This window comes from Acidovorax sp. FG48, assembly GCF_057809085.1.
This window is the reverse complement of sequence record NZ_JBMDJH010000014.1, coordinates 55943-111491: the sequence shown is the minus strand read 5'-3', so window position 1 is coordinate 111491 and position 55549 is coordinate 55943. Positions and strand designations below refer to the sequence as shown.

Sequence of the window (55549 nt, the reverse complement as noted above, 5' to 3'; positions counted from 1 at the left end):
GCGATATCCGGGCGGCGGCGGACCAGCCCAGCATCCTGGTGATCTCCGAAACCGCGCGGGTCGAGGGCGCGGTGCATGCCGACCATGTGATCATCAACGGCCAGGTGCTGGGCCCTGTGCATGCGGGAGAGCTGCTGGAGCTGCAGCCCAAGGCGCAGATCACGGGCAATGTGCATTACAAGGCCCTGGAGATGCACCAGGGCGCCGTGATCGCGGGGCAATTGATTCCAATGGCCGTGCTGGTGGAAGAAAAGCCCCCACTGAAGTTAGCGTCAAACAGCCAGTGACCTGAATTCCCGAGAGGTTTGCAGTAGTATTCCCTGCAAACCCTGAACCCGGAGTACCCCATGAGCGCAGTTGCCGAAAACATCCAGACCGAAATGCCCGCCCCCATCCTGTTCACCGACAGCGCGGCGGCCAAGGTGGCGGACCTGATTGCCGAAGAAGGCAACCCCGACCTGAAGTTGCGGGTGTTCGTGCAAGGCGGCGGCTGCTCCGGCTTCCAATACGGCTTCACGTTCGATGAAATTACCAACGAAGACGACACCACCATGACCAAGAACGGTGTGTCGCTGCTCATCGACGCCATGAGCTACCAGTATCTGGTGGGTGCCGAGATCGACTACAAGGAAGACCTGCAAGGCGCGCAGTTCGTGATCAAGAACCCGAACGCCACCACCACCTGCGGCTGTGGCTCCAGCTTCTCGGCCTGAGGGGCTCCGTGACAGGCGCAGCCCTGCACCCCTGACTGAATCAACCGCCTTCGGGCGGTTTTTTCATGGGGTGCGTTCGTTTCGTTTGAAAACCCTGCAAACCATGCACCAGGAACCCTCCCAGAAAGCACTGCTGTGGCTGGTGGCCGTCGGCTTCTTCATGCAGACGCTGGACGCCACCATCGTCAACACCGCGCTGCCCGCCATGGCGCAGAGCCTGGGCGAGAGCCCGCTGCGCATGCAGTCGGTGGTCGTGGCGTATTCGCTGGCCATGGCGATGCTGATCCCGGCGTCGGGCTGGGTGGCCGACCGGTTTGGTGCGCGCCGGGTGTACTTTCTGGCCATCGTGTTTTTTGTAGCGGGCTCGGTGTTCTGTGCGCTGTCGCACAGCCTGACCCAGCTGGTGGCCGCCCGGGTGCTCCAGGGGCTGGGGGGCGCGCTGCTGCTACCCGTGGGACGGCTGGTGGTGCTGCGCACCTTCCCGCGCGAGAAGTTTTTGCAGGCCATGAGTTTTGTGGCGATCCCGGGGCTGATCGGTCCCTTGATCGGCCCGACCCTTGGAGGCTGGCTGGTCGAGGTGGCTTCCTGGCACTGGATCTTTCTGATCAACGTGCCGGTGGGGCTGGTGGGCTGTGCCGCCACCATGCGCTATATGCCCGGGGTGGCTGTGCCGACGGTGGCACGGTTTGACCTGGCGGGCTATCTAATGCTCGCCTTTGGCATGGTGGCGCTGTCGCTGGCGCTGGACGGTCTGGCCAGCCTGGGGCTGCGGCAGGCGAGTGTGCTGGTGCTCATGATCTTCGGGCTGGCCAGCTTGGTGGCCTACTGGCTGCACGCGGCGCGGCGGCCCGACCCCTTGTTTTCGCCCCGGCTGTTTTCGGTGGACACCTTGCGCATCGGGCTGCTGGGCAATCTGTTTGCGCGGCTGGGCAGCTCGTGCATGCCGTTCCTGATTCCGTTGCTGCTGCAGGTCACCATGGGCTATTCGCCGCTGCAGGCGGGCATGATGATGCTGCCCGTGGCGGTGGCGGGCATGTCCATGAAGCGGTTCACCACCACGCTGATCACCCGCTTTGGCTACCGCCAGGTGCTGGTGGGCAACACGCTGCTGGTGGGGGTGACCATGGCCAGTTTCGGGCTGGCGGCGCCCTCGCAGCCGCTGTGGGTGCATGTGGTGCAGCTGGCGGTGTTTGGTGCGGTGAATTCGCTGCAGTTCACGGCCATGAATACCGTGACCCTGAAAGACCTGGGGCACGACATGGCCAGCAGCGGCAACAGCCTGCTGTCGATGGTGCAGATGGTGGCCATGGGCATGGGTGTGGCTGCGGCGGGGGCCGTGCTGGCGGCGTTCACCGATTTCTTCCAGCCCCCGGGCACAGCGCAGACACTGCAAGCCTTTCAGGCCACGTTTGCCTGCATGGGGCTGATCACGGTGGCCTCGGCCGGTATCTTCTGGCAACTGTCGCCGCAAGACCGGTCCGGCACCCAGGCGGGGGCATCAGTCGATGCCGGGGACCACGGTTGATCGCCCTGCCCAGGACTGTGTAGACCGGGCGTTTCAGGCCGGGTACACCGCGCCCAGCACGCGAGGGCCCACGGCGCCCGTCACGCGGGGCAGGTTGCCCGGCGCTCCGTTCAGCGCCTGGCGCGCCAGCCAGGCAAACGCGGCGGCCTCCACCTGCAGGGCGGGCAGGCCCAGCGCATCGGTGGCCACCACCTGCAGGGACGGGCAGGCGGCCTGCAGCCGCTGCATGAGCTGGCCGTTGAGCGCGCCGCCGCCGCATACCGCCAGCGTTTTGCTATTGTTTGGATAGCTGTTGGCGCATATTGCACTAGCGCTTGCGGTGAATTCGGTCAATGTGGCCTGTACATCGGCCGCTGCGGCCTGCGCAAAGGGCTGCAGGTGCGCGGCCAGCCAGGCGGGGTTGAACAGGTCGCGGCCTGTGCTCTTGGGAGGCGCCTTGTGCAGGTACGGCTCCTGCAGCAACGCGGCCAGCAGGTCCGGCAGCACCTGTCCGGTGGCGGCCCAGGCGCCATCCTTGTCAAACGGCTGGCCCGTGTGCTGCTGGCACCAGTGGTCCATCAGGGCGTTGCCCGGGCCGCAGTCGAAGCCCAGCACGCTGCCATCTGCCCCCAGCACGCTGAGGTTGGAGATGCCACCAATGTTCAGCACCAGCACTGTCTCGTCCGGCCGGCCGAACACGCCCTGGTGGAAGGCGGGCACCAGCGGCGCACCCTGGCCGCCTGCAGCCACATCGCGGCTGCGCAGGTCGGCCACCGCGGTGATGCCCGTCAGCTCGGCCAGCAGGGCGGGGCTGCCCAGCTGCAGGGTGTAGCCTGTGCCGTCAAATTCCTGGGGGCGGTGCCGCACCGTCTGCCCGTGGGCGCCTATCGCTCGGATGGCACTTGCCGGGTGGCCGCTGCGCTGCAGCAAGGTGTGCACTACCTCGGCATAAGCCCGGGATAAAGCATTGCCTGCGAGGGCTGCGCGGTGCAGCTCGTTGTCGCCGGGGGTGTTGAGGGCCAGCAGCTCGGCGCGCAGTGCGGGGGCAAAGGCGGCGCTGGCGTGGTGTGTGACCTGCAGGCGCGGGCCCGAGAAATCGGCCAGCACCCCGTCGATCCCGTCGAGCGAGGTGCCCGACATCAGGCCGATGTACAGATCGGACATGGCCTGACGGGTGGTATCTGGAGATGGGGGGCGATCAGTCTGCGCTGGCCTGCTCGATGAGCGCAGCGGCGTTCAGCTGGACACGCATGTTGGCCGCGAGGCGGTCAAACGCAGGGCGTGCGGCTGCGGACACCGGTGCTGCGGCTTCGCTCTGGGCCACGATGGTCATCGGGTCCTGGTGCACGCCGTTGACGCGGAACTCGAAGTGCAGGTGCGGACCGGTGGCCCAGCCCGTGGCGCCCACGGCGCCCAGCGTCTGGCCTTGCTCGACCGACTGGCCCTGGCGCACGTCGATGCGGCTCAGGTGGGCATAGACGGTGACGTGCTGGTTGCGGTGCTTGACGAACACCACGTTGCCGTAGCCGTTCTGCACGCCCGCAAACTCCACCACGCCATCACCCACGGTGCGCACGGCGGTGCCTGTGGGGGCTGCAAAGTCGGTGCCCAGGTGGGCGCGCCAGGTTTGCAGGATGGGGTGCAGGCGCATCTTGAAGCCGCTGGTCACGCGCGAGAACTCGACGGGCGAGGTCAGGTAGGCGCGGCGCATGCTTTCACCGTCCAGCGTGTAGTAGGCGCCCTTGGCGGCGTTGGGTTCCTGGAACCAGACGGCCTGGTGGGTCTTGCCGTTGTTGACGAACTCGGCGCTCAGCACGCGGCCGCTGGACAGGGGCTCGCCATCGGCTTCCAGGGTTTCGTACACCACCGAGAAGCGGTCGCCCTTGCGCAGCGAGCGGCGGAAGTCGATGTTGCCCGAGAACAGTTCGGCCACCTGCACGGCCACGGCGTCGGGGATGTTCGACGCATCGGTGGCGGCAAACAGCGAGCTGTGGATGATGCCGCCCGCCAGACGGCTGTTGGTCGTCATCTTGGCGGTTTCGATGCGGGTCGCAAACTTGTTGTCGCCCGTGCGCTCGACGATCAGGCGGCGGAAGTTGCCGCTGTCGTCCGGCACCCAGCGCACCGTCAGGCGGATCAGGCGGTGGTCGTCGGTGGTCTCTGCGGACACGATGCGGCCGGTGCGGCCCAGCACGTTCTGCCGCACCGGCGTGTCGCTGCGCATGAAGGCGGCGGCGGCCGGGTCGGCTACGCCCATGCGCTGCAGCAGCGACTCGGGGGTGTCGCTGCTGCGCACCTGTTCGGAGCGGAACAGCGAAAAACTGGGAGCATCCAGCTGGCCCAGCACCATGTTCTCAGCCAGCGATTCGACCGGGTAGTTCACCATGCGCACCGGCAGCTCGGCCGGGTCGGGTGCAAAGGAGGCCACGGCGAATGCGCCGCCGCCACCCGTCAGCAGGATGGCTGCGACGGCGGCGGTGATGCGTTTGGGGTGTTGTTGGATTGTGCGGGACAGCCGGTCAAGCAAAGCGATGCTAGCGGTGCGGACCGTAGTGAGGCCGTGAATCAAAGGTCTATCCCCAGGGTGATTGCGGATCCGTGGCACACCCCCGGTGCGTATGCGGGGCGGGGCCAGGAGCACAGACTGTCAGGCTGCAGCCATTCGACAGGTTGATGAAAAACAGGTCGAAACGGCGGTCCCACTAGAATCCGCCTCTGCAATGTGGGCTGAAGTATAGCGGTGCATGCTGTCTAGACATCCCAAAAAACCCTTATGAATCAATCTGCTGTTACAACAACCCCGGTCTCTGATGGTGTAAGACAAGCCCTCGAAATCTCGCTGCGCGGTGTGCAAGAGCTGCTGCCACAGGACGAATGGGTCAAGAAGCTGGCGCGCTCGGAGGCCACCGGCCAGCCGCTGCGCATCAAGCTGGGCCTGGACCCCACGGCCCCCGACATCCACATCGGCCACACGGTGGTGCTGAACAAGATGCGGCAATTGCAAGATCTGGGCCACCAGGTCATCTTCCTGATCGGCGACTTCACCAGCCTGATCGGCGACCCCTCGGGCCGCAACAGCACGCGCCCTCCGCTCACGCCCGAGCAGATCAAGGTGAATGCCGAGACTTACTACAAGCAGGCCAGCATGGTGCTGGACCCGGCCAAGACCGAGATCCGCTACAACAGCGAGTGGAGCGAGCCCCTGGGTGCGAGCGGCATGATCCAGCTGGCTTCCCGCTACACCGTGGCCCGGATGATGGAGCGCGACGACTTTCACAAGCGCTTCACCACCGGCCAGTCCATCGCGGTGCATGAGTTCTTGTACCCGCTGATGCAGGGCTACGACTCGGTGGCTTTGAAGAGCGACCTGGAACTGGGTGGCACGGACCAGAAGTTCAACCTGCTCATGGGCCGCCACCTGCAGCAGGAATACGGCCAGGAACCGCAGTGTGTGCTCACCATGCCGCTGCTGGTGGGCCTGGACGGCGTGGACAAGATGTCCAAGTCCAAGAACAACTACATCGGCATCGCCGAGGACGCCAACACCATGTTCGCCAAGGTGCTGTCGATCAGCGACACGCTGATGTGGGACTGGTTCACCCTGCTGTCGTTCAAGAGCCTGGCCGAGATTGCCGCGCTCAAGGCCGAGGTGGAGGGCGGGCGCAACCCCAAGGACGCCAAGGTGATGCTGGCCAAGGAGATCACCACGCGCTTCCACAGCGCTGCCGCCGCCGACGCGGCCGAGCAGGACTTCATCAACCGCAGCAAGGGCGGCGTGCCCGATGAGATCCCTGAGGTGAGCCTGTCGGGCGCGCCGCTGGGCATTGGTGCGCTGCTCAAGCAGGCCAACCTGGCCCCCTCGACCAGCGAGGCCAACCGCCTGATCGACGGCGGCGGTGTGCGCGTGGAAGGCAGCGTGGTCAGCGACAAGGGCCTGAAGCTCGCCGCCGGCACCTACGTGGTGCAGGTGGGCAAGCGCAAGTTTGCACGGGTAACGTTGGCCTGATTTGAGGTCAAAACAGCCGCAAGCGCTAGAAAAATATGCGCTGGCAGCTATCAAAATGAAAGCGCTGGGACCGCAAGGCCCAGCGCTTTCTTCATGATCCATCCAGGTTGTCGTTCAGGTCCGGGTCGGGCACATCGCCAATCGCCTGGCGGGTGGCCTCGGCCTGTACCTGCAGCCAGGCGCAGAAGGCCTTGATCTCTGGCCGCTGCGCGCTGCGCGGCCCGACCATGAGCCAGTAGGCCAGGGGCGAGTCGATGCGGTGACCGGGTAGCACCTCCACCAGGTCGCCAGCGGCCAGCGCATCGGCAATCAGCGGCATGCGCGCCAGCGCCAGGCCCTGGCCGGCCAGCGCGGCCTGCACGATCTGGTGGGCGTAGTTGAAGTACAGCCAGCGCTGGGGCTGCAGCTTGGTCAGGTCGCGGGTGTCGAACCAGCGGCGCCAGCTCAGGTATTCCAGGTAGTGTGTGCGGTGGGCGTCGCCCGCCTCGATCAGGGTGAACTGCGCCACATCGGCGGGAGTGCGCAGCGGCTTGCCGCTCTTGAGCAGCCAGGGGCTGGCCACCACGGCCAGTTGCTCGCCAAACAGGCGGATGCCGCCCTGGGTGGCCCCGGCAGGCATGGCATAGCGCAAGGCCAGGTCCACGTCCGACGTCTCCAGGTCCACCTGCACGTCGCTCGCATCAATGCGGATGTCGATGCCCGGGTTGTCGCGCTGGAACTCTTCCATGCGCGGGATCAGCCACATCGATGCAAAGCTGGCCCAGGTGGTGATGGCCACGCTGCGTCGCCCGGCCGTCTGGCGCACCAGGCGCACGGCGGCGTCCATGCGCTCCAGTGCCGGGCCCACGGCGCGCTGCAGCTGTGCGCCCGCGCTGGTCAGCTCCACCGCGCGTGTGTGGCGCAGGAACAGGGGCACGCCCACTTCTTCTTCCAGCGCCTGGATCTGGCGGCTCACCGCCGACTGGGTAAGGGCCAACTCGTCGGCCGCTGCGCGGAAGTTGAGGTGCTTGGCCACGGCCAGGAAGGCTCGCCAGTGCCCTGTGGCCACAGGCCGGGTGCGCAAGACGGCGGGGGAGTATTCGGCAGAGGTCATGGCGGCATTCCTGCAATGGATGATTCATGCGTCGATGGAATGAATAGCGTACCGCGTTTTCATTGGACTGTGTACGGTGCAAGGCGCACCATTCAGGCTCCTCAACACGTTTTACTGAAGCCAAGGAGCCTGTCATGTCCGCCCGCAACGTTCTGGAATCGCAACAATCCGTCCACGCCGCCACGGCTGGCCGTCGCGCGGCCGGTTGCTGGAAACTGGCTACAGGCCAAGCCTTGTCCTTGCGGCCCAACTCCCATGGCGTGCTGCAGATCGCCCAGGGGCAGGCGTGGGTCACCTTGCGCGGCGCATTGGCGGACCTGCCGGGCGCCGCGGTAGACCATGTGCTGCAGCCGGGCGAACAGCTGGCGGTTGCGCCGGGGCAGCATGTGGTGATGGAGGCCTGGAGCGGTTCCGGCTGCGCGGAGTCGGTGGCTTTCCGCTGGGACGTCCTAGCAGCCCCCGCTCTGGCGCAGCCCGCCAGCACGGCCGCCCGGGATTGGGAATGTGGCGTGGTGCAGCCGCTGCGCGACTTGGGGCATGCGCTGGGACAGGGCGGCCGTGCGCTGGGCACGGCGCTGGCCGGTGTGGCGGGCGCTGGGGGCCGGTTTGCCGCTGGCCTGGCCCGGTTTGCTCTGCTTCGGATAGCAGCACCGCTACAGCGCAGAACCGTTTGAGCGGCTCATGCAGGAAAAGCATCAATCGGTGCCGTGCTTTTCATTGGACGTTGTTCTGCAACCGGCGCACCATACGGTCATATTAGGGTTAACCCGGAGAAAGCCATGACAACCTCTCACGCTTTGCATCTGTTTGCATCTTCCCGCGCCACGGGCGCTGCCGCCGGTGAGGCGGGGCAGGTGGCCGCAGGCGCCGCCGTCACCCTGGCCCCCAAGGCCGCGATGACCCTGCGCATTGCCGAAGGCCAGGCCTGGGTCACGCTGGGCCAGGGTCTTGGCGACGGCAGCGACATGTTCCTGTGCGCAGGTCAGTCGCTGCCCGTGGCGGCCGGCCAGTCGGTGGTGGTCGAACCCCTGAACGGCCGCCGCCTGCAGTACCGCTGGGTGCGCGGCGATGCCGCCGATGCTCGCCCTGCCGCCTGGTGGCGCCGTGCGTCGGTGGGCAATGGGGCGCCTGCCTGGGGCGACGCCTGCTGCGCCTGATTTGATCCCTGGGGCGCCTTGCCCCCGGTGATGTGACTCTCGAAGGGCTGCCGGTGCTTGTTGAACAAGCGCTGGCAGCCCTTTTTTTATCGGTCCGAAGGGCTGGGGGTACCGTCTTCCAGCCAGTCTGTCAGCTGCGTCTGCAGCGTCTGCATCAGCTCGTTCGACAACGCGGGCTGGGCCGCTGCGGTGGCGCGCGCCAGCACCATCCCGCCCACCATGGTGGCCAGCACATGGATGGCGCGGGCGCGGTCTTGCGGCGATGGGGCGGCGCTACCGCTCGCATCGGCAGTGCTGTCGGCCAGCAACTGGGCAAACCGCTGGATGTTGCGTTCGATGCCCTGGGCAAACACTTCAGACACCCCGCCGCCCGCCCGCGCGGCGTCCACCGCCAGCGCGGCCACGGGGCAGCCCGAGCCCGGCGCGTCGCGGTGTTCGGGTGAGAGGTAGCGCCGGACGCGGTCGCTCACCGTGGCGTGGGGCCGCTCGCCGTCCAGCACGGGGATGGACCAGTCGAACGCCTGGGTGCACGCCTCCTGCACCAGTGCTTCTTTGGAGGCGAAATGCCGGTACAGCCCGCCATGCGTCAGCCCGGCATCGCGCGTGATGTCGGCGACGCCCACACCGGTCAGCCCCCGCTCGCGGTACAGGCGGGCTGCTGCGTCCAGGATGCCCTGCCGGTTCTCTGCGGCCTGCGCTTTGGAAACCTTCATGGAAGCCTCTTATTGATTGCGGTCGTACGCAAAATGGGTTTGCGGTTTATGATGACGATTGCAATCATAAAGGTGCAGAACCGCTGCACCCAACTGTCTGACGAGGTGAATCCATGCAAAAAGCAAGTGGTGTGTGTAGCAACAAGGGAGTGGCCTGATGCGCCGCGTGGTGGTCACGGGCATGGGCCTGGTGTCGCCGCTGGGCTGCGGTGTAGAGCTGGCCTGGCAGCGCCTGCTGGCCGGGCGCTCCGGCCTGTCGCGCCTGCCGGACGCGGTGACCGAGGGCATCGCTGCCAGGGTCGTGGGGCAGGTGCCCGACGTGACGCAAGACCCCGAGGGCGGCTGGGATGTGGACGCCATCGTCTCGTCCAAGGACCAGCGCAAGATGGACCGCTTCATCCCCTTTGCCCTGGGCGCTGCGCAACAGGCGCTGGCCCAGGCAGGCTGGCCGCCAGCCGACGAGCGGGCGCGTGAGCGCACCGCCACGGTCATCGCCTCGGGCATCGGCGGCTTCGGCGCGATTGCCGAGGCGGTGCGCACCACCGACACACGCGGGCCGCAGCGGCTGTCGCCGTTCACGGTGCCGTCGTTCCTGGTCAACCTGGCGGCGGGGCAGGTGTCCATCCGCCACGGGCTCAAGGGGCCGCTGGGCGCACCGGTCACCGCGTGCGCCGCCAGCGTGCAGGCGATTGGCGATGCCGCACGCCTGATCCGCAGCGGCGAGGCCGATGTGGCCGTGTGCGGCGGCAGCGAGGCCGCTATCGACCGTGTGAGCCTGGGCGGTTTTGCGGCGGCCAAGGCCTTGGGTACGGCGTTCAACGACACGCCTGATCAGGCATCGCGCCCGTTCGATGCGCAGCGCGACGGCTTTGTGATGGGCGAGGGCGCAGGCATGCTGGTGATCGAGGCGCTGGACCATGCCCTGGCGCGCGGCGCACAGCCGTTGGCCGAGCTGGTGGGCTACGGCACGTCGGCCGACGCGTACCACATCACCTCCGGCCCCGAAGACGGTGACGGCGCCGCGCGCAGCATGCAGGCCGCGCTGGCACAGGCGGGCCTCACGGCGCAGGACGTGCAGCACCTGAACGCCCACGCCACCTCCACCGGCGTGGGCGACCGGGGCGAGCTGGCCGCCATCCGGCGGGTGTTTGGTGCGAACGCGCCGGTGGCCATCAGCTCCACCAAGTCGGCCACGGGCCATCTGCTGGGCGCAGCGGGCGCGGTGGCCGCCATCTTCACGACGCTGGCGCTGCGCGACCAAGTGGTGACCGGCACGCTGAACCTGCACCAGCCCGATGCGTTGGCCGAGGGGCTGGACCTGGTGGCGCTGCGGCCCCGGTCCATGGCCCTGACGCATGCCATGCTCAACGGCTTTGGGTTTGGCGGCGTCAACGCCACGCTGATCCTGCGGCGCTGGACCTAGGAATGGTTAGAGCGGCAAACAAAACTCTTCTGGCGTCGTTGCGGTGTCTTGTCGTACTGCTCGTACTGCCTGCGACACAGCGCCTAGCCAGAACCGCTTCGCTGAGTTTTGTTAGCCGCTCTTAGTTGAAAGCGGTGCGAGGCGGCGGGTCAGAGCACCAGCTCGCCCCGCACTGCCTCGAACGCGGCGAGCGCCGCGTCGCCATCCAGCAGCTCCATGCGGGCCAGTGCATCTACGTCTTCCACGGTGCTGAATGCCAGGCTGAAGTGCTGGAATCGCCGCCCCGCCAGAGGGCCGTGGTGCAACACCTCGACGTTGATGTGGCGGGGGTCGTTGCGGATGCGCTCGATGAGCTTGAGCACGGCCTTTTGCGGGCCCTCCAGCTGCTGGCAAAAGCGCTGTCCGTCAAAGATCAGCAGGCCCGTGATGTCCAGTTCGGCATTCACAAAGCGCGCGCGCCCCGCAATTTCGGCCACCACGCTCAGCGGTTGATCGGGGGCGATGGTGCTCACGTAGAGCACCTCATACAGGGCGGGGGATAGATTCATAGATGCAGCCCAATGTAGGGGGCGCAAGGTGCCCGCGCAATGTCAAAAGACATAGAGGCGACAGCGATGGCACATCGCGTGCAGCTTTGTTGCAACGAGCTGTTTCGGCATGATTCCCGTCCCTAGAATCGCTCCTTCATGAACGCCACCTTGCCCGCCCATGTCTGTCCTCCGGCCTGCAGCAATTGTCGGCTGCGCAAGACCGGTGCATTCACCGCCGTGAAGCCGGAGGTGCTGGACTTCATCCAGGGCTTTCGCAGCGAGACCATGGCGGTGGAAGCCGGCGGTGCGCTGGTGCGCGAGAACCAGACCAACGCCAAGCTGTTCACGCTGTATTCCGGCTGGGCGTTTCGCTACAAGACGCTGAGCGACGGGCGCCGCCAGATCCTCAACTTCTTGCTGCCCGGCGATCTGGTCGGGTTGCAGCAGGAGTTTGGTGATGTATCGGCGCACGGCATCGAGGCGCTGACCGACTGCTCGCTGTGCGTGTTCCAGAACGACAGCCTGTGGGCGCTGTTCCGTGAACACCCGCGTCTGGGCTACGACATCACCTGGCTGTCGGCGCACGAGGAGGGCCATGTGGACGACAACCTGCTCACCGCCGGCCGCCGCAACGCCACCGAGCGCGTGGCCATGCTGCTGATGCACCTGTACCGGCGGCTCGACCGCATCGGGCTGGTGGAAGATGGTTCGGTGGGCTTTCCGCTCAACCAGCAGCACATTGCCGATGCGCTCGGGCTGTCGCTGGTGCACACCAACAAGACGCTGCGGCGCCTGGCCCAGTTGGGCCTGCACGAGCTGAAAAACGGGCGGCTGCGCCTGCTCAACACCCGCGCGCTGGCGCGCATTGCCGAGTACTACGACACGCCGCCCCGGCTGATGCCGCTGTTGTAGCGCCGTCATTGCGGAAGGTTTTGGGTCAAAAAGGCCGCGAGCGCTGGTCAATCATGCGCTGGCAGCTATTGTTTATGTAGCATTTTGCACCCCGTAGGTCGCAGCCGATAATCCAGGCAATGCCCGCGCGCCGGGCGTGTGCTGCGCAACCCCCTTCCATTTTCATGACCTCAATCGACATCCTCATCATGGCGGCCGGCAAAGGCACGCGCATGAAAAGCCGCATCCCCAAAGTGCTGCAGCGCCTGGCCGGGCGCCCGCTGCTGCACCACGTGCTGGACCAGGCCGCGCACCTGCAGGCACGCAGCGCCATCGTCATCACCGGCCATGGTGCTACAGAAGTAGAAGCAGCTACCGCAAGCGCGACGAGCGCTACCAGCACTTTTGACTTGAAATTCGTGCGGCAGGAGCCACAACTGGGCACCGGCCATGCCGTGCAGCAAGCCGTGCCCCACCTGCGGGACGACGGCACGGCCGTGGTGCTGTCGGGGGATGTGCCGCTGACGCAGGCCGACACCCTGCGCGCGCTGGTGGCGGTCAGCGAAGGCGACAAGCTGGCCCTGCTGACGGTGACCCTGCCCGACCCCACGGGCTACGGCCGCATCGTGCGCAACGCCGACGGCGCCGTGCAGGGCATCGTCGAGCACAAGGACGCCACCGACGCCCAGCGCGCCATCACCGAGGTCTACAGCGGCATCATGGCCGTGCCCGCGCGGCGGCTCACGCCCTGGCTGGCGCGGCTGACCAATAACAACGCCCAGGGCGAGTACTACCTCACCGACATCGTCGCCATGGCCGTGGCCGACGGCGTGCCCGTGGTGGCCCACCGCATCACCGACGCGCTGCAGGTGGCGGGCGTCAACAGCCCGCTGCAACTGGCCGAGTTGGAGCGTGCCCACCAACTGCGTCAGGCCCGCGCCTTGATGGAGCAAGGTGTGCGCCTGGCCGACCCGGCCCGTTTTGACCTGCGCGACGACACCCGCACTGGCGTGCGCGGCGAACTGGTCTGTGGCCAGGACGTGGAGATTGACGTGAATTGCGTCTTCACCGGCCGCGTGGAACTGGGCGAGGGCGTGAGCATTGGCGCGAACTGCTGCATCGCCAACGCACGCATTGCGGCAGGCGCAGTCATCCACCCCTATACCCACATCGACGGCGAAAAGGCTGGTGCCACGGTGGGCGAGGGCGCGCTGATTGGCCCCTTTGCCCGCCTGCGCCCCGGCGCGCAACTGGGCCGCGAAGTGCACATCGGCAACTTTGTGGAAGTGAAGAACAGCACACTGGCCGACGGCGCCAAGGCCAACCACCTGGCCTACCTGGGCGACGCCACCGTGGGCGAGCGCGTGAACTACGGCGCGGGCAGCATCACCGCCAACTACGACGGCGCCAACAAGCACCGCACGGTGATCGAGGCCGATGTGCACATTGGCAGCAACTGCGTGCTGGTGGCGCCCGTGACAATTGGCGCAGGCGGCACGGTGGGGGGCGGCAGCACCATCACCAAGAGCACGGCGCCCGGCGCGCTGAGCGTGGCGCGGGGCAAGCAGGTGAGCATTGCCAACTGGAATCGCCCGGCCAAACAACCCAAGCCATGAACGAGTCAGGTACCGGCACCGATCACGAACTGCAGCAACTGCGCGCCGACTTGGCCCGCAGCCAGCAGCAGGTGGCCGACATGGCGGCGGCGCAGGAGGAGTTCTTGCGCGCCGTCTCGCACGACCTGCGTGCGCCGCTGCGGCATGTGACGTCATACGGCACGCTGGTGCGCGAGGTGTTGGGCGACCTGCCGCCCGAGGTGGCGCAAGGCGCCGAGGTGCAAGAAGCCCTGGGCTTCCTCGCCACCATGGACCAGTCCGCCCGCCGCATGGGGCTCATGATCGATGGGCTGCAAGCCCTGGTGCGCACCAGCCGTGCGCCGCTGCGCCTGCAGCCCGTGCCCGCGGCCGATGCCGTGGCCCAGGCGCGCACCACGCTGGCCTCGGCCGAGGCCGGGCGCGCTGTGGAATGGCGCGTGGGCGCCGACCTGCCCACGCTGCAAGCCGACCCCGCGCTGCTGCAGGATCTGCTGATGCAGTTGCTGGGCAACGCCCTCAAGTTCACCCGCCCCGTGGCTCAGCCGTGCATCACGGTGGTGGCGGATGCCGCATCGGCGGGCCAGGTCGCCTTCGCCGTGCAGGACAACGGCGTGGGCTTTGACCCGGCGCGCGTGGGCAGCTTGTTCGGCGTGTTCCAGCGCCTGCACCGCGAGACGGAGTTCGAGGGTGTGGGCGCGGGGCTCGCACTGTGCCGCGCCATTGCGCAGCGCCACGGCGCACAGATCAGCGCGACGGCGGTGCCGGGCGCTGGTTGCACGGTGCGGGTGCAGTGGCCGGTGAACCCTGCAGCCGCCAGCGAGCCCTGACGCCAGCCGCAGTGCTGGCTGCTACACCGCTGGTACCAGCGCCGGTTCCATGCACCCCGCCACCTGATTGCGTCCGCCGTTCTTGGCGACGTACAGCGCTGCGTCGGCCGCGTCGATCCACGCACGCAGGCTGCTGTGGCGGTGGTCGGCCGGGGCCACGCCGATACTGCTGGTGATGCGCAGTTCGGGCAGGCTGCGCAGGCGCACGCCTTCGGTCTGCTCTCGGATGCGCTGGGCAATGGCCAGGGCGTCGCGCGCATGCATGCCGGGCAGCACGATGGCGAACTCGTCCCCGCCGTAGCGCCCCGCGCAGTCACCGGCGCGCACGTTGCCCCGCACCACATGCGCCAGCGCGCGGATGACCTCATCGCCCACGGTGTGGCCGTAGGCGTCGTTGATCTCCTTGAAGTGGTCGATGTCCAGCATCAGCATGCAGGCGGGCTCGTCGGTGGTGTGGTGGCGGCGCAGTGCGGCCTCTGCCTGTTCTTGCCAGTGGCCGCGCCCGAACAGGCCGGTCAGTGCGTCCACGCGGCGCAGTTCGTCCAGCATCTGGTTCTGGCGCGCGGACTGCCGGATGAGTTGGTAGCTGACGGCGCTGACCGACAGCGTGTGCAGCGACATCACCGGCAGGCAGGCCACCATCACGCGCATGGAGGTCTCGGGCGCCCAGTGCAGTCCCATGACCGCAGTGCTGGCCACACCGGCCGCCAGCATCACCCACAGGGCGCGCACCCACAGCCCCCGGATGCCGGTGGTGATCTTGTCCACCATGGTCAGGGTGAGCAGCATCACGCTGGGCAGCAGGTTGAAGTGCATCAGCGGCACCAGCGCAGCGACCAGCGCCGAGTCGATGAGCAGGTTGCGCACCTCGGCGGCGTAAGGGTCGTTCGCGCGGCGTGTGAGCAGGTAGGCCACATGCGGCCACACCAACGTGGCCAGCAACAGCGCCGTCCAGGCCAGGGGGGATGCTTGCCGCTCCCACAGCACCGTCGCCACCACCATGCCGCCCAGCCCCATGCCCAGTATGCGCAAGGGGTAGATGCGGCGGGGCATCTGGCGGCGGGGCGTCGGCATGGGGGTGCTGGAGAAGGGCGGTGCTGCCACGCGGGCATCCACCGGCCAGGTAGGTTGAAAGTGCGGGGGAGCTTACAACGCCCGGCCAGGCGATACCAGCAAGAAATGACCGTGCTCCATTCCCATCAGTCGCATTGATGACGTTGCTGGGTGGTGGGGACGTGCTGCGGGGCCTGTCAGGGGTGGGGTTGCGGGGCGAGGTGGTGAGAGGTCACCGTTGAGGATTTAGATGGGTTTGCTAACAAATTGATAGCGGCTAGCGCATATCAATCTAGCGCTACAGGCACTTTTGTCTCAAATTTGGCCCGCCGGGTTGCAAAGAACGCCTTCACATTGCGCACGTTGGCGTCGCCGGTAAACAGCCGCTGCGACAGCGCCAGGTAGCCCGGCATGTCCCGCGTGTGCACCACCAGCACAAAGTCCGGCCCGGGCGAGACGCGCCAGCACTGCTGCACGGCGGCCTCCTGCACGGCGCGGGCTTCGAAGGCGTCGAGCTGTTCGGCCCCCTGGCGGTCCAGCGACACCTCCACGATGCACGCCAGCCCGTGGCCTTGCAGGGCAGCCAGCCGGTCGGGCTGCAGGATGGCCACCTGTCGCTCGATCAGCCCCGCATCGTGCAGGCGCTTGACGCGGCGCAGGCAGGTGGGGGGCGACACGTGCACCTGTTCGGCCAGGGCCTGGTTGCTTTGCGCGGCATCGGTTTGCAGCAGGTTGAGCAGCTGGAGATCGATCGCATCGAGAGATATAGATTCCATTGATTGATAAAAAATGAATGAAAATTTCACCGATGTGAATTGGTGAAATTTAAGTTCATTTTTGTGCAAATATCAATGAATAATTTTTCTCTTTGCTCCCTACGATCGCCCCATCGAATCCAACCCAAGGGCAACCACCATGTGCGGTATCGTCGGCGCAGTCTCCACGCGCAACATCGTTCCCATCCTCGTGCAGGGCCTGCAGCGGCTTGAATATCGGGGCTATGACTCGTGCGGCGTGGCCGTGCATGCGTCCAGCCTGGACGCCACGCGTCCTGCCGGCCTGCAGCGCGCCCGCAGCACCGCCCGCGTGGCCGAGCTGCTGGAGCAGGTGAGCACCGAGCACATCGATGGCGCCACCGGTATTGCCCACACCCGCTGGGCCACCCACGGCGCGCCCGCCGTGCACAACGCCCACCCGCATTTCAGCCACGGCACGGGCGCGGACGCCCATGCGCAGGCCGCAGGCCGGGTGGCACTGGTGCACAACGGCATCATCGAGAACCACGAAGAACTGCGCGCCCGCTTGCAGGCACGCGGCTACGTGTTTGCAAGCCAGACCGACACCGAGGTCATCGCCCACCTGGTGGACAGCCATTACAGCGGCGACCTGTTCGACGCCGTGCGGGCCACCGTGGCCGAACTGCATGGCGCCTATGCCATCGCCGTCATGCACAAGGACGAACCCCACCGTGTGGTGGGGGCACGCGCCGGGTCTCCGTTGATCCTGGGCGTGGGCAAGGACGCCACCGGCGCCTCGTCATCGCGCGAGCACTTTCTGGCCAGCGACGCCATGGCCCTGGCGGGGGTCACCGACCAGATCGTCTATCTGGAAGAGGGCGACCTGGTGGACCTGCAGCTGGGCCGCTACTGGATCGTGGGCAAGGACGGCAATGCGCTGACCACCGAACAGCGCCCCGTGCGCACCGTGCAGGCCCACAGCGGCGCGGCCGAGCTGGGGCCGTATCGCCACTACATGCAAAAGGAAATTTTCGAGCAGCCTCGCGCGATTGCCGACACGCTGGAAGGCCTGGCCGGCATCGTGCCCGAGCTGTTTGATGGCGCAGGCCAGCATGGCGAGCCCGGCGCTGCTGCCTGGCGCGTGTTCAAGGAAATCGACAATGTGCTGATCCTGGCCTGCGGCACCAGCTACTACAGCGGCTGCACCGCCAAATACTGGCTCGAAGAAATCGCTGGCATCCCCACCCAGGTGGAAGTGGCCAGCGAATACCGCTACCGCACCAGCGTGCCCAACCCGCGCACACTGGTCGTCACCATCAGCCAGTCGGGCGAGACGGCCGATACCCTGGCCGCGCTGCGCCACGCGCAGTCCCTGGGCATGCAGCACACGCTCACCATCTGCAACGTGGCCACCAGCGCCATGGTGCGCGAATGCAAGTTGGCGTACATCACGCGCGCCGGCGTCGAGATCGGTGTGGCCAGCACCAAGGCTTTCACCACGCAGCTGGCAGGCCTGTTCTTGTTGACGCTGGCCCTGGCGCAGAGCAAGGGCCGCCTGAGTGAAGAGCAGGAGGCCGCCCACCTCAAGGCCATGCGCCACCTGCCCGTGGCCCTGCAGGCCGTGCTGGCGCTTGAACCCCAGCTCATCAGCTGGGCTGAAGACTTTGCGCGCATGGAAAACGCCCTCTTCCTGGGCCGAGGGCTGCACTACCCCATCGCGCTGGAAGGCGCGCTCAAGCTCAAGGAAATCAGCTACATCCACGCTGAAGCCTACCCGGCCGGTGAACTCAAGCACGGCCCCCTGGCCCTGGTGACCAGCGCCATGCCCGTGGTCACCGTAGCACCCAACGACACCCTGCTCGAAAAGCTCAAGAGCAACATGCAAGAGGTGCGTGCGCGCGCGGGTGTGCTGTACGTGCTGGCTGACGCCGACACCCGCATCGAAAGCAGCGAGGGCATCCACGTCATCCGCATGCCCGAGCACTACGGCCCCTTGAGCCCGCTGCTGCATGTGGTGCCGCTGCAGCTGCTGGCGTACCACACGGCCTGCGCGCGGGGGACGGATGTGGACAAGCCCCGCAACTTGGCCAAGAGCGTCACGGTGGAGTGACGGGGCGGATGGGGGGCGAGCCATAATGGGATCGCCCCCATCCTGAAACTCCACTCTGATGCGTGTCACCCAACGTCTTAAAGCCACTTGGAGTGGAGTCGGCAGCCATGTGGTTGTTCTGAGCCACGGGTTTGGTTTGGATCAGACATCGTGGTCCGACCTGCGGCCAACCTTGGATGCACGGTTTCGTGTGTTGTCCTATAACCTGGCCGGTTGTGGAGACGACGGGGCCAGCAGTTATCACCGCGACATGCATAACTCGCTCTTTGGTTATGCAGATGATTTGCTGGCTCTGCTGGACGATGCGCAGGTGCAAAAGGTCAGCTATGTGGGGCACTCTGTCAGTGGGATGATTGGCATGATTGCAGCAGTGGCCAGGCCGGATTGTTTCCAGCGCCTGATTCTGTTGCAGCCATCGCCGCGCTACCTCAACGATCCAGATGCCGGGTATGTGGGTGGCTTCGAGCAGGGCGATCTGGACGCTTTGTATGAGGCGATGGCCATGAACTACCAGACATGGGCTGCTGGCTTTGTTCCGATGGTGATGGGGGTGGACGATCAGCACGTGTTGTCGCGGTTCAGCGAGACGCTCTTCAAGATTCGCCCTGACATCGCGCGTCACATTCTGAGAATGATTTTCCAGTCTGACCACCGCGTCATCGTCCCGCGAGTGTCAGTGCCCACTCATTTCATCCATAGCCGCAAGGATGTGGCCGTGCCTTTGGACGTAGCGCGGTGGTTGCATGCGCATTTGCCGGGTAGCACTTCGGAAACGCTAGAGCTGGAAGGCCACATGCCTCACCTTACGCAGCCTGTGGTCGTACTGGACGCCCTGATGCGTCACCTCTCCCGCGAATAGATCTTGCCCATGACCTCCCCCCATTCGACGCCAGACGATGCCCTGATCGCCTTCCTGCAGGGAGTCAGTGTGCAGTCCCAGTGTCGACTGGCTGTGGCCTTGTGGCAGCGAGCGCCCGATGAGGTTGTCCCCCTGTGCAGCGTGCCAAACATCGCGCTGAGTCATACACCCGTCTGGCGCTGGCGGTTGCCGGTATCTCCAAAAACTGGCACACATGCCGTTCAGCGTCTGTCCCGCAAGGAGTTGCCCAGTTTGGTCACTGCGGGCTTGCCGTTCAGTCCGGGTCTTGCGCTATACGTCGATTGCAGTGCGTTTGGCCGGATGGCGGGGGGCGGATTCGTGCTGATATGGGATGAGGCCACGGCATTGTCTGATGGTTCTGCGGATGCAGATCTTGTTGGAGGAGAGGCCACTGTGCAGTGGTTGCGGCCTGTATATGCCCAATTGGTAGATGCGCGGCAATGGGAGGAGCAAAACGCGGAATCGGCGGCGCAGTTTCATCATGTGTTCGACAGTGTCCCGCAGGGAATCGTGGTGTTGTCTGCGCGACATCCGCAAGCGCAGATCAACGCAGCTGCAGCGGCCCTGCTGGGTCTGTCTGCGGGATGGGTGCCGGCGGAGGTTCTGGCCCAAGCCATGCGGGCCACCCGTGAGCGTTGCGACAATGCGGCCGAATTGGAGCAGGCCTATGCTCCTTTGCAGAGCGATTTGGACGCAGAGCTGGTCGCCCGCTGGTTTTTGGATGATTGTGTGTGGCGTGTGGACACGCATCCCATCCTCCAGAGCGGACACAAGGGGCGGGTTTGGTTGTTTCATGACATCACGCCACAAGTTCGGCTGGAGCGTTTTCTGCGCATGGAAGCCAACCACGATCCGTTGACCGGACTTTTCAACCGCCGTGCCTTTTTCGACCGTGCCCAAGTGGCCTTCCAGCTACCATCTCCAGGCCCCAGCGACGGGCACCGCCTTGCGCTCGTGATGCTGGACATTGACCACTTCAAAGCGGTCAACGACCTGTATGGACATCCTGCGGGAGATATGGTGCTCAAAGAGGTGGCCCGCCGTGCGAAGTCCGTCTTGCGTGACGGTGATGTGTTGGCCCGTTACGGGGGAGAGGAGCTCATCGTCCTCCTGAACGTCATCAGTAGCGACACAGCCCGCGCTGCCGCCGAGCGCTTGCGAACGGTGATGGATACGGAGCCAGTGCAGGTGGGGGACCAGGCGATCACGGTCAGCGTCAGTGTGGGTCTCGCGCTCCGAAGCAGTGGGGCTGAGACGCTATTGCAGACCATTGAACGGGCCGATGCGAATCTCTACCGGGCAAAGCGACAGGGTCGAAATCGTGTGGTGGATGATGCTGATTGATACCCTCAGGGGTTACATCGCGCGCAGTGGCGCGGATCGGCCCGTGCGACCTTGTTCACCCTGGATTGGTATTCACAGCGCGGGCAGGACCACACCTCAGCGCGGCAGGAAGCGGTAGGCCGTCCACACGCAGAGCAGGCAAGCCCCGGTATGCGTTCGGTGACCCAGTAACCCGGGGCGTTGCAGGCCGGGCAGCTGGACTGCAATCGCTGCAGCAAGTCCTGCGCAGCTTGCTCGATGAGGCGCATGCGGGTGGGGTTGGCAAAGGCCCTCAGGTCCGTCTCCACAAAGACCTGGCGGTTGCTGGCCTGGGCTTGGCAGGCGTCGAAGCAGCGCCGCAGCCGGTCCCAGTCCGCGATACCTTTGTGCATGCGGGTATCGTTCTGGCTCTCCGGGCGCAGCACCAGCCGGTGCTGCGGGAAGCCCTCGCGCTGCGCAAACGCCTCCACGACACTCCAGTCATCGCTCAGCAGGTGCCCGCTGCGCGCAGGCCCTTGTGCCATGCCGACGACCTCGATGCCCATGCGGTCGTCCAGCCAGGCGATCAGCTCCACGTTCCAGGGCACCATTCCTGTGAACGGATCGGGACCAAAGCTGCCCTCGCTGGCCAGGCCGGCATCGAGGCCGGAGAGCTCCATGCCCTTGCGGGCTTTGCGCCGTGCTGCATCCAGTTGCGAGCCCGCACGTGCCGTTTCGCGGGTGAAGGTGCCCAGCAGGTCGGTATCGAAACCGCTGACATGTTCAATCGTGCAACCCAGACCCGGCTCCAGCGCGGGCGCGATGACCCGCTCCTTGCCATGCTGGGTCAGCAAGGCGATGCGGCGGTCTGCATAGGGGCGTGCACTGGGGTGCATCACCAGTTCTCCGTGTGCAGCGGCTCCCAGACACCCTGGTCATAGCGCATCAGGTCGGCGCCTTCCCACCCCCAGAGGTGCAGCCACCCGTGGTCTACCAGTTGCTTGACGACGGCATGTTGATGGATCACTGCGTTGATGGACCGGCGAGGCGCATCAATCACCACGGTCAACCTCAGCGGTTCGTGGGCCCAGCGCTTCCCGTCGTGCACCGACTGCTGCGACAGGCCGATGCGCAGATCGCCGCCGTTGCCTTCAAAGACGCCGATGTTTCCGCCGACCACGTTGTGCAGCACCTTGTTGCCACTCCCCAGGCGTGTGGGGTCGCAGGTGGATGCGTGGTACTGCCAGTTGATCCAGTGGGTGACCAGCATGGGCGCGGTCATGAGCGCCTCCAGCAGGCTGCCGTCGGGGTCTTTCTGGGCGTCATAGTCGTGCAGAAAGCTGCGTCCTTGCAGTGCTGCGCCCAGCGTCCTGTGCCGAGGCGCAATGACGAAGGCAGCGTTGCCTGCCAGACCCCATTCCGGCCGTGTCTGGGCGCCGTCGTTGGCGCGCCTGCGCAATTGCTTCAGCAAATCGTTGTGCGGCGCCCGTGGGTCGAGGTGCAGGTGCGGCGCCCGTTCTCTGCGGACCTGGTCACTGGCATGGCGCAGCACCGGTTGCAGGCTGTCCCACCGTTGGCGAGCAGCTGGGGGCAGCAGGTCCAGATCAAAGCCCTCGATCTCATCGGTTGTGGTGTTGTGCAAGGCCGCCACGAAGGCTGTGGACTCCGGAATGGCGATGCCTTGTTCGGCCAGGCCCGTGCGCACGGCTGGCTCGTTCAGCAGTTGCGCCAGGCTGCGGGCGCTGACTTCGCCGGTCTGGCCGCAGCATGCACCGCAGTCCAGCGCTGCCGCATGGGCGTTGTTGGCCGATTGGCTGCCGTGCCCCACCAGCAGCACCAGGGGCGCCAGATAACCGTCCAGTCCCATGGAGCGCAGCACCCGCGCTGCCAGCGACACCTTGGCGCCGATGTCCAGCCCCGTGAGCTGGGGCCGGCACAGGGGGCGATAGCGCGCAGGCAGGCCTTCCAGCGCATCGTTGGCTCTGGCTTGCCGGGAGGGACGTAGCCACTGGCCCAGCTTACCCGCATAGCCCACGCCCGCCGCTTCAACGAACGAGAAAGCCGCCCCCGGCCAGCGGCTGGCAGACAGCCATTGGTCGGCCAGCGCAAAGCGCCTGGAGCGTGCGTTGGTAGCTGCTTCTTGCAGCGTCGCATTAGTCTGCAACGCCCCAGTGGTGGACGGAACGATGCAGTCAGTGGCTTCTACTGCGGGTGCCAACAGGCCCGGCAGGTGGGGCGTGCGAGCGCTGGTGCCCAGCGGTGTGTAGGCGAGGGGCAGGCCAAAAAATCCCGCGAACCCGATGGTCTGTACGGCGGGCCAAATGGCCTCCAGGGACCTCCGCAGTGGCTCGCTGCGCACATCAATACAAAAAGCGGCTTGCACCTCGATCTCGTGCTGGTTGGGCGGGGCACTGCCGGCACCGAGCAGCCGCTGAGCCAACTGGCGCTGGTAGCCGACTTCCAGAGCCACTTGCCACACTTCGTCGACCAGCAGAGCCTGCTCTGCCCGTTGCAACAAGGCGAGGGCCTGGCCCCAGGCCTGTTGCAGCGCCTGGAAGGCATGGGTGCCTGCGGCATCGTCCTTGCAATGCAGTAGAACCGCACCCCATGCCAGCCGGATCGCCAGCAGCTCCCGCAGGTGCGGGTCGGTCGTCTGGTTCAGGTGGGCCTGCCAGCCTAGATAGGCGCACCACGAAGCCCAGCCATTCACCGTCAGCAGCACCGACTCCAGATAGTCTGGCCACACCGCCTTGGGAAGGCGCAGCCTGTGCAGTACCCAGCGTTCGGCGTCTTCCCGGGTGGCGGGCAGAGCCTCCAAGGCCTCGGCGAGGTGTGGCAAGCCCATCAGCAGGCCGATGGAGTGGTCGTGCTGCAGAGTCTCGCGCCAGAACGCATACAGGCCCTCGGACCGCTGGGGCTGCCAGTCCGCCTGTGTCTGGTCGAAATACGCGGCGCAGGTCTGGCTCACCTGGTGGGTGATGGCCTGGCGCCAGGACAAGCGGGTGTGGCGGTGGGGGTCGTTGTCCAGCACATCGATCAGCAGCGGCAATTGCTCCACGGGCTGGGTGCTGTGCAGGGCCTGTACACAGTCTTCGGCCGTCAACCCGCAGGCTTGCGCCTGAGGCACCTGGCGGATCGCCTGATCAAGGTCCTGGGCGCTGATGCGTCCTTCCGTCCACGCTTGCAGTTGCCGATCGCGCCCGGGAAAGACCTGAATGCCGCCCAGCGCTGCCATGCGCGCAGCCACCCGGCGCACCGGCATGCCGATGCGCGCCCAGTGCGGGTTGACTGCAATGGCACGGTCCAGGGGCCAGGCCGGTGCGATAGCCTGGCACGCTTGTGCGCAGGCGGTATCGATGTCGTTGTGCGATGCCGGGTGCTGCGCGGCGTGCGTGGGCGTTGGCGCCGCGAGCCCCTCGGTGGGGCATTCGGTCAGTGATTCCATCATGGGGTTCTCCGGGTGCAGTGCGGTTCAGGGGGCGGCTCTTTGCAACGTGGGGCCTGCTACACGGTGCACAGCGTCACGCGGGGCAGGGGGTGTCCAGGCGGTGGGCCAGATGTAGAGGGCCAGCCGGGTGTACGCCTCGTCGATGTAGAACCCCGCATAGCTCCACCGGCGCCACGTCCGCAGCATGTGGGGCTGCCTTTGCAGCAGCGCCAGAAAGAGGTAAAGGCCTAAAAGTCCGATCAGTGCCAGCCACCCCAGCACGTGCGCCGGAGCATCGCGCAAGCCCAGTGGCACATGGTGGATGGCAACCGCTGCTGCGGTGAGGCCCGCCACCATCATCAGCCCGGCCAGGCTGTGCCAGGCCGCAGTCTTGGCACTGGCTTGGCCCTGAGGCGACCAGAGCAGCGGTGCCCAGGCCAGCCCCAGCACGGCAGACCACCAGGCGGGCCAGGGCGCATCCGTCGCCAAGTTCAGCACCAGCAGCACGGTGGCCGTGGCGGCGGCGGGTGCCAGCGCCAGGCTGATGGCAGTGGGCGGGGTTGCGCTGTGCATGGCTTGCAGCCGGGTTTGCCGAACCGCGTTAGACGCCGACAGAAACACGTGGGCCTTGTACAACGAGTGGCCCACGAGGTGCAGCGCAGCCAGTGTGTACAGGCCCAGCCCGCATTCGAGCAGCATGAACCCCATCTGCGCCACGGTAGACCAGGCCAGTCGTACCTTAATGCTGATGCGCGTCAGCATCACCATGCCAGCAAGTACGGCCGTGCCCAGCCCAAAAATGACCAGCACGACGCGGGCAGTGGCTGCGTTTTCTAGTAGGGGGGCGAACCGTATCAGCACGAACCCGCCCAGGTTGACCACGCCTGCGTGCAGCAGTGCAGACACCGGCGTGGGCGCCTCCATCACCTGGATCAGCCAGCCATGTACGGGCAACAAGGCCGTCCGCAAAATCACGGCCAGGGTCAGCAACACCGCGCTGGTGTGCAATAACGGGGACATGCCGTCGCGTGCAATGTGTGCCCACAATGCCGACAAAGAACCGCTGCCGACTTCCAGCCAGGCCAGTGCCGCCGCACCGACCAGCAGCACGTCGGCCACCCGGTCCGCCATCTGTTTTTTGTGGGCGGCCAGGCTGGCAAAGGCCCGGTCGGGGTAGAAGCACAGCAGGTGCTGCAGCGCAATGCCCACCAGAGCCCAGGCGATGGCCAGGACGATCCAGTGGTCTGCCAGCAGCAGCACGTGTACAGCAGCCAGCACACCCGCCAGTGCTGCCATGTAGCGCGGCTGGCCGGGCTCTCCCTCCAGGTACCTCGCAGAAAACGCTGCGATGACGGTGCCCAGCAGTTGCACCAGAACCGCCATGCACAAGCCCATCGGCGATGCCCTGAGCCAGCCAGCGTGGTCCAGCCGGCCGATGCCAGCCATGGCCGCAATCGCCGCCAATACAGAACCTGCCAAGGCGGCACCAGACAGGATCAGCATCCAGCGCCACAACGTGGCAACCGAGCCCTTGTGGCACAGTGCCAGCGCCATGGCGGCCAGCATGGGCATGCCCGGTGCCCATGCGCTGGCGTGGGACAAAACGTGAACAAATGGCATCACTCAACCTCCAGAAACAAGACTGGGGGCGATGATGCTGCGGGGTTATTGTTCTGTAAAATACATTGAAAAGAACAAAAAAATACTAAAAATAGAACAATGAGACTCGATCAACTCAACTTCAACCACCTGTTCTACTTTTGGCGTGTGGCCAAGCTGGGGCACCTTACCCAGGCAGCGCAAGAGCTGCACACGTCCCAGTCTGCGGTGTCTACCCAGATCCGGCAGCTGGAAGAGCGCCTGGGCGAAGAGCTGTTTTTGCGAGAGGGCCGCCGCCTGCTGCTGACCGACACCGGGCAACTGGTGCTGGCATATGCCGAGAACATCTTCGGACTGGGCCAGGAGATGCTGGGGCGCCTGCAGGGCAGCGCGTCGGGGGTGACCCGGCTGCGTGTGGGCAGTGTGGCAACGTTGTCCCGCAACTACCAGGAGAACTGGATCCGCCCCTTGCTGGCCGACCCGTCCGTGGTTCTGACGCTGGAGTCAGGACTGCTGGAGGGGTTGATTACCCGCCTGGTGCAGCACCAGCTGGACGTGGTGCTGGCCAATGAGTCAGTGCCTTCCGACTCCGAGCGCCCCTTGCACTGCCAATTTCTCGGCAGCCAGTCCATCTCGCTGGTCGGCCCTGCCAGCGTGTGGCAATCGCGCTCGTTGCGCATACCTGAAGACCTAGAGGGCATGGAGGTGGCACTGCCTGGCCCCCGCCATGCGCTGCGCGCGCAGTTTGAGGCCCTGTGTGCATCGGCCGGGGTGACGCCCCGATTGCGCGCCGAGGTGGATGACATGGCCATGCTGCGCCTGATCGCCCGTGACAGCGGCTGGCTGACCGTGCTGCCCGAGGTGGTGGTTCAGGACGAGTTGCGCACGGGCATCCTGGTCAAGGTGGGCTACTCCGCCGGGCTGCAGGAGCATTTCTACGCCATCACCACCCGGCATCGGCACCGTATCGAGGTGCTGGAAACCCTGCTGGAACGTTCGTCGGGCCGCATGGGGCCGTCCTGACAGACCCAGCTGGGATTCGTCAAAAGATTGCCCCATGAAAAAAGCCCCGCAATGGGGGCTCGTTCAGGGGCGATGCAATGTGATGCGGTGCACCGATGACGCCTTCGCTCAGCCGCAGTGGATGCGCCAAGCGGTGGCGTCCGAAACGCCCGCATCGGCTTGCATCACATGGCGTTGCCGATTTCGCCGTGGGAGATCTGGCCCGTGCGAACGGCTTCTGCGGCCTGGGCACGCACGGCAGCGCGGTCGGCGGTGGATTGGTAGGTGGCAACGCGCGAGCCAGCAGGTTCCATGCTGTGTGTTTTGGCTTCTACCACGGCCTCTGCGCGGACTTCGGCGCGGGTGCGCTGGGTTTCGAATTGGGTAGCGAACTGCGAAGCATCGGCTTCATCAGCGTGGGCGCCCAACGAGGCGAAAGCGGCAACAGCAGCGATGGAGAGGAAGCGTACGGTCTTGTTCATGATGCAAATCCTTGAATAAAAAAAGCGTCTCAAAAAAAGCCGGCGTGAAGTGCACAAAGTGTTGATGAAAAATGACTTCATTCCGGGTTCGGTGAGTCGCCTGACGGGTTCGGCTCATCGATGGGATGAACTGTACGCCGACGGTGTTCAAGAAAAAACTATTCAGTATTTAATTGACTATTCTGGTATTCGAAATAATTGGACTGAGATCTGAATGCACTGAGCGGCGATCTCTGCATGCCTTGCGGCAGCCGCAGCGGGTCAGGGCTTGCTGCGCGCCTTGCGTGCTGGACGGGGGGCGGGGGTGGGAGGCTTGTGGCTCGCCTGATCCAGCCACAGCAACGTGTCCATGTGCGCCATGAAGTGGCGCAGATAGTCTGGAGACAGGGTGCGCATCAGGCTGAGGGAGCGCAGCACCAGCTTGTGCGCGTTGAGGGGGCCCGCATTCTCCGGCCCTCGGTGCAGGGCCTGCACCACTTGCTGCTCCGCGGCGATGTGAGACCAGGCCTTGCTGAACTGGTGCACGCTTTTGAGCGCGGGCAATGGAGCGTTGTCCACCGCAAACGGGTCGCCCACAGCAGCGCTGTGCCGGGGCATTCCCAAGGACTGATTCAGTTGTGCCAGCGCGGAGCCCGCATTGGCATGGCGTTCGTGGCGGGTTGATGCCGTGGTACGGGGCGGCTTCTGGGGGTAGCTCGCCAGCGCGGCTTCCAACTTGTGAGTCAGCAGCCGCTGCACGGCGGGCGGTTGGCCGGGCAGGCGGCGTGCCAGCACCTCCAGATAATGGAAACGCACGGGGTCGTGATGGTGCGCGCCTGCTGCGCGCAAGGTCTCCAGGCGGGGATCGGTCATGGGGCTCGGGGGGGCTCGGCCGGCCGTTGAGGCGCGGCCTTGGGGACGGGCGCCATCTCCACGCGGCGGTTTTGTGCACGGCCTCTTTCGTCACTGTTGTCGGCCACGGGTTGTTCGGCACCAAAGGCGGCCGCGAACACCTGGGAGGACGGCATGCCTTCGTCAATCAGCGCCCGGGTCACGGTGAGTGCGCGCTGGGCCGACAGCTCCAGGTTGTCCGCAAAACGTTTCTGGCTGCCGCGCAGCAACGCGGTGTTGTCGGTGAAGCCACTGACCATGAGCATTTCATCGCGCTCGCGCAAATACACCCCCAGCGGCTGGACCAGGCTTTTGAGCAACTGCCGTCCCTCGGCACGCAGTTCGTCAGAGCCAGTGGCAAACAGCACACTGCCGCTGATGCCAATGCGTCCGTTGTTCACCGTCACGCGCCCAGCAGCCAGCGGAACGGCCAACGCCTTTTCAAGCGCCATGCGCCGCTGCTCTTCCATCTGGCGCTTTTGCACTTCTTGCTGCAGGCTGGCCACCAGGTCAATCTGCACCACCAGCACGCCGACGAGGATCAACACAAAAGCACCCAGCAGCCCCGCCATCAGATCGCCGAAGACGGCCCACACCGGGGCTGTCTGGTCGGTAGCGTCGTCCAGAGTGTCGTCCACGCCGATCACGCAGGCACCCCTTGTTCTGCCGTGGCACGGCCATGGAGTCGGCGCAGGTCTTCCACGATGCCTTGTTGTGCGCTGATGCTCAGGTCAATCACCTCGCGGGCCTGTGCCACGTAGTAGGCCAGCTGCTCGTCGCTGCGGCCCATTGACTCGCGAAGCGCGCCCTCCATGCCTTGCAGGCTCTCCACCAGCTTGTCGTTGCTGGCGCTGAACAGGCCCACGCCGTGCTGGAAGGATTCACCGAGGCTGGACAATTCGATGGCGCTGGCTGCCACTTGCGCAGCGACCTCGTCCACCTTGTCTGCCTGTGCGCCCAGGGCCTGCGCAAATTGCTGGCCCGCCTGCTCCAGTACCTGGGCGGCCGAGCCCACCAGGGCGTCAATGGCCGCGCGCTGCTGCACAGCAGCATCGTTCACGGATTGCAGCAGTGTGCCCAACTGGTGCGTCATGGCCGTGCGCTCGGCCAGTGCGAGGTTGTCGCGTTCGCCCAAGCGTGTCATTTCCTGCCGCAACTGGGTGATGACTTCGGCTGCCGCCTGTGGCACGTCGGAGGCGGTCTGCAGCAGGCGCGTGAGCGGTGCTTCCAGCGCAGCGCCGAGGGTGGCCAGGTGCTCTGCCACGGCGGCTTGCAGGGTCTCCAGGCGGTCCACGGCCGCCTGGCCGCGCACGGCTTCGGCATCGCGCAGGGCGACCAGCTCATCGCGCCACACCTGGGTCAGTGCCTCCATGCGCTGGCCCTGGGCTTGCACCCACTGGGCTTCGGTGTCGATGCGTGTGCGCAGCAGCGCGTCGGATTGCTCCATCAGCGCAGTGGTGCCGCCCAAGGTGCGTTCCACCTGGGCGTTCAGTTGCTGGCTCACCTGTGTGGCAGTCTCCTCCAGCGTCTGCACCAGGACGCGTTGTTGTTCCACGGTCTGGGTGGCGGCGCGCTGCCATTCGGCGCTGAGCGTGTGCGCCACGTTCTCCAGGGACTGGCTCCAGTCTGCCAACCGTTGCGTGTCGGCGTCGCGCTGTGCCTGCTGGGCATCGGCGGCTGTGGCTTGCAATGCAGCCAGCAGGGCCTCTGAGCGTTGTTCGAAGGCGCTGTTGGCGGTCTGCAGGCGGTGTTCGATCTGCTGGGCTGCCTGGGCGAGTGCCGCGCTGGTGGCCTGGTGTTGTTCAGCAGTCTGTGTCCCGGCGCTCTGCCATTCGCCGCTGATTGTCTGGGCCATCTGACGCATGGACTGGGTCCAGTCGGCAAGCCGCTGCGCGTCCGCAGACCGTTGTGCAGCGTGGGCTTCGGCCACGGTGGCTTGAAGCGTGGTGACCAGTGCTTCGGCCTGCTGTGCAAAGGCCTGGGTGGTGGCCTGCAATTGCCGGTCCATCTGCTGTGCTGTGCGCTCCAAGGCCTGGCCCACCTCCTGCTGTTGGGTCAGGGTGTGGGTGCCTGCACGCTGCCATTCAGCGGCGAGGTTGCGGGCCATGTCCTGCATGGTGTGCTCCCAGCCTTGCAGTCGCCGTTGGTCCACCTCCGCCTGGGCGGCCTGTTGCTGTGCGGCGGATGCGTGCAGGGAGTCCACCAGGGATTTCGAGCGGTCGCCAAAAGCCTGCGTGAGTGTTTGCAATGCGCCCTCGAACTGGGTTGCCAGTGCGCCCTGCGTGTTCGTCTGCTGGTCGAGCGCCCGCGCCCAGGTGTCGGCCACCTTGCGTGCGGTGCCCTCCCATTGCGCGCTGAGGTTTTGCAGCTGCTGACTGGTGTGTTCTCGCAGCCGCTCGTGGGTGCGCTGGGACTCTTGTGCCAGCGTCGCCATGGCCTGTTCCACCACCGGGCGCATGGCGGCAGTGGCCTGCTGGGCACTGGTGCTCAGGCTGTCTTGCAGCGATGCGCCCACGGCCTGCGCCAATTGGGTGTAGGCGGCAGAGGCCTCTTTGTGAAACCCCTGCTGTTGCGCCAGCAGCTGGTCGTTGAGCTGGCTGTGGCGGCGCTCCAGCCCCTCCATCATGGCTTGCAGGCGGTCGGCAATCAGCGGCAGGGCCTGGGCCTGCGCTTGCAGGGCCTGCAGGGTGTCCTCACGCCGTTGGGCGGAAGAGAAGGCCCGAAACAGCGTGGGGATGCGTGCATCCAGCTGGCGGACCGCCTGCAGCCGTTCACGGCGGCTCAGGGCGGACAACAGGCCCAGCGCGGCCGACGTAGCCACCCCCGCGACGGACGTACCAAACGACAGGCCCAGTCCCTTGATGGGCGCAGCCAGTGCGTTGCGGATGGATTCCAGGTTGCCAGAGGCCTCCAGGGCGAACACGGCGCCGTGGAACGTCACCACCATGCCCACGAAGGTGCCCAGCATGCCCAGCATCACCAGCAGTCCTACCAGGTAGGGTGTGAGCGCGGGGCCTGGCAAGGCCACTCTCTCGCCTTCGATGCGTTGCCGAACCGGGTGGCGCAGTGCCGGGTCCAGGCTTTCCAGCCAGGCCTCCAGCGCAGGAGGCTCTTGACGGGCGTCGAGCGCGCGCGTCAGCGAGGCGGTGGCCGCGCGATAGCGCATCAGCTCCCAGGCTCCCAGCAGGTAGGTTGCGGCGATCATCACCGTCATTGCCAGTGCCAGCGGGCTGTGGCCTATAAAACCCCAGCCCACCCAGCCAGCGGCCGCGAGGCCTGTGGCAAAGATGGCTGTCATCACACTCTTGTTCATTCCTGTTGTCCTGTCGTGTCGTTCTGGGCCGCTTCCAGCAGTCCCGTGATTGGTTCCATGCGCGTTTGCAGCTCTGCGGTGAGCAGGGCCTGCATGTCGCGTTCGAAGGCCCACAGCCAGCCTCCTGCCTGCCGCCAGCGCGCAGGCTCATCGGTCAGCCCCTGGGCGGTCAGCCGGTGCTGGTGTTGCCGATGGCGGTGCGCCAGTCGGCGCTCCAGATGTGCGGGGAGCAAGGCCCACAGCCGTTGCTCGCGCGGCGCCAGCATGTGCTCCATGACAGCGTCTAGCGCCGCTACCTGGCGCAACGTGGGTGTGCCCTGTGCGATCGCCTGGCGCACTTGCGCCCTCAGGGGCTGCAGCCGCAGCTCCATCTGCTTTTGCAGGTCCAGATAGCGTGGCGCATGGGTGGCGAATTCCGTTTCCACCATCGGGTCCGGCAGCTCCACGGGCGTGTTGTCCGCCCGGGCCCGCAGCGGTTTGGGTGCAGCGGGCCTGGTGGTCAGCTGGCCTTCGAGATCGGCCTTAACCTTTGCTACCAAGCCGGTGAGTGCCGTCATGTTCAGCACCATGGGTGGGCGTTGTGCACTGCCTGCCTGCGATGGCAGGGTCTCGATCGCGTGCAGCGCCCGGCTGAGCTGGACGGCGTCCACGGTTCCCAGCCATTGGCTCAGCTGCTCTGCCACATCGGGGGGCTTGACGGCTGGCACCGGACGCGCGGCCCGCTCACTGGCTTCCCGCGTCCATTGCTGGAGCAGGACCACGAGGGGTGAGCTGTTGAGTCGGTGGTGTTGGGTCATCCCGCGAAGGCTGTGCACTGGGTGGGCACGGCCGAGCGGGATGGTCCGGCGGCGCGTGCAGGAGGGAACGGGTCCCCGTAGGCAAAGCCCGCTATTTTCGCAGGAACGAAAGGCCGGTCGGCCGGTCAGCGTCCGGCGTTGCAGCTGTTACACGACGGAAAGAGCGCCATGCAGCGCCCAGAGGCCCAGCCGCTGGGCCTTTTGGAGGCTCCAGGGCTTGAATTAGAGAGAGACCTCAGGCCAAGGCCTTTACGGCCTTAATAGGTTTCCAGGTGCAGTCGGCCTTCGCGCTGCAGCGTCGCGCCCAGGGTCTCCCAGCTCAGCCCTGCCTCTTGCGCTATGTCACGCAGTGCCATCACCACGCCTTCTTCCATGCCCTTGAGGCCGCAGACGTAGAAGTGGCTGTTGTCGTCGCGCAGCAAGGCCAGCAGATCGGCGGCGCGCTCGCGCATCAGGTCTTGCACGTAGCGCTTGGGCTGCCCGGGCGTGCGGGAGAAAGCCAGGTTGATGTCGATGAAGTCTTTGGGCAGGCTTTGCAGGGGGCCGAAGTAGGGCAGTTCCTGCTGCGTGCGTGCACCAAAGAACAGCAGGAGCTTGCCACCTTCGAATTTGCCGCTGTTGCGCAGCCTGCGCCGCCACTCGGTCATGGCGCGCATGGGAGCGCTGCCGGTGCCGGTGCAGATCATCACTATGTGCGATCGCGGGTGGTTGGGCATGAGGAAGCTGCTGCCGAACGGCCCCACCACTTGCACCTTGTCGCCCACCTTCAGGTCGCACACATAGTTGGAGGCCACGCCACGCACAGGGTTGCCATCGTGGTCCACGGTCACGCGCTTCACGGTCAGCGCTAGGTTGTTGTATCCGGGGCGTTCACCGTTGCGTGGGCTGGCCACCGAGTATTGGCGCGCGTGGTGCGGCTTGCCAAGCGCATCGGTGCCCGGCGGGATGATGCCAATCGATTGCCCTTCCAGCACAGGGAACGGCATGCTGCCGAAGTCGAGCACCACATGGTGGGTTTCGCTCTCAAAACCCGCCTCGGTGCAGTTGAAGTTGCCGACCACGGTGGCTGTGGTCGGGTTTTTGGGTGGAAACAGATTGGTGTACGGATGTGCTGCGGACCAGGGCGGTAACGTGGCTCCGTACTGGGCAGACCGAAACACCTGCGTGCCCGGCTCTGCCGGGGCCTCAACGGCTGGCTTTGGTGCTGCCGCCGCTGTGGCGGGTTCTGCACCTGCTGCAACCAGTTCGTGGGGCGCGAGCTCGCCGGGCAGCTCTTCCCAGCTGAACTGCTCTTCAATGCTGTAGGCCCTGCCCACCGGCACCGCGCGCCAGTTGTCGATGGAACCCGTGGGGCAGGGCGATATGCAGGCCATGCAGCCATTGCACACATCTGCCCGCACCACGTAGTTGTTGTCGTCGTGCGTGATCGCATTGACCGGGCAGGTAGCCTCGCAGGTGTTGCAGCGGATGCAGATCTCCGGGTCGATCAGGTGCTGCTTCAGGATGCCGTTGTCGATCAGCGTGTGGGTTTCCATAGTCGTTCTTCGTGCCATGTATGTCGACGGGTACTGTGACCTTGCATGCGTTGGCTGGCTTCAGTCGATACAGAGCAAAACCGCTGTGCCTGGCCGCAGGCGCCGGGATACCCCTGGGAGAGGCGGGCGCTGGCGGCTCAGGCTCTGCAGGGGTCAATTGAAACGCACGTACTCGAAATCCACCGGCTGGCGGTTGATGCCCATGACCGGGGGCGCGATCCAGCCAGCGAACTTGCCCGGCTCGACCACGCGGCCCATCAACGACGCCACAAACGCGAAGTCTTCGGGCGTGGGCAGCCATTCGGCCTTGCGTGCGGTCCATTCCGCCTCGCTCACCACGCGGCCGTCGGGCGACATCTTGATGCCAGCCAGCGCGCCGATCTGGCGGTTGAAGGCCTTGTGAGGAACCACCAGGCGGGTGGGAACGCCCGCTTTCTCCAGCACCTTGTTCCACCGGCCCACGCCCGCCATGGAGTCCTTGATGAAGTCGTCGCGCAGCACTTCGTTCAGCGCGTTGAGCATGGGCACTTCTTTTTCCAGCAACTGGCCGTCCTTGACCTCCAGCACCTTGTACGTCTGACCCTTGAGCACGTGGTCGTCGGTGCGTTTGCCTTCTTCGTAGCGACCCTTGAGGCCCGAGCTGTAGAAGGTAGCGGCGTTGCTCGACTGGTCTGCGCCGAACAGGTCGATGGTCACGCTGTAGTGGAAGTTGAGGTAGCGCTGGATGGTGGGCAGGTCGATGGCGCCCGCTGCACGCACCTGCGCAGGGTCATCGGTCTTGAGGTCGTTCATCACCTGCGCAGTGCGCGACAGCACGCGCGAGATGCCGCTCTCGCCCACAAACATGTGGTGGGCCTCTTCGGTCAGCATGAACTTGGTGGTGCGCGCCAGTGGGTCAAAGGCGCTCTCTGCCAGCGCCGAGAGCTGGAACTTGCCGTCGCGATCAGTGAAGTAGGTGAACATGAAAAACGCCAGCCAATCCGGCGTCTTTTCATTGAACGCGCCCAGGATGCGCGGGTTGTTCTCGTCGCCGGACTGGCGTTGCAGCAGCGCTTCGGCCTCTTCGCGGCCGTCGCGGCCAAAGTGCTTGTGCAGCAGGTACACCATGGCCCACAGGTGACGGCCCTCTTCCACATTGATCTGGAACAGGTTGCGCAGGTCGTACATGCTGGGCGCCGTCAGGCCCAGGTGGCGCTGCTGCTCTACCGAGGCTGGCTCCGTGTCACCCTGGGTCACGATGATGCGGCGCAGGTTGGCGCGGTGTTCGCCGGGCACGTCTTGCCAGGCTTTTTCGCCTTTGTGGTCGCCAAAGTGGATTTCGCGGTTGGTATCGCCAGGGTTCAGAAAGATGCCCCAGCGGTAGTCGCGCATCTTCACATGGCCAAACTGTGCCCAGCCATTCGGGTCCACGCTCACGGCGGTCCGCAGATAAACCTCATGGTTGGTCGATCCCTCGGGGCCCACGTCGTCCCACCAGTTGATGAAGTTGGGCTGCCAGCCTTCGAGCGCGCGCTGCAGCGTGCGGTCTTCGCCGAGGTTGACGTTGTTGGGGATCTTCTCGCTGTAGTTGATGCTGCTCATGGGGTGCTCCTCTGGATGGAAATCGAATGCAGGGCAGGGGGTCAGACGCGCGTCTGGTCAAACCCGGCCTTCTGGCCGGTTCCGTAGACTTTGAGCGCGCCTTTCTCGCCCACGGCGTTGGGGCGGTTGAAGATCCAGTTCTGCCACGCGGTCAGGCGCCCGAAGATGCGGGTGTTCATGTTTTCCTTGCTGGCAAAACGCAGGTTGGCCTCCAGGCCGGTCAGCGCGTCGGGCGACATGGCGGCGCGTTCTTCGATGGCGATGCGGATTTCGTCGGCCCAGTCGATGTCGTCGGGGGCAGCCGTGACCAGGCCCAGCGCCAGTGCACTGTCTGCGTCCAGCGGCCGGCCGGCGGCGGCGCGGACCGCTTCCAGTGGGCCCGCCTCTTCATAGAAGCGGCGCTGCAAGCGGCTTTGGTCGTTCACCATGGGCAACAAGCCAAAGTTGAATGCGTTCAGGGTGAGCGTTGGTGCCTGCTCGGGAGCGTCGGGCAGGGCCAGCATGTAGGTGCGGTCCGCCGCCAGCGCCAGCTCTGCCAGGGTGCCGGCAAAAGCAGAGCCTGTCTCGATCAGCGCGAAAAGGCTGCGCGAGGACACATCCAGACGGGCAAAGGTGCGTCGCAGTGCTCCGATGGTCTCGCGCACCAGCCAGTGGTTCTGGTGGGCAAGCAGGACAGCATCGCTGGCCAGCACGGCTTGTGCGTCCCCTTCGGTCTTCAGCAGCCAGGTGCCAATGTCCAGCTCGTTGGTGCGCAGGTTCAGGATGGCGTCGTCCAGCTCGCGGGCCATTGCCAGCGGCCACCAGGCGGCGCCCGCTGCTTCAATGGCGGCCGTCTCTGCGGGTTGCGCCCCTTGGGGTGCCCGGATGCACAACGTGGCTGTGCGCCGTGCGCGGTCGATGTCCACCGTCACGTGCTGGTAGCGCATGCCGTCGGCATGGTCCTGCCGCTCCACGCGGGGCAGGGCAATGCCTTGTGCGCCGCAGGGGCGGGTGCTGGCTTGCGCATGGGCAGTGGCGCGCTCTTGCACCGTGGCGGCAAATTGCGCGGGCTTGGCAATACGGTCCACCAGCCGCCAGTCCACCGCGCGCTGGCCACGCACACCCTCCACGCTGGTGCAGAAGATGTCGGCCAGATCGTGCCGCACGTGGCGCTTGTCCGTGACACGTGTCAGCCCACCGGTGCCGGGCAGCACGCCCAGCAAAGGCACTTCGGGCAGCGACACGGCAGACGACCGGTCATCGACCAGAATGATTTCATCGCACGCCAGTGCCAGCTCATAGCCGCCGCCTGCGCAGGCGCCATTCACTGCCGCAATGAACTTGAGGCCCGAGTGTTTGGAGGAGTCTTCAATGCCGTTACGCGTCTCGTTGGTGAACTTGCAGAAGTTGACCTTCCAGGCGTGGCTGGATACCCCCAGCATGAAGATGTTGGCACCCGAACAAAAGATGCGGTCCTTGCCGCTGGTGACGATGACGCTGCGCACGTTGGGGTGCTCAAAGCGGATGCGGTTGAGCGCGTCATGCAGCTCAATGTCCACCCCCAGGTCGTAGCTGTTGAGCTTGAGCTTGTAGCCAGGACGGATTCCGCCGTCCTCCGCAATGTCGAGGGACAGCCGCGCAATTGCGCCCTCGACCGACAAGGTCCAGTGGCGGTACTGTGTGGGGTCAGTGCGGTAGTCAACGCGTTCGGGAGCGTGGGTGAGGTCTGCCATGAGGTCTCCGTGGAGAATTAATGCAATATAGTGCTTATTGCTTGCTGTTAATGTGCATCATCGTGCATGTTATGCGGTATGTCAATGCATTTTTTTGCCGATGGCAGTCGGGCAGATGTGCAGCGCTACTGAGGGCTGCGCAGGGGTGTGAGGGGGCGAACTGCACAGGCCACCGTGGCGGTGGCGCTGTGCGGTGCCGTGATGGGCGTGGGCGCTGCGGCGTCCGTGTCCGGGCTGCAGCCGCTCAGGGGGAGTGCGGGGTTTTACGCCGCCCGGGCCATGGCCTTGCGCACACTGGCACTCAGGGCTTGCAGGCTTTGCTCGGGCGTCTGGCCGGAGGTGTCCACCGTGATTTCGGCCTTGGAATAAAAAGCAGCGCGCCCGTCCAGGATGCGCTTGAGGTCGTCCATGGCCTCTTTGCTGGCGGCCATCGGGCGCATGTCGCCCTGGGCCACCACGCGCCCCATGTGTTCCTCGGGCGCGGCCCGCAACCACACGGTGGTGCAGTGGGCCAGCAGTTCGTTGAAAGTGGCGGGGTCCGACACGATGCCGCCCGGCGTGGCAATGACCACCTCGCTGTGGATCTGTATCGTTTCTTCCAGGGCTCTGCGCTCGTAGCGGCGGTAGGCGGTGGTGCCGTACAGGTCGTGGATTTCGCGCACGCTGCACCCGGCAAGGGCCTCGATGGCGCGGCTCAGTTCAATGAACGGCACGTCCAGCTCGCGCGCCAGCAACGGCCCCAGTGTGGATTTGCCAGCCCCCCGCAGACCCACCAGCGCAATGCGGCGGTGCCTTGCGGCGTCGTTGTGCCCCCCGCTCAGCAGCTCGTGCAGCGCCAGGCGGGCGCGGCGCAGTTCGGGCTCGCTGCGGTGTTCCAGCAGTTCGCGGATCAGCAGCCATTCGGGCGATTGCGTCGTGAAGTCGCCCACCAGCTCCGCCAGCGAGCAGTGCAGGGCATGGGCCACCTGCTGCAGCACCAGGATGGAGGCATTGCCGGTGCCGTACTCCAGGTTGGCCAAGTGGCGCTCCGACACATCGGCAGCCACGGCCACTGCCTTGCGCGTCAGGCCCCGCTGCGCACGCAGGTTGCGAACGCGCTCGCCCAGCGCCACCAGCAGGGGGTTCTTGGGCTCCTCGGCCGATGGCGGCGCACCCTCCTGCGCGGAGGCGGGTGCCAGCAGCCCCGCCGTTTCTGTTTCGTTCATACCCATCCTTTTCATGGAGCACCCTGGCTTCTCAGGGAAAACGCCATGCATGCACTATAGTGCTTGACATGGATCTTTGAGGTAACTATGGTTCGTTAATTGGCAAAATACTGCATGATTTGGATGCGCGCAAGGCGGTGGATCAAAAACGGTGCAGATTGGGCCCCGACTCTAGCTGCACCCACTGCCCATGTCCGACAAAACTGCATTTCACCAAGCCCTGGCTGATCTGACCGCCCAGCTCGCTGGCAAACCCCTGGATGCCGCGCTCGCGCAATGGCTTAACACTGCACACGGCCCCACCAGTGCGACCTACCAGCGCTTGCGGGAGGCGTGTATTCAGGGTGCGCGTGAGGGGTGGTTGTGTGAACGCGAGGGCGGTGGTATTCGCTACGGCCGTGTGTTCAAGCCCGAAGATGCCTTGCACCGGTTTTCTGTGGACGTGGTGGACATGCAAAACATTGCCGGCCCCCACCACACCCACCCGCAGGGCGAAATCGATTTGATCATGCCGCTGGAGGGCGAAGCGGTGTTTGACGGCCACCCTGCCGGATGGTGCGTTTACCCACCCGGCAGTGCCCACCACCCCACGGTGGCGCACGGCAGGGCGCTGGTGCTGTACCTGCTGCCCGAGGGGCAGATCCAGTTCACCCGCTAGTGCTGGCGCCTGCGCTGCTCCCCCATGGACCTTCTTGCTCTGAAAGACCGACTGCATGACTGAATTGCTCGCCAACCACGTTGCCGGCCGCTGGCAACACGGAACAGGGGCCGGCACCGAGCTGCGCGACCCTGTGCTGGGCACTCCCTTGGTGCGGGTGGACGCCATGGGTTTGAACCTGCCCGAGGCCTTTGAGTTTGCCCGCGAACAGGGCGGGACTGCGCTGCGCGCCGCCACCTACCGTGAGCGGGCCGCCATGCTCGGTGCGGTCGCCAAGGTGTTGCAGGCGCACCGCGACAGTTACTACGACATTGCCACTGCCAACTCCGGCACCGTCAAGACAGACTCAGCGGTGGACATCGACGGGGGAATCTTCACCCTCGGCCAATACGCCAGATGGGGTGATGCGCTGGGCGATGTGCGCGTGCTGCGCGACGGGGACGCCGTCAGGCTGGGCAAAGAACCGGTCTTTCAGTCGCAGCACCTGCAGGTGCCGAGGCCAGGGGTGGCGCTGTGCATCAACGCGTTCAACTTTCCTGCTTGGGGTCTTTGGGAAAAAGCCGCGCCCGCCTTGCTTTCGGGCATGCCGGTCATCGTCAAGCCCGGCACATCCACAGCGTGGCTGACCCAGCGTATGGTGCAGGACGTGGTGAACGCCGGGGTGTTGCCCGCCGGCGCGCTGTCGGTCATCGCGGGAAGCTCGGCGGGCTTGATGGACCCGCTGCAACCGTTTGATGTGGTGTCGTTCACCGGTTCTGCCGAGACGGCAGGCGTTGTGCGGGCGTATCCGGCGGTGGCGCAGCGTTCGGTGCGCGCCAACATCGAGGCGGACAGCCTCAATGCCGCGCTGCTGATGCCTGATGCGGCGCCCGGCAGCGCCGCCTTTGACTTGCTGGTGCGCGAAGTCGTCCGCGAGATGACCGTCAAGTCCGGCCAGAAGTGCACCGCAATCCGCCGCATCCTGGTCCCCTCCACGTTGTACGCTGCGGTGGCCGAGGCGGTCAGCGCCCAACTGGCCAGCGTGGTGGTGGGCAACCCCCGCAACCCGGAAGTGCGCATGGGCTCGCTGGTGAGCCGCGCGCAGTTCGATGGGGTGCAGGCAGGCATTGCCGCCCTGGCCGCCCATACCGACGTCCTGCACGACGGCCGAACCCGCCCTCTAGTGGATGCCGACCCCGCCGTGGCCGCCTGCGTCGGCCCGGTGCTGCTGGGCGCGCGCGATGCCGACCGGGCCACCATCGTCCATGACGTAGAGGTGTTTGGCCCGGTGGCCACCTTGCTGCCCTACAACGATCTGCCCCATGCGCTGGCCCTGGCGCAGCGAGGCCAGGGCTCGCTCGTGACCTCGCTCTACGGCGCCGACGACAAGGCCCTGGCCAAGGCCGCAATTGCGCTGGCGGCGAGCAACGGCCGGGTGCATGTGGTGACGCCGGCCGTGGCCACTGCGCACACGGGCCACGGCAATGTCATGCCCATGTCACTGCATGGCGGGCCCGGCCGGGCCGGTGGTGGTGCCGAGCTGGGTGGCTTGCGGGCGCTGGACTTCTACCACCAGCGCAGCGCGGTGCAGGCCAGCCCCGAAGTGCTCGCGGCGCTGGGCTGCTGACCCCGAACCCACCCACAAAAACAACGCCATCGCGACGGAGACACGCCATGAACAGCCTTCCAGAACAGTTCAATTTTGCAGAGCATCTGTTCGCCCTGAACCGCGCGCGGGGTGACCGCATTGCCTACATCGACGACCAGGGGACCCTGAGCTACAGCGCGCTGGAAGACCGTGCGCGGCGGCTGGCGGCGGTCCTGACCAACGCTGGTGTGCGGCGCGAGGAGCGTGTGCTGCTGCTGATGCTGGACACCAGCGACTGGCCGGTGGCGTTTCTGGGTTGTCTTTACGCCGGTGTGGTGCCGGTGGCGGTCAATACCCTGCTCAAGCCCGACGACTATGCTTACATGCTGACGCACTGTCGCGCACAGGCGGCGCTGGTCTCTGGCGCATTGCTGCCGGTGCTGTACGAGGCGCTGGCCCTGGCGCCCCACCACGAAGTGCGCGCGTGTGTGGTGTCGCAGCCGCAGGGCACGTTGGCTGCGGGGGCTGTGGACATGCAGGCCGCCATGGCCAGCATCCCCGCGCTCGCCGCGCCCGCGCGCACGGGGCCTGACGAGCCAGGGTTCTGGCTCTATTCCTCGGGCTCCACGGGCAAACCCAAGGGCACGGTGCACACCCAGGGCAGCCTGTGGTGGACGGCCGAGTTGTATGGCAAGGCGGTGCTGGGCCTGACCGACAAGGACGTGTGCTTTTCGGCTGCCAAGCTCTACTTTGCCTATGGGCTGGGCAACAGCCTGACCTTCCCGTTGTCGGTAGGCGCCACAGTGGTGCTGATGGCCGAACGCCCCACGCCAGACGCCACGTTCGAGCGCTGGACGCGCCACCAGCCCACGGTGTTCTTCGGGGCGCCCACCGGTTTTGCCGGCATGCTCGCCTCGCCCCGCCTGCCTTCCCGCAGCGCGGTGGCGCTGCGCATGTGCTCGTCGGCGGGCGAGGCGCTGCCGGCCGAGATTGCACAGCGATTCAAGGACCATTTCGGTTGCGACATCATTGATGGCATTGGTTCGACCGAGATGCTGCACATCTTCCTGTCCAACCGCCCGGGCGATGTGCGCTACGGCAGCACGGGCAAACCGGTGCCGGGTTACGAGATTTCCCTGCGCGGCGAAGACGGCAGCGAGGTGCCGCAGGGCGAGATCGGCGACCTCTACATCCAGGGCCCCAGTGCAGCGCTGATGTATTGGAACAACCGCGCCAAGACCCGCGAGACCTTCCAGGGCGCGTGGACCAAAAGCGGCGACAAGTACGTGCGCGATGCCGAGGGCTACTACACCTACGCCGGGCGCAGCGACGACATGCTCAAGGTCAGCGGCATTTACGTGTCCCCCTTCGAGGTGGAGGCCACGCTGATGCAGCACACCTCCGTGCTGGAGGCCGCCGTGATCGGCACGCAGGACGCCGACGGCCTGACCAAGACCAAGGCGTTTGTGGTGCTCAAAGATGGGCAGGCGGTCACACCAGATGAACTCAAGGCCTTTGTGAAGGAACGCTTGGCGCCCTACAAGTACCCGCGTCTGATCGAGTTCCTGCCCGAGCTGCCCAAGACAGCCACCGGCAAAATCCAGCGCTTTCGGCTGCGCGAACGGGAGCAGCGGGCGTGAATGCCAACGTCGCTGCACTCGGCCCCGTGGGGGGCACAGAGCGCGTGCCCGTGGTCTGGCGCAACCGCACGGTCCACATCGAGTACCAGTGGATAGCCCCCGATCGCAGCGACGCCCCCTTGGTGGTGTTCCTGCACGAAGGCCTGGGCTCGGTGGCGATGTGGAAAGATTTCCCGCGTCAGCTGTGCGATGCGGGCGGGTTGCGGGGGCTGGTGTTCTCCCGTCCCGCCTATGGTCGGTCCACCCCCCGGGGCGTGGACGAGGGATGGGGTGTGGACTTCATGCACCAGCAGGCACACGAGGTGGTGCCTGCATTCCTCGATGCACTGGGAGTGCAGGAGGCCGCCTGGCTCTTTGGCCACAGCGATGGCGCATCGATTGCCCTGCTGATGGCTGCGCGCTGGCCGCAGCGCGTGCAAGGGCTGGTGGTGATGGCGCCACATATCTTTGTAGAAGACGTGACCGTGCAGAACATCGAACGCGCGCGGGAGGCCTACGAACAGACCGACCTGCGCCACAAGTTGGGGCGCTACCACGACGATGTGGATTCCGCCTTTTGGGGCTGGAACCGTATCTGGCTGGACCCTGCTTTCCGTGCGTGGAACATCGAGCCCGAGGTTGCCCAGATCCGCGCACCCGTGCTGGCCATCCAGGGCTGCGACGACGAGTACGGCACCCTGGCGCAAATCCGGGGCATTGCCCAACGCGTGCCGGGCACCAGGCTGCTGGAGCTGCCGGACTGTGCGCATTCTCCGCACCGCGACCAGCCTTACGCGGTGATGGCCGCTACGGTTGCCTTCATCCAAGCGCACCACACTCCTGCATAGCTGCGGACGGGGCGGTGGCAGGGCAATAGCCCGTGCCCCAGCGGGTCCAAGAGAAAGCGCTATTCCACCTGGCGCCGCAGGCCTTCCAGGTCGGTGACGGTGATGCCGCCGTATTCAATCTCCAGCAGGCCCGCGGCCTGCAGCCGCTTCAGCGCCGCGTTGCAGCGCTGGCGCGACACGCCGGAGAGGTTGGCAATTTCTTCCTGTGACACCTGCAGGTGCGTGTCGCTGCCCGGGTGCAACCAGGGGTGGAACAGGCCGGCGAGCGCGCGGGCCACCTGGCTGTCGGTATCGAGCAAATGGTGGGCCGTGAAGTTGCCCAGAAACCAGTGCATGCGCTCGTTGATCTGGCGCAGCAGAAAGTGGTCAAAGCTGCGCTGCGTGGCGTGCAGCCATTCAAAGGTCTCCATCGGCACTAGCGCCACGCGGCTGGGGCGCAGTGCGATCACGTCGGCCGTGCGCGGCGTGCCGCGCAGCAAGGTGCCCTCGCCAAACCAGCTCCCCGCCGACAGCCCGCCCAGCGTGACCGAGCGGCCATCGCCGGAGGTCACCGTCCACTTCAGCAGCCCCTCGATGGCGCCATACCAGTGCACCGGGGTGCGGCCGCGCCGGCACAGCGCGCCGCCCTGGGGCACTTCGGTCTCGCGCACATCGTCCATCACCCGCTGCTGGGCGGCGCTGTCCAGGGCCGGGAACCAGGCGGAGTGCAGCAGCAGATCGGTGAGGGTAGGGGGCGCCAGTTTGACCAACATGGTGAGAGTGTCTCCTGCGCCCCTGGGTGCTGTACAGGCGCGTGCGCGTATTCCCTGAGTCCAAATGTCATCGCGATGACTGAGTGGCCCGGGGCTACAAAAAATAATGACCGCTCCATCCACAGGAGACACATGATGTTGCACACGCGCCGCCAGTTCATGCACCACGTCGGTTGCGCCTCTGCGCTGGGGGCCTTGTCGCCACTGGCCGCCTGGGCGCAGACCATCGACCAGGTCAAGATCTTCTACGGCTTTCCCGCAGGCAGCGCGGGCGACAGCGTGGCGCGCAGGGTGGGCGAGAAGCTGGCCGCGTCGCCCTACACCCGCAACCCTGCGGTGGTGGAAAACAAGCCCGGCGCAGGCGGCCGCATTGCGCTGGAGTCGCTCAAGGGTGCGCCCGCCGATGGCAGCGTGCTCACGCTGTCGCCGTTTTCGTGCACCTCCATCTACCCGCATATTTACAGCCGCCTGAGCTACGACCCGGCCAAGGACTTTGTTCCAGTGTCCATCGGCGCCGTCATGCACCATGGTCTCGCCGTGGGGCCGCTGGTGCCCGCCTCCGTCAAGACGGTGAAGGACTTTCTGGCCTGGGCCAAGGCCAACCCCGGGCAGGCGAACTACGGCTCACCTGCAGCGGGCTCCACGCCGCACTTCATCGGTGCGCTGCTGGGCTTGAACAACGGCGTGGACCTCAAGCATGTGCCGTACCGGGGCTCCATCCCGGGCGTCACCGATGTGGTGGGCGGGCAGATCGCGTCGATGGTCACGCCCAGCGGAGACTTCATTCCCAACCACAAGGCGGGCAAGCTGCGGCTGATCGCCACCTCGGGCCAGGCACGGTCGCCGTTTTCGCCCGAGGTCGCCACGTTTGCAGAGCAGGGCTTTCCAGAACTCACGACCGAGGAATGGTTCGGCTTTTACGCCCCGGCGAGAACGCCAGCGGCCGTGGTGGCCACCGCCAACGCCGCCATCAACGCCGCGATCAAGGACAAGGCCGTCATGGACAGCTTGGCCGTGGTGGGGCTCATCGCCAAAGGCTCTACGCCCGCAGAGATGTTGGCCTCGCAACAGGCCGAATACGAGCGCTGGGGGCCGCTGGTGAAGAAGGTCGGCTTCACGGCCGAGTCCTGAAAGGCCTCGCATGGCACACACCGTGAAGCGCGTGGCCGTAGTGGCCACCGGCACCATTGGCGCAAGCTGGGCCGCCTACTTTCTGGCGCGGGGCCTGGACGTGGAGGCCTCCGACCCATCGCCCGGGGCCGAGCAGCGACTGCGGGAAGCCGTCGCTGCGCATTGGGTGGCACTGGCGCAGCAGGGGCTGGCGCCCGGCGCCAGCCCGCAGCGCTTGCGCTTTCACGCACGGCTGGAAGACGCTCTGGCACAGGCCGACTTTGTGCAAGAGAACGGACCCGAGCGGCTCGACTTCAAGGTGGACCTGTTCCGCCGCATGGATGCAGCGACCCCGGCGCATGTGGTGCTGGCGTCCAGTTCTTCGGGGCTGGCGGTGACGGACATGCAGAAGGATTGCGCGCACCCCGGGCGCGTGGTGCTGGGCCACCCGTTCAATCCGCCGCACATGATCCCGCTGGTCGAAGTGGGCGGCGGCGAGCGCACCACGCCCCAGGCGGTGGCTGATGCGATGGCGTTCTATGCCCATATCGGCAAGCGTCCCATCCAGGTACGGCGCGAGATCAAAGGGCACATTGCCAACCGCTTGCAGGCCGCTTTGTGGCGCGAGGCCTTCCACTTGGTGGACCAGGGCGTGGCCACCGTGGAAGACATCGACACCGCCATCTCGCAGGGCCCTGGCTTGCGGTGGGCGCTGATGGGACCGTTCATGAACCTGCACCTGTCTGGGGGCGACGGTGGCATTGCCCACCTGCTGGCCCACCTGGGTGGCCCCATCGAAAGCTGGTGGCAGGACCTGGGCGCCCCGTCCATGACCGAAGCCTTGCAGCGCCAGGTGACCGAAGGTGTGGCGCAGGCGCTGGGTGACAGGCAGGCCAGCGATCTGGCCCGTGCGCGGGATGCCTTGCTCATCGAGCTGTTGCGCGCCAAGCAGGCGTCTGGGCTGCTCGGTCAACCTGATCCCGATCTCGATGCCTGAGGCATAGCGCCTCAGTGTTTGAACCTCCATCGCTTCCGAGAACCCACCATGTACCCAGCCTTTCTTGATGACGAGCGCCAGATTGCCCCGGCGCGCGCCGTGCGCACCCAGTTTGACGATGGTTCTTTCACGCTGCGCTCTCCCATGGCGCTGCAACCCTATGCCCGCTGTGTGGGGGAATGGCTGGAGCGCTGGGCCAAAGAGACGCCTGATGCCCTGGCACTGGCCGAACGGAGCGACAGCGCAGAGGGCTGGCGCAGCCTGACCTATGCCCAGTTGCGCCGCCAGGTGGGCGCCGTGGCGCAGTCGCTGCTGGACCTGCGCTTGCCCGCCGGGCGGCCGATTGCCATCCTGTCCGACAACGCGGTGGACCATGCGGTGCTCATGCTGGCAGCCATGCATGTGGGTATCACCCCCTGCTCGCTGTCGAGCGCATACGCACGATCTCAGGACCACAGCCGCCTGCACGGCATGCTGTCGGTGCTGGAGCCCAGTCTGGTCTATGCGTCCGATGCCAGCGTCTATGCGCCAGCACTGCAAGGCTGGGATAGTGGCGCCGTTCGCGTGTTCAGCCGGAACGCCGCTGCGTGTCCGGGGGCGCTGCCTTGGGAGCATCTGCTCGCCGGGCAGGAGACACCCCAGGTGCAGCAGGCCATGCAGGCCCTGCTGCCCGATGACCATGCCAAATACCTGCTCACCTCCGGCTCCACCGGCCGGCCCAAGGTGGTCATCAACACCCACCGCATGCTCTGCGCCAACCAGCAGATGATGGCCCAGGCATGGCGCTTTTTAGCGCATGAAAAGCCGGTGCTGGTGGATTGGCTGCCCTGGAGCCATACCTTTGGCGGCAACCACAACCTCAACATGGTGCTGTGCCACGGGGGCACGCTCTACATCGATGAGGGACGGCCGATGCCGGGGCTCATCGACAAGACGGTGCGCAACCTGCGCGAGGTGCAGCCCACCATGCTGTTCAACGTGCCCCGGGGCTTTGACATGCTGCTGCCGTTCCTGGAGGCCGACGACCGCCTGGCCGCCGACGTGCTGGCGCGCATGCGGCTCGCCTTTTATGCGGCAGCGGCGCTGGCTCCATCGACCTGGCAGCGCCTGCAGGCCGTTGCCCGGCGCGTGCGCCCTGCGCAGCCGCTGTGGCTCACCACCTCGTGGGGCTCCACGGAGACAGCGCCCGCTGTCACCACCGCGCACTGGCACCTGGAGGGCGCAGGCTGCATTGGTGCACCCTTGCCGGGGTTGGAGCTGAAGCTGGTGCCCAACGGCAGCAAGCTGGAGATGCGGGTGCGGGGCGTGTCGGTGTTTACGGGCTACCGCAATGCGCCGCGCGAGACGGCCGCCGCGTTCGATCACGAAGGGTTCTACCGCATTGGCGATGCGGGCTATCTGGTGGACGCGGAGCAGCCAGACAAAGGCGTGGTCTTCAACGGACGTGTGGCGGAGGATTTCAAGCTGTCCAGCGGCAGCTGGGTGTCGGTGGGCACCTTGCGGGTGGACTTGGTGTCGCAACTGGCGCCACTGGTGCAGGACATCGTGCTCACTGGGCATGACCGCGACGAGGTGGGCATGCTGGTGTTCCCGTCTGCGGCCGGCGCCGCCGACGCTGCGCGGCTGGAGCAAGCGCTGCAGGCTGTGATGCGCGCGCGCCGCGATGCTGGTGCGGGGTCTTCGCAGTGCCCCACGCGGGCCATGGTGATGGATTCCGCGCCCGATGCAGATGCCGGGGAGATCACCGACAAGGGCTACATCAACCAGGGGGCGGTGCTGTCACGCCGCGCGGCGGCGGTGCAGGCGTTGTACGCCCGTCCTGCAGTGCCAGGGGTCATCAGGGCCTGATTGCGCTGGGCCCAGGGCGTGTAGGGGAGGCGTCGTCGCGCACCCTTGCGGGTTCCCCCAAAAGAAAAAAGGGGCCTCGCGGCCCCCGGTGCTGAAGCAGGCGCCTTGCGGCGCCGGGTGCATCAGGCGGTTGCGTCCTTGAGCTTCTTCAGGGCGCGGGTCTTGATCTTGACCGAGGCGGGCTTGGCGGGGAACCAGCGCTCTTCACCCGTGAACGGGTCCTTGCCAAAACGCTTTTTCTTGGCAGGCACTTGCTGCAGGCCGATCTTGAGCACGCCAGGCAGCGTGAACTCGCCAGAGCCCTTCTTGTGCACCGAGCCCAGGATGGCGGCTTCCAGCGCAGCCAGCACGGCCTTGGCAGCCTTGGGCTCCACACCCGACTGTTCGGCCAGATGGGCGACCAGTGTGGTCTTGTTGAACGCAGCCTTGATGGGCTTCAGGGCGGCAGCAGCGGCCACGGGCTTGGCGGCGGGAGCGGCTGCTTTCTTGGCGGCTGGAGCCGCCTTTTTGGCTGCAGGTGCTGCCTTCTTGGCGGCGGGTGCTGCGGCCTTGACGGCCACCTTCTTTGCGGGAGCGGGAGTTTTCTTTGCAGTTGCCATGATGTTTTTTCGCTGATTGGAATGACGATGGGCCCTGCCTCTGCGGGCGAAGACCTGGGTGATTTTAGGTGCGATAACGCCAGGCGCGATAGGGCCTGCATGCTGCAGGTGTTTGCAGCCGTTGCATCGATGCGGCATCGCCTGCCCGTGCAGGGCCCGCGAGGCGGCCGCGCGCGCGTGCGCTGCGACCGTTTTTGGTGGCGTGGCCAGGGCCTGTTGACCCTCATTTCGGGGTCGCGAAGGCCCTTGCCAGCTTGCCAATCTAGGCGCGCGACGCCGCTTGTGCATGTGCACACGCCAGGAGCGCAACGACGAGTGGCGCGCCGGCAAGGACCTTCCCTTCGGGTTGCCCCTGCCTGGGGGCCGTCTGCGGCGTTGCCCGTGCTTGCAAGGTTCCTACCTTGCTGCGCACCGGCGCCTTGCATCCAGCCCCCAGGCCGGACAACGCGATCCCCGAAATGAGTGTCAACAGGCCCTAGGTCACCGTCTGAAGGCCCAGCACCGCGATCACGTGGCAGCCCGTGCCTGCAATGACGCAGCCATGCCACACAGCGTGGGCATAGCGCACCACAGCATCCATTACGAAAAACACCACGCCAGCTGTGTACGCAGCCCCGCCGATGACCAGCCAAGCCGCACTCACGGCGGGCACATGGGCCATCAGGGGCAGGGCCGCCAGCAGCGCTACCCAACCCATCGCCACATACAAGACGGTGGAGAGCCAAGGTGCTGCGCGCCGCGTGCGCAACTGCAGCCAGCAGCCCGCCAGCGCCGCAACCCACACCAGCACCAGGGCCGCGATGTGGTGTCTGTGGCCTGGCGCACTCAGCGCAAACGGGGTGAAGCTGCCCGCAATGAACAGGTGGATCGCCGCATGGTCCAGCTGCAGCGCCCATTGCTTGGCCCGCCCCGGCGGCAGTGCGTGGTACAGGGTGGAGGCGCCATACAGCAGCGCCATGGTGGCCCCAAACACCAGCACGCCCCAGATGGCAGCAGGATGCGCGGCGGGGGCTGATTGCAGCAGCTGCGGCACGGCCAGGCAGGCGCCCACCAGCGCAGCACCGTGCAGCGCACTGTTGGCCACCTCTTCGTGCAGGTCCTGCGGCCGGTCGCTCACGGCGGTCTCGCTAATGGTGGGCAGGCGTGTGCAGCCGCTCGCGCCACAGCTGCCAGCGCGCGCGCTGCAGGGCCAGAAACTCCACCACGCCCCAGGCCAGTGCACCGGCCAGCATTGCCCAGCCCATGGCCCAGCGGTAGATCTCAGTCTTGCGCGATGGCGGGTACATCGTCGTGGTCCCAGCCGGTGGTGCGGGGCAGGTCCAGGCTCAGCCATCCGCGTTCATCGAACAGCTCATCGAGCAGTCGCTGCAGTCCGAACAGTTTCCAGAGCATGGTGCGCCTCTTCCAAAGGGTGGTAACTGCTGGCAAGGTAGCGCTGTTGTGTGACGGTTTCGCGTCGGTTCGCGCAAACCCCACAGGCCCGCCGCAACGCTGTTCGTGCCGTGCCCCGGGCGCTATCCTCGCTGCTTGGCACGCGCTCTGGCGTGCTCCACACACCGACTTACCCCTACCCATTGAACATGCTGCCCGAGCTTGCGGCGCTGGAAAAAATCCTCGACCTGGGGGCACCCCATCTGCAGGTGCAGGTCGTCCAGCAGGTGTCTGTGGCATCGGGCACGCAATTTCCCATCTATGCCATTGGGTTGGGCAACCCGGCGCTGGACGTGCCCGCCGTCGGATTCTTTGGCGGTGTGCATGGGCTGGAGCGCATTGGTGCCGAGGTGGTCATTGCCTACCTGCAAAACGTGGTCATGCGGCTGCAGTGGGACACCACCTTGCACCAGCAGCTGGAGCGTGTGCGCCTGGTCTTCATGCCCATCGTCAACCCCGGCGGCATGTGGTCTGCCACGCGTGCCAACCCGCGCGGGGTGGACCTGATGCGCAACGCGCCCGTCGATGCGGTGGACCCGGTACCCTGGGGCGTTGGTGGGCAGCGCGTGAGCGCGGGCCTGCCCTGGTACCGGGGCAGGCTTGGCGACCCCATGGAGGCCGAGAGCCAAGCGCTGTGCGACGTGGTAGCGCAGCAGCTGCTGGCGCGGCCGTTCAGCATTGCGCTGGACTGCCACTCGGGTTTTGGGGTGAAGGACCGGCTGTGGTTCCCGTTTGCCCACACCCGCCGGCCCATTCCGCACCTGGCCGAGCTGCATGCGCTGCAAGACATCTTTATGCAGGCGCACAGCAACCACCAGTACATCATCGAACCGCAAAGCGCGCAGTACCTCGCCCATGGCGATCTGTGGGACCACCTGTACCTGCAGGCCTGCCGCGATGTGCCCGCACACACCTTCCTGCCCCTCACGCTGGAGATGGGGTCGTGGCTGTGGATCAAGAAGAACCCGCGCCAGCTGTTCTCGCGCAACGGCATCTTCAATCCGCTCATCAACCACCGGCAGCAGCGGGTGCTGCGGCGGCACCTGTCGCTGCTGGACTTTCTGTCGCGCGCGGCCTGCAGCCACGCACGCTGGGTGCCGGCGCCCGATCAGCGTGCGCAGCGCCGGGCCGATGCCCTGGCTGCGTGGTACTGAGATGCCAGTGCGCCCACCACGCCAATGGATCTTGCTGCGCGGTCTGACGCGCGAGGCCGCGCACTGGGGCGCCTTTGGCGAGCACTTTGCGCAAGCGGTGCCGGGCGACCAGGTGCTGGCGCTCGACCTGCCGGGCAATGGCAAGTTCCATGGCCTGGTGTCGCCCCGGTCGGTGCGGGGCATGGTGCAAGCCTGCCGTGCAGAGCTGGCGCAGCGTGCGGTGGCTCCGCCCTACCACCTGCTGGCCATGTCGCTGGGGGCGATGGTGGCCACCGAATGGGCGCGCGTGGCGCCCCGCGAGGTGGCGGGCTGCGTGCTCATCAACACCAGCCTGCGCCCGTTCAGCCCGTTCTGGCACCGCCTGCAGCTGCACAACATCGCACCGCTGCTGCGGCTGGCCTGGCGGTGGCGATCTGCGGAAGCTGCGGAGCAGGTGGTGTGGCAGATCACCAGCCGCAGCGCGCCCTCCGCCGCCGCAGGCGTGGTGGCGCAGTGGGCCGCGCTGCGCAGGCAGCGGCCGGTGTCGGCTCGCAATGCCCTGCGCCAGCTGGTGGCGGCCGCGCGGTACCGCGCGCCTACTGCCGCGCCTGTGGAGCGTGTATTGCTGCTGGGCAGCCAGGAGGATCGGCTGGTGTCCAGCCAATGCTCACAGGCCATTGCGCAGGCCTGGGGGCTGCCGCTGCAGTCGCATCCATGGGCGGGGCATGACCTGCCGCTGGATGACCCGCAGTGGGTCATCGATGCCGTGCTGCAGTGGCTGTCCCGTAATGAGGCAACGGACGGGTAGTGGAGGCTATGGCGTGAGGCCGTTCAACCCGCCCTGTGCCACCAGCTCGCGGTACCACTCGGCATAGCCTGCGCTGCTGGGGTGCAGGCCGTCGGCAGCGTTCAGCTCCTGGCTGCGGGTCACGAACGGGTCCTGGTCGCGCGGCTTGAGCAAGCGCACGTAGTGCACCTGCTGCGCGCTGGCCGCCTCGCGCGCCAGGGCATGCAATGCCTCGGACCGGCGTGACATGGCCCACGACAGGGGCGGCACAAAAAAGGGCGCGTGGCCCACATTGCCACAAGGCATCAGCACCACCTGCTGCCCCTTCTGGCGTGCCAGCGCCATCGCCTGCTGTATCTGATCGCGCAGCGTGTCCTCGGGGGTGAAGCGGATAACGTCATTGCCACCCGCCAGCACCAGCACCAGGTCATAGCCGCCGTTTGCGCGCTCCAGCTGCTGCACCACGTCGCCAAACTTGGCGCCATTGGTCGCCAGGTTGTCGATGCGCCATTGGGGATGGTCCTGGCCCATGCGCCCCGGCAGGCTGTCTGCTGCCGTGCTGGCCCCGGTGCCCACAGCGGTGCTGTCGCCCACCACCAGCACGCGCTGCGTGGGTTGTGGGGGCTGCGCGGTATAGGGGCGCGCGTCGCGGGCCAGGTCGGCGGCCGTCCACATGCGCCAGGGGGCACAGCCGGTCAGCAGCAAGGCGCCTGCAGCCACCGCTGCCAAGGTGGCCCATCGGCGGGTGGCGTTGTGGTGCGGGGCGGTCTTTCGCGGCATGGTGCGGGCGCTCAAAGTGGTGGTGCGCCCAGCGTACTGGCAGACCCGGCGACCCTGCGTCGGAGTCGGGCATTTGCGTGCGTAGGACAGTGCTACGCCCCACGTCCAGACGTTGCTATTGCTTGAAGACGACGGCATCCAGCGCCATCGCGCGGATCGCCTCGGCCGCAGCATCGGCCTGGGCGCGGGTGGCGTAAGGCCCCACCCGCACCCGGATGCGGCGGCCCTTGGAATTGTTCAGCTCCTGGCGGAACGCGGGCAGGCCTTCGTTGAGCAGGCGCGCCTGTGTCTTGCGGGCGTTGGCTTCCTCGGCAAACAGGCCCACGTTGATGTAGTAGCCCGGGGCTGTGCCCACCGTGGGCAGCGCGGTGTCGGCGCTGGAGGCTGCAGCCGCTGGGGCCTTGGGCTTGGCGGATGCATTGGGGCGGCTGGCGGCCTCACGCCGCGTTGGCGCTGGGGTGCTGGCCGCAGCCGTGGGGGCGCGGGTTGATGCTGCGGGTGTGGCGGGCTTGGGTGCGGAAGCTTTGGTGACCGGCGTGGAGGCCTTGGCTGCGGCGGGCGGTGCAGAGGCTAGGGGCGCGGTCGGTTTGGGAGCAGCAGTGGTGGCGCCGGGTGGTGCGACTGCTGCAGGCGCGGGTGCCACAGGTGTGGGGGCTGAAGCCGCAGCAGGGGCCGGGGGCGCTGCAGGCGCTGCGGTGGCCTCGGTGGCAGGCGTTGTGGGTGTGGCGGGCGTCTGTTCGGCCTCCGGCGCCGGCAAGGCCCCCACGGGGTGGGTTGCAGAAGCGGCCTGGGCCGCTGCCGTGGCTTGTGCCACCGTCACGGCGGGCTCCAATGCCAGCGGCTTCACGTCCGACGGGGACAGTGCCAGGTAAGCGATCAGTGCAGCCAGGCCCAGCACGACATTTGCCAGTACCAGCACCTGCAGCCGCTTGCGCGAGCTGGCCTGCTTTTCGAGCAGCGCACAGGCTTCGGGCACGGTGCGCGATGCAGCCAGCGCACGCGCAATGCGTTTGCGGATGTCGGCGTACAGGATGGCGTTGCCGTACAGCCCCGGCACGGCAAAGGCCAGCACCGCAAAGGCGCCCAGCACGCCCAGTTCGATGCCCACGGGCCAGTGCAAGAACGAGCGGCCCACGCCAAACACGATCAGAGCCAGACCCTCGGCCGCCGCCACATAGACCAGCGCAGCGCCCCACAGTTGGCGAAACAGCATCCAGTTCAGGGTGCACAGGCAGGCTGCCCAGTTCCAGGTGGTGGTCGTGCGGCCCGTGTCGTCAAAGCGCTCGAACACCTTCAGGTAGTAGTCCGTGTTCACGGGCCCCAGGGCCAGGCGCGACATGGCGGCAATGGCGTTGTCGGACGGTGAATCGAGCGACATGGCCGGGATGATGGAGGCGACAGGATCCGTGTGGTCGAGCATGGTCGGATTCTGTCATGCACCGGGCGGTGTGTTACCTGCCGCATCGCAAGGTGCTGCGCGGCGGCAACGGGTGCGCGCAGCGTGGCAGTGCGCTGCGCGGCGTCCGGACTGGCCCCTGCATGCCTGTGGGGCGGTTTTTAAGTCAAATTGGCTGCAAGCGCTAGTCGAATATGCGCCAGCAGCTATCAATTAAATAGCGTTCACTATGTGCCCCGCACCAGGGTCATGATCTGGCCCGCGTCGAGCGTGGCCGCCTTCTGCTGAATTTGCGGCAGGTACTGCGTCTGCAACTGCTTGGCGGGCGTGAGCAGGCCCTGAAAGGTCTCGCGCAGCATGGCCGTGCTCATGACCCGGCCACCGGCGTAGTAGCGCTTGGCCACCTGCCCCAGCGCGTAGGTGGTGGCAAACGAAAACGCCATGCCGGTGGCGGCGCCGCCCAGCCCGCCGAGGGTGCGGCCCGCCACCTTGCCCAGCAGGCCGCCCAGCAGCTTGCGGCCAAACTGCTCCAGGTACTGCGACGTCATGCCTACGCCGGCGGCGGCGATGAACTCCTTGATGTGGCCCTGGTCCAGCTCCACCCCGTGCGCCTTACCGATGCCGTAGACCATCTTCACCTGCAGCGGGATGATGGCCATCGATGCCCACGACTGCGGCAGCAGCTCCAGCGCGCCGTTGAGCAGCGCGTAGTTCAGGATGGATTTGTCCAGCTCTGCGTCCGAGGCACCTGCACCGACTGCTGCGGCCGGAGGCGCTGCCGCAGCAGTGGCCACCGGCACCGCCATCGGCACGGCCTTTTCGGCCACGTCCACCAGCGCATCGGCTTGCTGGTCAAATGCCGCCGTCTGCGGGTCGCCCAGCTGCAGCGCCGCCTTGAGGCGGGTCAGAAACTCGCGCTCCGCTGCAGTCTGGCGCCCATCCACATCACACACGCACACGGCCATTTCGTAGGCCAGCTGGCGGTGCATGGGCTCGCTCAGGCCTTGCACGGCGGCCTGCACGCTGGTGCGCTGCAGCAGCACGTCCTGGTAGATGCGCGGCAGGTCGGCCACGCCCCCGTCGCCCGCGAGCGACTGGGCAATGCGGCGGATCTCTTCGCGTTCGGCATCGTCCTTGTTGCCATCGGCAAACGCGGCCAGAAGGGCGATGGTGAGGATGGATTTTTGCTGGTCCAGGGTCATGGTCGTCGTGCGGGAAAAAGAGGTAGGAGGGGCTGCGCACCGCTTGCAGTGCGTCGTGCGGTGGCTTGTGGGCAGGTTCTTAGGTGCAGTCTAGGCAATGCGGTTTCAACGCCACAGCGTGTGGGGGATTGGTGGCGCGGGCTGTGCGTGGCGCCCGGGCTTCGGGTTTTCCCTTGGGTAGTTCGGCGACTGTGCGGACAGCCGTGGCTTGCCTACAGTGCTTGCCATCGCGCCGTCGTGGCGCACATCAATGGAGGATGGACATGGGTGCAGCGATGGTGGGTTGGGCACATTTGCCGTTTGGCCGGCTGGACGGCCTGGGGCTTGAAGACCTCATCACGCGCGCGGGCCGCGAGGCCCTGCAGCACGCGGGCATTGACGGCACGGTGGTGGACGGCGTGTGGCTGGGCAACCTCAACGGCGGCTTCACGCCTGATGTGTTTGCCTCGTCGCTGGCCCTGCAGTGCGACGACGCCCTGCGCTGGAAGCCCGCCACACGGCTGGAGAACGCCTGCGCGTCGGGCTCGGCCGCCCTGTATGCCGCGTGCGATGCGATCGAAGCCGGCCGCGCCCGGGTCGCCCTTGTCATCGGCGCGGAAAAGATGACCGCTGTCTCCGGCGCCGAGACCACGCGCATCCTGGGCGACTGCGGCTACTCCGGCGAGGCGGGCGATCCGCCCGGTGGCTTTCCGGGCATTTTTGCGTCCATCGCGCAGGACTACTTTGCCGCGCATGGCGACCATTCGGCCACCCTGGCACGCATCG

General features: G+C 66.2%; 51 protein-coding genes (2 of these 51 cut by a window edge). 24 read left to right on the top strand and 27 right to left on the bottom strand.

The features are described 5' to 3' along the window. The 3 genes from ACODSU_RS18420 to mdtD all read left to right on the top strand — a co-directional run. Positions 1–287, top strand: partial view of a bactofilin family protein gene (locus ACODSU_RS18420; protein WP_056057955.1) — the 3' portion only. 112 nt of this gene lie to the left of the window's left edge; the window shows 287 of its 399 coding nt (coding positions 113–399); its start codon lies beyond the left edge, outside the window; its stop codon occupies positions 285–287. Positions 288–347: 60 nt separating this feature from the next. Then, positions 348–713, top strand: a complete 366-nt coding sequence (erpA, locus tag ACODSU_RS18415; protein WP_008907234.1) for an iron-sulfur cluster insertion protein ErpA — start codon at positions 348–350, stop codon at positions 711–713. A 103-nt stretch (positions 714–816) separates the two neighbouring features. Next, positions 817–2238 carry a multidrug transporter subunit MdtD gene (gene mdtD, locus ACODSU_RS18410; RefSeq protein ID WP_488843794.1) on the top strand — a complete coding sequence of 474 codons (1422 nt, stop codon included), beginning with the start codon at positions 817–819 and terminating at the stop codon, positions 2236–2238. Positions 2239–2271: 33 nt separating this feature from the next. On the opposite strand, the gene ACODSU_RS18405 is transcribed toward mdtD, so the two are convergent. Together ACODSU_RS18405 and ACODSU_RS18400 are read right to left on the bottom strand one after the other, a co-directional pair. Continuing rightward, on the bottom strand, positions 2272–3381 hold the full coding sequence (locus ACODSU_RS18405) for an anhydro-N-acetylmuramic acid kinase (RefSeq protein WP_343733653.1): 1110 nt from the start codon (positions 3379–3381) through the stop codon (positions 2272–2274). A 34-nt stretch (positions 3382–3415) separates the two neighbouring features. Continuing rightward, entirely contained in the window at positions 3416–4786 is a 1371-nt protein-coding gene (locus ACODSU_RS18400; RefSeq protein ID WP_343733652.1) for a peptidoglycan DD-metalloendopeptidase family protein, read from the bottom strand. A 204-nt stretch (positions 4787–4990) separates the two neighbouring features. On the opposite strand from ACODSU_RS18400, the gene tyrS reads away from it, so the two are divergent. Beyond that, positions 4991–6223, top strand: coding sequence for a tyrosine--tRNA ligase (gene tyrS / locus ACODSU_RS18395; protein ID WP_060986952.1), 1233 nt, complete (start codon positions 4991–4993; stop codon positions 6221–6223). Positions 6224–6314: 91 nt separating this feature from the next. On the opposite strand, the gene ACODSU_RS18390 is transcribed toward tyrS, so the two are convergent. Beyond that, entirely contained in the window at positions 6315–7316 is a 1002-nt protein-coding gene (locus tag ACODSU_RS18390; RefSeq protein ID WP_060985387.1) for a LysR substrate-binding domain-containing protein, read from the bottom strand. Positions 7317–7450: 134 nt separating this feature from the next. Between ACODSU_RS18390 and ACODSU_RS18385 the strand changes: the two genes are divergently transcribed. Continuing rightward, the gene (locus ACODSU_RS18385) at positions 7451–7990 is read left to right on the top strand and encodes a DUF2917 domain-containing protein (RefSeq protein ID WP_488843791.1); all 540 of its coding nucleotides are present in this window, start codon (positions 7451–7453) and stop codon (positions 7988–7990) included. A 105-nt stretch (positions 7991–8095) separates the two neighbouring features. Further along, positions 8096–8473 (top strand): DUF2917 domain-containing protein, encoded by a 378-nt coding sequence (locus ACODSU_RS18380; RefSeq protein ID WP_060985389.1) that lies wholly within the window; start codon positions 8096–8098, stop codon positions 8471–8473. A gap of 86 nt (positions 8474–8559) precedes the next feature. On the opposite strand, the gene ACODSU_RS18375 is transcribed toward ACODSU_RS18380, so the two are convergent. Beyond that, complete coding sequence (locus tag ACODSU_RS18375; RefSeq protein ID WP_295939851.1) at positions 8560–9186, bottom strand: TetR/AcrR family transcriptional regulator; 627 nt, start codon at positions 9184–9186, stop codon at positions 8560–8562. A 157-nt stretch (positions 9187–9343) separates the two neighbouring features. On the opposite strand from ACODSU_RS18375, the gene fabF reads away from it, so the two are divergent. Beyond that, the gene (gene fabF / locus ACODSU_RS18370; RefSeq protein ID WP_488843788.1) at positions 9344–10609 is read left to right on the top strand and encodes a beta-ketoacyl-ACP synthase II; all 1266 of its coding nucleotides are present in this window, start codon (positions 9344–9346) and stop codon (positions 10607–10609) included. 149 nt (positions 10610–10758) lie between these two features. Here fabF and ACODSU_RS18365 read toward each other — a convergent pair whose 3' ends face one another. Continuing rightward, a complete protein-coding gene (locus ACODSU_RS18365) occupies positions 10759–11157 on the bottom strand; it encodes a BLUF domain-containing protein (RefSeq protein WP_015015707.1) in 399 nt (132 codons plus the stop codon). 138 nt (positions 11158–11295) lie between these two features. Between ACODSU_RS18365 and ACODSU_RS18360 the strand changes: the two genes are divergently transcribed. From ACODSU_RS18360 to ACODSU_RS18350, 3 genes are all read left to right on the top strand, one after another. Next, positions 11296–12051, top strand: coding sequence for a Crp/Fnr family transcriptional regulator (locus ACODSU_RS18360; protein ID WP_110960304.1), 756 nt, complete (start codon positions 11296–11298; stop codon positions 12049–12051). A gap of 164 nt (positions 12052–12215) precedes the next feature. Continuing rightward, a complete protein-coding gene (gene glmU, locus ACODSU_RS18355; RefSeq protein ID WP_488843786.1) occupies positions 12216–13646 on the top strand; it encodes a bifunctional UDP-N-acetylglucosamine diphosphorylase/glucosamine-1-phosphate N-acetyltransferase GlmU in 1431 nt (476 codons plus the stop codon). Beyond that, complete coding sequence (locus ACODSU_RS18350; protein WP_488843784.1) at positions 13643–14452, top strand: sensor histidine kinase; 810 nt, start codon at positions 13643–13645, stop codon at positions 14450–14452. The genes glmU and ACODSU_RS18350 overlap by 4 nt, the downstream gene beginning before the upstream one ends. Positions 14453–14473: 21 nt before the next feature. Here the strand turns inward: ACODSU_RS18350 and ACODSU_RS18345 are convergent, their stop codons facing one another. Then, positions 14474–15526 (bottom strand): diguanylate cyclase, encoded by a 1053-nt coding sequence (locus ACODSU_RS18345; protein WP_110960302.1) that lies wholly within the window; start codon positions 15524–15526, stop codon positions 14474–14476. A gap of 266 nt (positions 15527–15792) precedes the next feature. Then, on the bottom strand, positions 15793–16281 hold the full coding sequence (locus ACODSU_RS18340; protein WP_209817989.1) for an Lrp/AsnC family transcriptional regulator: 489 nt from the start codon (positions 16279–16281) through the stop codon (positions 15793–15795). A 139-nt stretch (positions 16282–16420) separates the two neighbouring features. On the opposite strand from ACODSU_RS18340, the gene glmS reads away from it, so the two are divergent. Genes glmS through ACODSU_RS18325 form a run of 3 tightly spaced genes read left to right on the top strand, consistent with a single transcriptional unit; the run spans position 16421 to position 20576 of the window. Continuing rightward, positions 16421–18352, top strand: a complete 1932-nt coding sequence (glmS, locus tag ACODSU_RS18335) for a glutamine--fructose-6-phosphate transaminase (isomerizing) (protein ID WP_488843781.1) — start codon at positions 16421–16423, stop codon at positions 18350–18352. A 58-nt stretch (positions 18353–18410) separates the two neighbouring features. Further along, on the top strand, positions 18411–19211 hold the full coding sequence (locus ACODSU_RS18330; protein ID WP_488843779.1) for an alpha/beta fold hydrolase: 801 nt from the start codon (positions 18411–18413) through the stop codon (positions 19209–19211). 9 nt (positions 19212–19220) lie between these two features. Next, positions 19221–20576 (top strand): GGDEF domain-containing protein, encoded by a 1356-nt coding sequence (locus ACODSU_RS18325; protein WP_488843777.1) that lies wholly within the window; start codon positions 19221–19223, stop codon positions 20574–20576. Positions 20577–20581: 5 nt separating this feature from the next. Here the strand turns inward: ACODSU_RS18325 and ACODSU_RS18320 are convergent, their stop codons facing one another. The 3 genes from ACODSU_RS18320 to ACODSU_RS18310 are packed head-to-tail and all read right to left on the bottom strand — an operon-like array spanning position 20582 to position 25581. After that, entirely contained in the window at positions 20582–21430 is an 849-nt protein-coding gene (locus tag ACODSU_RS18320) for a DUF6671 family protein (RefSeq protein ID WP_488843775.1), read from the bottom strand. Continuing rightward, complete coding sequence (locus ACODSU_RS18315; protein ID WP_488843773.1) at positions 21430–23982, bottom strand: YbcC family protein; 2553 nt, start codon at positions 23980–23982, stop codon at positions 21430–21432. The genes ACODSU_RS18320 and ACODSU_RS18315 overlap by 1 nt, the downstream gene beginning before the upstream one ends. 24 nt (positions 23983–24006) lie before the next feature. Next, a complete protein-coding gene (locus ACODSU_RS18310; protein WP_488843771.1) occupies positions 24007–25581 on the bottom strand; it encodes an NADH-quinone oxidoreductase subunit L in 1575 nt (524 codons plus the stop codon). A 99-nt stretch (positions 25582–25680) separates the two neighbouring features. On the opposite strand from ACODSU_RS18310, the gene ACODSU_RS18305 reads away from it, so the two are divergent. Then, on the top strand, positions 25681–26583 hold the full coding sequence (locus tag ACODSU_RS18305; protein ID WP_015015695.1) for a LysR family transcriptional regulator: 903 nt from the start codon (positions 25681–25683) through the stop codon (positions 26581–26583). 164 nt (positions 26584–26747) lie between these two features. Here the strand turns inward: ACODSU_RS18305 and ACODSU_RS18300 are convergent, their stop codons facing one another. The 9 genes from ACODSU_RS18300 to ACODSU_RS18260 all read right to left on the bottom strand — a co-directional run bounded on the left by ACODSU_RS18300 (position 26748) and on the right by ACODSU_RS18260 (position 38057). Further along, positions 26748–27044 carry a DUF4148 domain-containing protein gene (locus tag ACODSU_RS18300; protein WP_015015694.1) on the bottom strand — a complete coding sequence of 99 codons (297 nt, stop codon included), beginning with the start codon at positions 27042–27044 and terminating at the stop codon, positions 26748–26750. Positions 27045–27305: 261 nt separating this feature from the next. Beyond that, positions 27306–27896 (bottom strand): DUF2894 domain-containing protein, encoded by a 591-nt coding sequence (locus tag ACODSU_RS18295; protein ID WP_110960274.1) that lies wholly within the window; start codon positions 27894–27896, stop codon positions 27306–27308. Then, the gene (locus ACODSU_RS18290) at positions 27893–28561 is read right to left on the bottom strand and encodes an OmpA family protein (protein ID WP_110960273.1); all 669 of its coding nucleotides are present in this window, start codon (positions 28559–28561) and stop codon (positions 27893–27895) included. The genes ACODSU_RS18295 and ACODSU_RS18290 overlap by 4 nt, the downstream gene beginning before the upstream one ends. Next, the gene (locus tag ACODSU_RS18285; RefSeq protein ID WP_488843768.1) at positions 28558–31227 is read right to left on the bottom strand and encodes a DUF802 domain-containing protein; all 2670 of its coding nucleotides are present in this window, start codon (positions 31225–31227) and stop codon (positions 28558–28560) included. Before ACODSU_RS18285 ends, ACODSU_RS18290 begins: the two co-directional genes overlap by 4 nt. Beyond that, positions 31224–32024 carry a DUF3348 family protein gene (locus ACODSU_RS18280; protein ID WP_110960271.1) on the bottom strand — a complete coding sequence of 267 codons (801 nt, stop codon included), beginning with the start codon at positions 32022–32024 and terminating at the stop codon, positions 31224–31226. Before ACODSU_RS18280 ends, ACODSU_RS18285 begins: the two co-directional genes overlap by 4 nt. 257 nt (positions 32025–32281) lie before the next feature. Beyond that, on the bottom strand, positions 32282–33559 hold the full coding sequence (boxA, locus tag ACODSU_RS18275; RefSeq protein ID WP_110960270.1) for a benzoyl-CoA 2,3-epoxidase subunit BoxA: 1278 nt from the start codon (positions 33557–33559) through the stop codon (positions 32282–32284). A 153-nt stretch (positions 33560–33712) separates the two neighbouring features. Further along, a complete protein-coding gene (gene boxB, locus ACODSU_RS18270) occupies positions 33713–35140 on the bottom strand; it encodes a benzoyl-CoA 2,3-epoxidase subunit BoxB (RefSeq protein ID WP_060985649.1) in 1428 nt (475 codons plus the stop codon). A gap of 41 nt (positions 35141–35181) precedes the next feature. Then, entirely contained in the window at positions 35182–36852 is a 1671-nt protein-coding gene (boxC, locus tag ACODSU_RS18265) for a 2,3-epoxybenzoyl-CoA dihydrolase (protein ID WP_488843765.1), read from the bottom strand. Between the two features lie 263 nt (positions 36853–37115). Then, positions 37116–38057: a helix-turn-helix transcriptional regulator gene (locus tag ACODSU_RS18260; protein ID WP_060985647.1), complete on the bottom strand. Its 942-nt coding sequence runs from the start codon at positions 38055–38057 to the stop codon at positions 37116–37118. Between the two features lie 190 nt (positions 38058–38247). On the opposite strand from ACODSU_RS18260, the gene ACODSU_RS18255 reads away from it, so the two are divergent. The 4 genes from ACODSU_RS18255 to ACODSU_RS18240 are packed head-to-tail and all read left to right on the top strand — an operon-like array spanning position 38248 to position 42749. Beyond that, positions 38248–38715 (top strand): 4-hydroxylaminobenzoate lyase, encoded by a 468-nt coding sequence (locus ACODSU_RS18255; protein WP_488843763.1) that lies wholly within the window; start codon positions 38248–38250, stop codon positions 38713–38715. A gap of 55 nt (positions 38716–38770) precedes the next feature. Next, a complete protein-coding gene (locus ACODSU_RS18250) occupies positions 38771–40321 on the top strand; it encodes a 3,4-dehydroadipyl-CoA semialdehyde dehydrogenase (RefSeq protein WP_488843761.1) in 1551 nt (516 codons plus the stop codon). Between the two features lie 47 nt (positions 40322–40368). Beyond that, a complete protein-coding gene (locus tag ACODSU_RS18245; RefSeq protein WP_488843759.1) occupies positions 40369–41922 on the top strand; it encodes a benzoate-CoA ligase family protein in 1554 nt (517 codons plus the stop codon). Continuing rightward, positions 41919–42749 (top strand): alpha/beta fold hydrolase, encoded by an 831-nt coding sequence (locus tag ACODSU_RS18240; RefSeq protein WP_488843757.1) that lies wholly within the window; start codon positions 41919–41921, stop codon positions 42747–42749. The genes ACODSU_RS18245 and ACODSU_RS18240 overlap by 4 nt, the downstream gene beginning before the upstream one ends. Positions 42750–42808: 59 nt before the next feature. Here ACODSU_RS18240 and ACODSU_RS18235 read toward each other — a convergent pair whose 3' ends face one another. Next, positions 42809–43501 (bottom strand): Crp/Fnr family transcriptional regulator, encoded by a 693-nt coding sequence (locus ACODSU_RS18235; protein WP_488843755.1) that lies wholly within the window; start codon positions 43499–43501, stop codon positions 42809–42811. Between the two features lie 138 nt (positions 43502–43639). Here ACODSU_RS18235 and ACODSU_RS18230 point away from each other — a divergent pair, with 138 nt between their 5' ends. Genes ACODSU_RS18230 through ACODSU_RS18220 form a run of 3 tightly spaced genes read left to right on the top strand, consistent with a single transcriptional unit; the run spans position 43640 to position 47456 of the window. Beyond that, the gene (locus tag ACODSU_RS18230; RefSeq protein ID WP_488843802.1) at positions 43640–44632 is read left to right on the top strand and encodes a Bug family tripartite tricarboxylate transporter substrate binding protein; all 993 of its coding nucleotides are present in this window, start codon (positions 43640–43642) and stop codon (positions 44630–44632) included. 10 nt (positions 44633–44642) lie between these two features. Continuing rightward, positions 44643–45608 (top strand): 3-hydroxyacyl-CoA dehydrogenase NAD-binding domain-containing protein, encoded by a 966-nt coding sequence (locus tag ACODSU_RS18225; protein ID WP_488843753.1) that lies wholly within the window; start codon positions 44643–44645, stop codon positions 45606–45608. A gap of 48 nt (positions 45609–45656) precedes the next feature. Continuing rightward, positions 45657–47456: a feruloyl-CoA synthase gene (locus tag ACODSU_RS18220; RefSeq protein WP_488843751.1), complete on the top strand. Its 1800-nt coding sequence runs from the start codon at positions 45657–45659 to the stop codon at positions 47454–47456. A gap of 122 nt (positions 47457–47578) precedes the next feature. Here the strand turns inward: ACODSU_RS18220 and ACODSU_RS18215 are convergent, their stop codons facing one another. From ACODSU_RS18215 to ACODSU_RS18200, 4 genes are all read right to left on the bottom strand, one after another. Then, entirely contained in the window at positions 47579–48055 is a 477-nt protein-coding gene (locus ACODSU_RS18215; RefSeq protein ID WP_056066465.1) for an HU family DNA-binding protein, read from the bottom strand. Between the two features lie 475 nt (positions 48056–48530). Continuing rightward, positions 48531–49172: a PAQR family membrane homeostasis protein TrhA gene (gene trhA / locus ACODSU_RS18210; protein ID WP_060985638.1), complete on the bottom strand. Its 642-nt coding sequence runs from the start codon at positions 49170–49172 to the stop codon at positions 48531–48533. Positions 49173–49182: 10 nt separating this feature from the next. Continuing rightward, the gene (locus tag ACODSU_RS18205; RefSeq protein WP_165836516.1) at positions 49183–49341 is read right to left on the bottom strand and encodes a hypothetical protein; all 159 of its coding nucleotides are present in this window, start codon (positions 49339–49341) and stop codon (positions 49183–49185) included. After that, complete coding sequence (locus tag ACODSU_RS18200) at positions 49316–49447, bottom strand: hypothetical protein (protein WP_255342784.1); 132 nt, start codon at positions 49445–49447, stop codon at positions 49316–49318. Before ACODSU_RS18200 ends, ACODSU_RS18205 begins: the two co-directional genes overlap by 26 nt. A 188-nt stretch (positions 49448–49635) precedes the next feature. On the opposite strand from ACODSU_RS18200, the gene ACODSU_RS18195 reads away from it, so the two are divergent. Both ACODSU_RS18195 and ACODSU_RS18190 read left to right on the top strand, forming a co-directional pair. Next, complete coding sequence (locus tag ACODSU_RS18195) at positions 49636–50640, top strand: M14 family zinc carboxypeptidase (RefSeq protein WP_488843748.1); 1005 nt, start codon at positions 49636–49638, stop codon at positions 50638–50640. A gap of 1 nt (position 50641) precedes the next feature. Continuing rightward, on the top strand, positions 50642–51427 hold the full coding sequence (locus ACODSU_RS18190; RefSeq protein WP_488843746.1) for an alpha/beta fold hydrolase: 786 nt from the start codon (positions 50642–50644) through the stop codon (positions 51425–51427). Between the two features lie 6 nt (positions 51428–51433). On the opposite strand, the gene ACODSU_RS18185 is transcribed toward ACODSU_RS18190, so the two are convergent. From ACODSU_RS18185 to ACODSU_RS18175, 3 genes are all read right to left on the bottom strand, one after another. Then, positions 51434–52186, bottom strand: a complete 753-nt coding sequence (locus ACODSU_RS18185) for an SGNH/GDSL hydrolase family protein (RefSeq protein ID WP_488843744.1) — start codon at positions 52184–52186, stop codon at positions 51434–51436. 115 nt (positions 52187–52301) lie between these two features. Next, positions 52302–53606, bottom strand: a complete 1305-nt coding sequence (locus tag ACODSU_RS18180) for an SPOR domain-containing protein (protein ID WP_488843742.1) — start codon at positions 53604–53606, stop codon at positions 52302–52304. A gap of 203 nt (positions 53607–53809) precedes the next feature. Next, positions 53810–54784, bottom strand: a complete 975-nt coding sequence (locus tag ACODSU_RS18175) for a YcjF family protein (RefSeq protein WP_488843740.1) — start codon at positions 54782–54784, stop codon at positions 53810–53812. A 263-nt stretch (positions 54785–55047) separates the two neighbouring features. Between ACODSU_RS18175 and ACODSU_RS18170 the strand changes: the two genes are divergently transcribed. Continuing rightward, positions 55048–55549 carry the 5' portion of an acetyl-CoA acetyltransferase gene (locus tag ACODSU_RS18170; protein ID WP_488843738.1) on the top strand. The gene runs 665 nt beyond the window's last position, so the window shows 502 of its 1167 coding nt (coding positions 1–502); it begins with the start codon at positions 55048–55050; its stop codon lies beyond the right edge, outside the window.

Coding starts and splice junctions, on each gene's coding strand:
- erpA (WP_008907234.1), top strand. CDS start 348: ATGAGCGCAGTTGCCGAAAACATCCAGACCGAAATGCCCGCCCCCATC.
- mdtD (WP_488843794.1), top strand. CDS start 817: ATGCACCAGGAACCCTCCCAGAAAGCACTGCTGTGGCTGGTGGCCGTC.
- ACODSU_RS18405 (WP_343733653.1), bottom strand. CDS start 3,381: ATGTCCGATCTGTACATCGGCCTGATGTCGGGCACCTCGCTCGACGGG.
- tyrS (WP_060986952.1), top strand. CDS start 4,991: ATGAATCAATCTGCTGTTACAACAACCCCGGTCTCTGATGGTGTAAGA.
- ACODSU_RS18390 (WP_060985387.1), bottom strand. CDS start 7,316: ATGACCTCTGCCGAATACTCCCCCGCCGTCTTGCGCACCCGGCCTGTG.
- ACODSU_RS18385 (WP_488843791.1), top strand. CDS start 7,451: ATGTCCGCCCGCAACGTTCTGGAATCGCAACAATCCGTCCACGCCGCC.
- ACODSU_RS18380 (WP_060985389.1), top strand. CDS start 8,096: ATGACAACCTCTCACGCTTTGCATCTGTTTGCATCTTCCCGCGCCACG.
- ACODSU_RS18375 (WP_295939851.1), bottom strand. CDS start 9,186: ATGAAGGTTTCCAAAGCGCAGGCCGCAGAGAACCGGCAGGGCATCCTG.
- fabF (WP_488843788.1), top strand. CDS start 9,344: ATGCGCCGCGTGGTGGTCACGGGCATGGGCCTGGTGTCGCCGCTGGGC.
- ACODSU_RS18365 (WP_015015707.1), bottom strand. CDS start 11,157: ATGAATCTATCCCCCGCCCTGTATGAGGTGCTCTACGTGAGCACCATC.
- ACODSU_RS18360 (WP_110960304.1), top strand. CDS start 11,296: ATGAACGCCACCTTGCCCGCCCATGTCTGTCCTCCGGCCTGCAGCAAT.
- glmU (WP_488843786.1), top strand. CDS start 12,216: ATGACCTCAATCGACATCCTCATCATGGCGGCCGGCAAAGGCACGCGC.
- ACODSU_RS18350 (WP_488843784.1), top strand. CDS start 13,643: ATGAACGAGTCAGGTACCGGCACCGATCACGAACTGCAGCAACTGCGC.
- ACODSU_RS18345 (WP_110960302.1), bottom strand. CDS start 15,526: ATGCCGACGCCCCGCCGCCAGATGCCCCGCCGCATCTACCCCTTGCGC.
- ACODSU_RS18340 (WP_209817989.1), bottom strand. CDS start 16,281: ATGGAATCTATATCTCTCGATGCGATCGATCTCCAGCTGCTCAACCTG.
- glmS (WP_488843781.1), top strand. CDS start 16,421: ATGTGCGGTATCGTCGGCGCAGTCTCCACGCGCAACATCGTTCCCATC.
- ACODSU_RS18330 (WP_488843779.1), top strand. CDS start 18,411: ATGCGTGTCACCCAACGTCTTAAAGCCACTTGGAGTGGAGTCGGCAGC.
- ACODSU_RS18325 (WP_488843777.1), top strand. CDS start 19,221: ATGACCTCCCCCCATTCGACGCCAGACGATGCCCTGATCGCCTTCCTG.
- ACODSU_RS18320 (WP_488843775.1), bottom strand. CDS start 21,430: ATGCACCCCAGTGCACGCCCCTATGCAGACCGCCGCATCGCCTTGCTG.
- ACODSU_RS18315 (WP_488843773.1), bottom strand. CDS start 23,982: ATGATGGAATCACTGACCGAATGCCCCACCGAGGGGCTCGCGGCGCCA.
- ACODSU_RS18310 (WP_488843771.1), bottom strand. CDS start 25,581: ATGCCATTTGTTCACGTTTTGTCCCACGCCAGCGCATGGGCACCGGGC.
- ACODSU_RS18305 (WP_015015695.1), top strand. CDS start 25,681: ATGAGACTCGATCAACTCAACTTCAACCACCTGTTCTACTTTTGGCGT.
- ACODSU_RS18300 (WP_015015694.1), bottom strand. CDS start 27,044: ATGAACAAGACCGTACGCTTCCTCTCCATCGCTGCTGTTGCCGCTTTC.
- ACODSU_RS18295 (WP_110960274.1), bottom strand. CDS start 27,896: ATGACCGATCCCCGCCTGGAGACCTTGCGCGCAGCAGGCGCGCACCAT.
- ACODSU_RS18285 (WP_488843768.1), bottom strand. CDS start 31,227: ATGAACAAGAGTGTGATGACAGCCATCTTTGCCACAGGCCTCGCGGCC.
- ACODSU_RS18280 (WP_110960271.1), bottom strand. CDS start 32,024: ATGACCCAACACCACCGACTCAACAGCTCACCCCTCGTGGTCCTGCTC.
- boxA (WP_110960270.1), bottom strand. CDS start 33,559: ATGGAAACCCACACGCTGATCGACAACGGCATCCTGAAGCAGCACCTG.
- boxB (WP_060985649.1), bottom strand. CDS start 35,140: ATGAGCAGCATCAACTACAGCGAGAAGATCCCCAACAACGTCAACCTC.
- boxC (WP_488843765.1), bottom strand. CDS start 36,852: ATGGCAGACCTCACCCACGCTCCCGAACGCGTTGACTACCGCACTGAC.
- ACODSU_RS18260 (WP_060985647.1), bottom strand. CDS start 38,057: ATGAACGAAACAGAAACGGCGGGGCTGCTGGCACCCGCCTCCGCGCAG.
- ACODSU_RS18255 (WP_488843763.1), top strand. CDS start 38,248: ATGTCCGACAAAACTGCATTTCACCAAGCCCTGGCTGATCTGACCGCC.
- ACODSU_RS18250 (WP_488843761.1), top strand. CDS start 38,771: ATGACTGAATTGCTCGCCAACCACGTTGCCGGCCGCTGGCAACACGGA.
- ACODSU_RS18245 (WP_488843759.1), top strand. CDS start 40,369: ATGAACAGCCTTCCAGAACAGTTCAATTTTGCAGAGCATCTGTTCGCC.
- ACODSU_RS18235 (WP_488843755.1), bottom strand. CDS start 43,501: ATGTTGGTCAAACTGGCGCCCCCTACCCTCACCGATCTGCTGCTGCAC.
- ACODSU_RS18225 (WP_488843753.1), top strand. CDS start 44,643: ATGGCACACACCGTGAAGCGCGTGGCCGTAGTGGCCACCGGCACCATT.
- ACODSU_RS18220 (WP_488843751.1), top strand. CDS start 45,657: ATGTACCCAGCCTTTCTTGATGACGAGCGCCAGATTGCCCCGGCGCGC.
- ACODSU_RS18215 (WP_056066465.1), bottom strand. CDS start 48,055: ATGGCAACTGCAAAGAAAACTCCCGCTCCCGCAAAGAAGGTGGCCGTC.
- ACODSU_RS18205 (WP_165836516.1), bottom strand. CDS start 49,341: ATGTACCCGCCATCGCGCAAGACTGAGATCTACCGCTGGGCCATGGGC.
- ACODSU_RS18200 (WP_255342784.1), bottom strand. CDS start 49,447: ATGCTCTGGAAACTGTTCGGACTGCAGCGACTGCTCGATGAGCTGTTC.
- ACODSU_RS18195 (WP_488843748.1), top strand. CDS start 49,636: ATGCTGCCCGAGCTTGCGGCGCTGGAAAAAATCCTCGACCTGGGGGCA.
- ACODSU_RS18190 (WP_488843746.1), top strand. CDS start 50,642: ATGCCAGTGCGCCCACCACGCCAATGGATCTTGCTGCGCGGTCTGACG.
- ACODSU_RS18185 (WP_488843744.1), bottom strand. CDS start 52,186: ATGCCGCGAAAGACCGCCCCGCACCACAACGCCACCCGCCGATGGGCC.
- ACODSU_RS18180 (WP_488843742.1), bottom strand. CDS start 53,606: ATGCTCGACCACACGGATCCTGTCGCCTCCATCATCCCGGCCATGTCG.
- ACODSU_RS18175 (WP_488843740.1), bottom strand. CDS start 54,784: ATGACCCTGGACCAGCAAAAATCCATCCTCACCATCGCCCTTCTGGCC.